This is a genomic window from Bacillus sp. BB081, from assembly GCF_008368895.1.
Classification (GTDB): domain Bacteria; phylum Bacillota; class Bacilli; order Bacillales; family Bacillaceae_G; genus Bacillus_A; species Bacillus_A wiedmannii.
The window spans coordinates 1-42,141 of sequence record NZ_QOZX01000022.1 but is presented as its reverse complement, the minus strand read 5'-3'; the positions used below and the strand labels follow the sequence as shown (position 1 = coordinate 42,141).

General features: G+C 35.8%; 37 protein-coding genes and 1 pseudogene. 22 read left to right on the top strand and 16 right to left on the bottom strand.

Features of this window, described 5'->3' with window-relative positions:
• Positions 1 to 42: 42 nt before the first annotated feature.
• A complete protein-coding gene (locus tag DN394_RS12580; protein ID WP_370458311.1) occupies positions 43 to 723 on the bottom strand; it encodes a methyl-accepting chemotaxis protein in 681 nt (226 codons plus the stop codon).
• Positions 724 to 1,207: 484 nt separating this feature from the next.
• Between DN394_RS12580 and DN394_RS12575 the strand changes: the two genes are divergently transcribed.
• From DN394_RS12575 to DN394_RS12555, 5 genes are all read left to right on the top strand, one after another.
• The gene (locus DN394_RS12575) at positions 1,208 to 2,464 is read left to right on the top strand and encodes a 3D domain-containing protein (RefSeq protein WP_097917682.1); all 1,257 of its coding nucleotides are present in this window, start codon (positions 1,208 to 1,210) and stop codon (positions 2,462 to 2,464) included.
• Positions 2,465 to 2,576: 112 nt separating this feature from the next.
• The gene (locus tag DN394_RS12570) at positions 2,577 to 2,795 is read left to right on the top strand and encodes a helix-turn-helix transcriptional regulator (RefSeq protein ID WP_048527833.1); all 219 of its coding nucleotides are present in this window, start codon (positions 2,577 to 2,579) and stop codon (positions 2,793 to 2,795) included.
• Positions 2,788 to 3,261 carry a hypothetical protein gene (locus DN394_RS12565; RefSeq protein WP_000089016.1) on the top strand — a complete coding sequence of 158 codons (474 nt, stop codon included), beginning with the start codon at positions 2,788 to 2,790 and terminating at the stop codon, positions 3,259 to 3,261. The genes DN394_RS12570 and DN394_RS12565 overlap by 8 nt, the downstream gene beginning before the upstream one ends.
• A gap of 116 nt (positions 3,262 to 3,377) precedes the next feature.
• Positions 3,378 to 4,010 carry a class A sortase gene (locus DN394_RS12560; protein ID WP_046957304.1) on the top strand — a complete coding sequence of 211 codons (633 nt, stop codon included), beginning with the start codon at positions 3,378 to 3,380 and terminating at the stop codon, positions 4,008 to 4,010.
• Positions 4,011 to 4,149: 139 nt separating this feature from the next.
• Positions 4,150 to 5,271: a YHYH domain-containing protein gene (locus DN394_RS12555; RefSeq protein ID WP_149293839.1), complete on the top strand. Its 1,122-nt coding sequence runs from the start codon at positions 4,150 to 4,152 to the stop codon at positions 5,269 to 5,271.
• Between the two features lie 30 nt (positions 5,272 to 5,301).
• Here DN394_RS12555 and DN394_RS12550 read toward each other — a convergent pair whose 3' ends face one another.
• Complete coding sequence (locus DN394_RS12550) at positions 5,302 to 6,687, bottom strand: peptide MFS transporter (RefSeq protein ID WP_046953787.1); 1,386 nt, start codon at positions 6,685 to 6,687, stop codon at positions 5,302 to 5,304.
• A 252-nt stretch (positions 6,688 to 6,939) separates the two neighbouring features.
• Between DN394_RS12550 and brnQ1 the strand changes: the two genes are divergently transcribed.
• Complete coding sequence (gene brnQ1 / locus DN394_RS12545; RefSeq protein ID WP_097917680.1) at positions 6,940 to 8,241, top strand: branched-chain amino acid transport system II carrier protein BrnQ1; 1,302 nt, start codon at positions 6,940 to 6,942, stop codon at positions 8,239 to 8,241.
• A gap of 136 nt (positions 8,242 to 8,377) precedes the next feature.
• On the top strand, positions 8,378 to 10,099 hold the full coding sequence (locus tag DN394_RS12540; RefSeq protein ID WP_149293838.1) for a DUF2339 domain-containing protein: 1,722 nt from the start codon (positions 8,378 to 8,380) through the stop codon (positions 10,097 to 10,099).
• Positions 10,100 to 10,134: 35 nt separating this feature from the next.
• On the opposite strand, the gene DN394_RS12535 is transcribed toward DN394_RS12540, so the two are convergent.
• Both DN394_RS12535 and DN394_RS12530 read right to left on the bottom strand, forming a co-directional pair.
• A complete protein-coding gene (locus DN394_RS12535) occupies positions 10,135 to 11,682 on the bottom strand; it encodes a DNA-binding protein (RefSeq protein WP_097917678.1) in 1,548 nt (515 codons plus the stop codon).
• Positions 11,683 to 11,863: 181 nt separating this feature from the next.
• On the bottom strand, positions 11,864 to 13,255 hold the full coding sequence (locus DN394_RS12530; protein WP_046957299.1) for an amino acid permease: 1,392 nt from the start codon (positions 13,253 to 13,255) through the stop codon (positions 11,864 to 11,866).
• Positions 13,256 to 13,535: 280 nt separating this feature from the next.
• On the opposite strand from DN394_RS12530, the gene DN394_RS12525 reads away from it, so the two are divergent.
• From DN394_RS12525 to DN394_RS29385, 3 genes and pseudogenes are all read left to right on the top strand, one after another.
• Positions 13,536 to 14,828, top strand: coding sequence for an NCS2 family permease (locus tag DN394_RS12525; protein WP_000487200.1), 1,293 nt, complete (start codon positions 13,536 to 13,538; stop codon positions 14,826 to 14,828).
• 131 nt (positions 14,829 to 14,959) lie between these two features.
• Entirely contained in the window at positions 14,960 to 15,160 is a 201-nt protein-coding gene (locus DN394_RS12520) for a helix-turn-helix transcriptional regulator (RefSeq protein ID WP_149293837.1), read from the top strand.
• Positions 15,161 to 15,184: 24 nt separating this feature from the next.
• A pseudogene (locus DN394_RS29385) lies at positions 15,185 to 15,585 on the top strand (hypothetical protein).
• Positions 15,586 to 15,624: 39 nt separating this feature from the next.
• Here DN394_RS29385 and DN394_RS12510 read toward each other — a convergent pair.
• The 8 genes from DN394_RS12510 to DN394_RS12475 form a co-directional block, all read right to left on the bottom strand.
• Entirely contained in the window at positions 15,625 to 16,062 is a 438-nt protein-coding gene (locus DN394_RS12510; protein WP_097917676.1) for a GNAT family N-acetyltransferase, read from the bottom strand.
• Positions 16,063 to 16,076: 14 nt separating this feature from the next.
• On the bottom strand, positions 16,077 to 16,334 hold the full coding sequence (locus DN394_RS12505) for a DUF4022 family protein (RefSeq protein ID WP_000926994.1): 258 nt from the start codon (positions 16,332 to 16,334) through the stop codon (positions 16,077 to 16,079).
• A 52-nt stretch (positions 16,335 to 16,386) separates the two neighbouring features.
• Positions 16,387 to 18,216, bottom strand: coding sequence for a monovalent cation:proton antiporter family protein (locus DN394_RS12500; RefSeq protein WP_097917675.1), 1,830 nt, complete (start codon positions 18,214 to 18,216; stop codon positions 16,387 to 16,389).
• Between the two features lie 220 nt (positions 18,217 to 18,436).
• Positions 18,437 to 18,748: a cytochrome aa3 quinol oxidase subunit IV gene (qoxD, locus tag DN394_RS12495; RefSeq protein ID WP_000372612.1), complete on the bottom strand. Its 312-nt coding sequence runs from the start codon at positions 18,746 to 18,748 to the stop codon at positions 18,437 to 18,439.
• Positions 18,749 to 19,351, bottom strand: coding sequence for a cytochrome aa3 quinol oxidase subunit III (gene qoxC, locus DN394_RS12490; protein WP_000729314.1), 603 nt, complete (start codon positions 19,349 to 19,351; stop codon positions 18,749 to 18,751). It abuts the gene before it with no gap.
• Between the two features lie 13 nt (positions 19,352 to 19,364).
• The gene (gene qoxB, locus DN394_RS12485; protein WP_141475204.1) at positions 19,365 to 21,299 is read right to left on the bottom strand and encodes a cytochrome aa3 quinol oxidase subunit I; all 1,935 of its coding nucleotides are present in this window, start codon (positions 21,297 to 21,299) and stop codon (positions 19,365 to 19,367) included.
• Between the two features lie 33 nt (positions 21,300 to 21,332).
• The gene (locus DN394_RS12480; RefSeq protein WP_046957295.1) at positions 21,333 to 22,208 is read right to left on the bottom strand and encodes a cytochrome aa3 quinol oxidase subunit II; all 876 of its coding nucleotides are present in this window, start codon (positions 22,206 to 22,208) and stop codon (positions 21,333 to 21,335) included.
• Between the two features lie 282 nt (positions 22,209 to 22,490).
• Entirely contained in the window at positions 22,491 to 23,906 is a 1,416-nt protein-coding gene (locus tag DN394_RS12475) for an amino acid permease (protein ID WP_046953778.1), read from the bottom strand.
• A gap of 380 nt (positions 23,907 to 24,286) precedes the next feature.
• Here DN394_RS12475 and DN394_RS12470 point away from each other — a divergent pair, with 380 nt between their 5' ends.
• The 8 genes from DN394_RS12470 (at position 24,287) to DN394_RS28955 (ending at position 31,977) form a co-directional block, all read left to right on the top strand.
• Positions 24,287 to 24,997 carry a C39 family peptidase gene (locus DN394_RS12470; RefSeq protein ID WP_149293836.1) on the top strand — a complete coding sequence of 237 codons (711 nt, stop codon included), beginning with the start codon at positions 24,287 to 24,289 and terminating at the stop codon, positions 24,995 to 24,997.
• Between the two features lie 132 nt (positions 24,998 to 25,129).
• Positions 25,130 to 26,305 (top strand): amidohydrolase, encoded by a 1,176-nt coding sequence (locus DN394_RS12465; RefSeq protein ID WP_097917673.1) that lies wholly within the window; start codon positions 25,130 to 25,132, stop codon positions 26,303 to 26,305.
• A 1-nt stretch (position 26,306) separates the two neighbouring features.
• Positions 26,307 to 26,504, top strand: coding sequence for a DUF3311 domain-containing protein (locus DN394_RS12460; protein WP_097917672.1), 198 nt, complete (start codon positions 26,307 to 26,309; stop codon positions 26,502 to 26,504).
• On the top strand, positions 26,501 to 27,973 hold the full coding sequence (locus DN394_RS12455) for a sodium:solute symporter family protein (RefSeq protein WP_097917671.1): 1,473 nt from the start codon (positions 26,501 to 26,503) through the stop codon (positions 27,971 to 27,973). Before DN394_RS12460 ends, DN394_RS12455 begins: the two co-directional genes overlap by 4 nt.
• Positions 27,974 to 28,074: 101 nt before the next feature.
• The gene (gene gerLA / locus DN394_RS12450; protein WP_097917670.1) at positions 28,075 to 29,553 is read left to right on the top strand and encodes a spore germination protein GerLA; all 1,479 of its coding nucleotides are present in this window, start codon (positions 28,075 to 28,077) and stop codon (positions 29,551 to 29,553) included.
• Positions 29,554 to 30,678 carry a spore germination protein GerLB gene (gerLB, locus tag DN394_RS12445; RefSeq protein WP_098110383.1) on the top strand — a complete coding sequence of 375 codons (1,125 nt, stop codon included), beginning with the start codon at positions 29,554 to 29,556 and terminating at the stop codon, positions 30,676 to 30,678.
• A complete protein-coding gene (locus tag DN394_RS12440) occupies positions 30,662 to 31,828 on the top strand; it encodes a Ger(x)C family spore germination protein (RefSeq protein WP_141475206.1) in 1,167 nt (388 codons plus the stop codon). Before gerLB ends, DN394_RS12440 begins: the two co-directional genes overlap by 17 nt.
• Before the next feature lie 11 nt (positions 31,829 to 31,839).
• Entirely contained in the window at positions 31,840 to 31,977 is a 138-nt protein-coding gene (locus DN394_RS28955) for a hypothetical protein (RefSeq protein WP_087979478.1), read from the top strand.
• Between the two features lie 62 nt (positions 31,978 to 32,039).
• Here DN394_RS28955 and DN394_RS12435 read toward each other — a convergent pair whose 3' ends face one another.
• The 3 genes from DN394_RS12435 to DN394_RS12425 are packed head-to-tail and all read right to left on the bottom strand — an operon-like array spanning position 32,040 to position 34,394.
• Positions 32,040 to 33,440, bottom strand: a complete 1,401-nt coding sequence (locus DN394_RS12435) for a nucleoside recognition domain-containing protein (protein WP_087979479.1) — start codon at positions 33,438 to 33,440, stop codon at positions 32,040 to 32,042.
• Positions 33,418 to 34,140 carry a FeoB small GTPase domain-containing protein gene (locus DN394_RS12430; protein WP_000033850.1) on the bottom strand — a complete coding sequence of 241 codons (723 nt, stop codon included), beginning with the start codon at positions 34,138 to 34,140 and terminating at the stop codon, positions 33,418 to 33,420. Before DN394_RS12430 ends, DN394_RS12435 begins: the two co-directional genes overlap by 23 nt.
• Positions 34,137 to 34,394: a FeoA family protein gene (locus DN394_RS12425; RefSeq protein ID WP_000252989.1), complete on the bottom strand. Its 258-nt coding sequence runs from the start codon at positions 34,392 to 34,394 to the stop codon at positions 34,137 to 34,139. The genes DN394_RS12430 and DN394_RS12425 overlap by 4 nt, the downstream gene beginning before the upstream one ends.
• A 509-nt stretch (positions 34,395 to 34,903) precedes the next feature.
• Here DN394_RS12425 and DN394_RS12420 point away from each other — a divergent pair.
• From DN394_RS12420 to DN394_RS12405, 4 genes are all read left to right on the top strand, one after another.
• Positions 34,904 to 35,806, top strand: coding sequence for a phosphate ABC transporter substrate-binding protein PstS family protein (locus DN394_RS12420; RefSeq protein ID WP_131933925.1), 903 nt, complete (start codon positions 34,904 to 34,906; stop codon positions 35,804 to 35,806).
• Positions 35,807 to 35,877: 71 nt separating this feature from the next.
• A complete protein-coding gene (pstC, locus tag DN394_RS12415; RefSeq protein ID WP_000676675.1) occupies positions 35,878 to 36,768 on the top strand; it encodes a phosphate ABC transporter permease subunit PstC in 891 nt (296 codons plus the stop codon).
• Between the two features lie 2 nt (positions 36,769 to 36,770).
• Positions 36,771 to 37,691, top strand: coding sequence for a phosphate ABC transporter permease PstA (pstA, locus tag DN394_RS12410; protein ID WP_097994502.1), 921 nt, complete (start codon positions 36,771 to 36,773; stop codon positions 37,689 to 37,691).
• 135 nt (positions 37,692 to 37,826) lie between these two features.
• The gene (locus DN394_RS12405; RefSeq protein ID WP_097917666.1) at positions 37,827 to 38,351 is read left to right on the top strand and encodes a P-loop nucleotide/nucleoside kinase family protein; all 525 of its coding nucleotides are present in this window, start codon (positions 37,827 to 37,829) and stop codon (positions 38,349 to 38,351) included.
• Between the two features lie 43 nt (positions 38,352 to 38,394).
• Here the strand turns inward: DN394_RS12405 and DN394_RS12400 are convergent, their stop codons facing one another.
• Positions 38,395 to 41,439: an efflux RND transporter permease subunit gene (locus DN394_RS12400; RefSeq protein WP_098705006.1), complete on the bottom strand. Its 3,045-nt coding sequence runs from the start codon at positions 41,437 to 41,439 to the stop codon at positions 38,395 to 38,397.
• Between the last annotated feature and the right edge of the window lie 702 nt (positions 41,440 to 42,141).

Here is a 42,141-nt window from a genome sequence, read left to right as displayed (position 1 = left end):
TTTCAGGGTTCACTTCAATAGCGCTATAAGGGGTTTTTATTATTAATGAGAAGCCGCTGTTTCTTGAAGACCTTTAGTCAATTGAACATCGACTTTTTCGGCATCATGAATATGGTTCATAATAGTAGTATTTAATTTTTGGAACATTTGTTGTGTATTAGCGAATTCACGTAATATATCATCATTACAAGATTTTTGGTTTTCGATAGCTTTAATAACATTTGTAGCACCATTTTGTAACGTTTGAATCATAATTAAAATATTTTCAATTCTAGCGTTTGTGTCGGCACTCATTTCTACACCTTCATCAACTAAATGTAAATTATCTTTCGTGTTATCATATGCTTTTTCAATTTCTTCTTGAATTTTTTTCGTTAAGTTTCCGATGTTTTTTGTACTTTCTGCCGTGCTTTCTGCTAGTTTTCTTACTTCATTGGCAACGACAGCGAATCCTTTACCGTGTTCTCCAGCACGCGCAGCTTCAATACTCGCATTTAAAGCAAGTAAATTTGTTTGTGCTGCAATGTTTTGGATGACTTCTACAATTTGCTCGATTTCTTTTGAGCGTTCGCTTAAATGATTCATACTGTTAGACGTACGCTGCGATTGTTCACCTAATTTGTTAATTACAATAAGTAAACGGTGAACAGATTCTTTTCCTTCATTAGAACAGTCAATAATTTCTTCAATTGATTGAATTAAGCTTTGTTCTTTTTGTAACATTTCGTTATTCAATTCATTGGAATGTGTAGTACGCGTTGAAACATTTTCGAAACATGAGTTTAATTGTTGAACTAAATTTTGAAGTGTATGGTGTTGATTATTTACAAGTTGATGCTCTTGAACGACGCTTTGCACACGGTCGTGAATAGAAGAAATGATTTCTTGTTTTTCAATATCTTTTTGTTTTAATTCTGCTTCTAATTCCTGTATACGATTTTCTAATTGATCAATTTTATGTTGGAGTGATTTCTTTTGAGTAAACATATATTTATTTCAACCGCCTTTAGAAGTTATATTTTCTCTATATTTGGATTTTAGCATCTTTTATAATTTTTAAATATAGGAATTGTTAAATATTTAAGAATCTATTACATTTTATGCATAATTCCCTTTTTTTCGTCATGAAAAATAAACTGTATTTAATGGTATTGTAAACAAACTGTAAAATAAATCATGTATAACTGTATAAGAAGGGAGTCGGATTATGAACTATTTTAAGCGAATCAGTAGTCTAGTATTAGCAGGCATTATCGGTCTTTCTAGTACAGTCGCTGTAAAAGCAGAGTCAAACGACGAGAAACTTAACAACATGCAACAGCAATTGCAGCAAAATGATGCAGATATGCAAAAGAAAGAGCAAGAGAAGCAAGCTGTTAGTAAAGAAATTCAAGGTATCGAAAACGAACTACATAATTTAAATAATACAATTGCAAAAAATAAAGAGGATCAAGCTGCTATTCAACGTAAAATCGATGAAACACATAAGCAGATTGAGCAAAAAAAGAATGAAATTGTCGTTTTAGAGGATAAAGTCCTTGCTCGTAAGGATATTATGAGAAAACGTATGGTTTCTGTTCAAAACAGTTCAAATACAAGTTTAGTAGTAGAAGTTGTAGTAGAGTCAAAAAACTTTGCAGATTTCTTACAACGTATGAACGCAGTTTCTACTATTCTAGAAGCAGATAAAGAAATTTTACGTCTACAAGAACAAGATCTTCGTCAAATTGAAGAAGATAAGAAAACAATTGATGAAAAAGAAGCATCTTTAGTAGTAGACAAACAAAAATTAGCAAAAGCACAAGCTGAGTTGCAAGATAACTTGAAAAAGCGTCAAGATAACTTACAAACAGTTCAAGCTAAATATAATGCGGTTGCAAGCCAACTTAATTTAGCAGCAGACGAAAAAGCTAAAATCGAATCAAATATGAAAGCAGTTCAAGAAACAATTGCTCGTGAGCAAGAAGCAGCAAGAATTGCTGCAGAAGAGCGTGCAAAAGCAGAAGCTGCTGCAAAGGCTGAGCAAGAAGCTTTAGCTAAGGCACAAGCTGAAATTGCTGAAAAACAAAAGCAAGAAAAAGCTAGTAAACCAGCTGAACCTGTAGCGAAAAATACAGTAACAGAGTCTAAACCTGATACGAAACCAGCTCAAGGTGGAAAAGAATTTTACGTAACAGCAACTGCTTATACAGCTGATCCATCTGAAAACGGCTATAAACCGGGTGAAACTGTAAAATCTAGGTTAGGACATAATTTAACTGCAAATCCAAACATGAAATTAATTGCTGTAGATCCATCTGTTATCCCACTAGGTTCTACTGTATATGTAGAAGGATATGGAACAGCAATTGCTGGAGATACTGGTAGTGCAATAAAAGGGCATATCATTGATCTATTAATGCCAAACTCAGCTCAAGCTAATGATTGGGGTAGAAGAACAGTTAAAGTTAAAATTTTAAATTAATATGTAATCCAACTTTACAATACGTAAAGTTGGATTTTTTTATAAAAATAATGTTAAGTTAAGTTTACATTTTGTTAAGGAAAGCATACAATAAAATTGAGAGGTGGTAAATTTGTCCATTTTAAATAGGGTGAAGGAATTAAGAGCTCGATTTAATTTTTCGCAAAGTGTATTAGCAGAAAAGGTTGGAGTAACGAGACAAACAATCGCTGCAATTGAAAAAGGTGATTATGTTCCTTCCTTGTTATTAGCACTTACGATTTGTGATGTATTCGAGTTAAAGATGGAAGATGTGTTTGTTTTAAATAAGGAGGGGAAAGAGGATGAGTAGACTCGTATTTTCTTATATGCTAAATGTACTTTTAATGGTATTAGCAGGTTGGGCGTTTATTGAGTTGTATTATTTTACTATTGAAGTCGCTAATTTTATTCAAACGGAGAGAGTACCATCTGAAATTTCACTGAGTTTAATGCCGCTAGGATTACTTTTAATATTTGGTATTGTATCGACTGTTCTTTATAAAATTCAAAAGAAAAAATATAAAGAGCTCTCGTATTGGATGTTTCCACTATTATTTCCTCAAGAGGATGAGCGAGAAAAGGCAATTACAGAAAAGGCTTGTCGTACTACATTTATGTCACTATGGTACGTGTTACCTTGTGCGGTTGGTTTTTTAACTCTTTCTCCAATTGCTAATCTATATGTTCCTGCATATCCAATATATATTGCATTTAGTATTTTCTTTATTCAAATGACGATTTTTCACGTATCCTTATATCGAAATAAAATCGCTTAAAAATAAACCTTCTTGCACGTGCGAGAAGGTTTATTTCTAGCTTACACTTGTACATATAGCAATATTATCTTATCATTTTATATAGAGTAAGATTTTGTAAGGGAAAGGAATTGTATATGAATAAGCAAAGAATTTATAGTATAGTAGCAATCCTTCTATTTGTTGTAGGTGGTGTGTTAATCGGAAAGCCATTTTATGATGGATATCAGGCTGAAAAGAAACAGACTGAAAATGTACAGGCTGTTCAAAAAATGGATTATGAAAAACATGAGACGGCATTTGTAGATGCTTCGAAAATTGATCAACCAGACTTGGCAGAAGTAGCGAGTGCATCATTAGATAAGAAACAAGTAATTGGTCGTATTTCGATCCCGAGTGTTTCATTAGAACTTCCTGTTTTAAAATCTTCTACTGAGAAAAACCTATTATCAGGTGCAGCAACAGTAAAAGAAAATCAAGTAATGGGAAAAGGGAATTATGCATTAGCAGGACATAACATGTCTAAAAAAGGTGTTTTATTTAGTGATGTAGCCTCTTTAAAAAAAGGCGACAAAATTTATTTGTATGATAATGAAAATGAATATGAATATGCGGTTACTGGTGTATCTGAAGTAACTCCTGATAAATGGGAAGTTGTAGAGGATCATGGGAAAGATGAGATAACGCTTATTACATGTGTATCTGTGAAAGATAATTCTAAACGTTACGTTGTTGCTGGTGATTTAGTAGGAACGAAGGCGAAGAAGTAAAAAAGAAGGTCAACTCTTTAAAGAGTTGACCTTCTTTTTTACTAATGTTGAGAAATAATAGAATATTTTAGTTAGTATTTAAGTATTTTTCTATTTATGTATAATAAAGTTAGAATTCAAGATTTTGGGAGGAACAAGAGTGAAACAACAGGTGAAGAAACTTCTTTTAACAACAAGTGTAGCGTTATTGGTAGCTCCAATTTCAGTCTATGCGCATCCAGGGCGTACAGATGCTAATGGGGGACATACGTGTCGGACAAATTGTGAAAAATGGGGATTACAGTACGGGGAATATCATTATCACAATAAGCCAGCTTCTAGTAGTGGTGCAACGAGTCCAGCTCCTAGCCCAAATGATAATGGTGCTGTAGAAGCCGAAAGACAAGTAGAAGCGCAGCGCAATGCTGAGGCTGAAAAACAACGTGCCGCAGAGGCGCAGCGTAAAGCTGAAGAAGAGAGACAACGTGTAGCGGAGGAACAAAGAAAAGCAGAGGAAGAGAGACAACGTGTAGCTGAAGAGCAAAGAAAAGCAGAAGAGGCACGTAAGCGAGAGGAAGCACAGCGTCAAGCTGATATGGAAAAAGGGCAGCTTGAGGGACAAAAAAGTGGAGAGACTGATTTTAAAGCAGGGAAAAATGATGCGGAATCACATTTAGCTGGAAAATCAGATACATATAAAGAAGCATTCAAAACTGCATATGTTGCATCTTGGTCTTTAGAAGAGCAGAAGAAAACGCATTTTGAAAAAGGAAAAGAGCAAGGTTTAGCACAAGAGACGATGGAAGATAGTCAAATTGCTCCGGAGTTTAAGCCGAACTTTGCAGAAGGTTTCCAAGTAGGGAATAAAGAAAGAACAGAAAACATTGAAAAAGAGCAAGCTGAACTAGGGGAAAAGGCAGGTAAGGAACTAGCCGGAAAGAACCCTGGAAATAGAGAGAAAGATGTGTACGTGAAGGTGTATGAAACAGCTTATGAAAAGGGCTATAAGTCTACAAAAAAAGCAGTAGAAAAGGCTGGCTATAAGTATGCATTTGAAAACTATGATTTGAAAGTTCCTGCTAAGTATGAAAAAAATGAATCGTTAAAGAAATGGTTTATTGAAGGATTTAAATCAAATAAAAAAGCAGCAGAAATTAGAGAAGAAGGATATAAAAAAGGAGACAGTTGGCTTGCATTCTTCTATAAGAATTTTGTGCCAAGTGAATATAAAGAACATAAAGAGCTGTACGAACAAGCGATAGAAAAAGGTAAGAATGCATAAAAAAAGATGAGGGGAATCCCTCATCTTTTTTTAATCCATCCATTTCACTAATCTCTTAGAAATTAATAATAAAACAAAACCTAACACAATTGCTACAGCTCCGATTACTGTAAATACTTCAGCATATCCAAGTGAAGTTGTGAAGCTTGCAAGTTGTCCGCCTAAAATGTTAGCAATTCCTGAGCTTGCTAACCATACTCCCATTAATAAAGAAGCAAGTTTTACTGGGGCAAGTGCACTAACCATTGATAGTCCAACAGGTGATAAGAATAGCTCACCTAACGTATGGAAAAGATACGTAAAGACGATAAATAGTAAGTTTGCTTTTTCTGTAATGTTATGTTCATCACTACCTGTTTTTAATGTAGCGATAACGAGAATGATATAACCGATACCAAGCAAGATCATACCAAGTCCCATTTTAGTTGGGATTTTTAAATCCCCGCGCTTGCGAGTTGCAAGTTTTGCCCATAACGCTGAAATGACTGGAGCAAGTAAAATAATAAATAATGGATTGACCGATTGGAACCAAGATGTTGGAACTTCCCATCCGAACACAGAGCGGTCTACAAATTTGTTTGTATATAATGTTAAAGAGCTACCAGCTTGTTCAAAGCCAGCCCAGAAGAAGACAACGAAGCACGTTAAAATGACGATAACTGCGGTACGTTGTTTTTCTTTTTTTGTTAACGGTGTATCTCCTACTGATGGTTGTCCATCTGTTGTTTGCAAATCACGAGTTGGTTTTTTACCGATATCACCAAGGAAGCGATTTGATAATGTTGTAAATAAAATTTGTCCAATGATCATTCCGATTGAAGCGGCTAAGAAACCGTAACGGAATCCAAAGTGAACAACGCCATCCACTGTTGTTTTGAATAAATTTTCTGATAAAAATCCGCAAACGAGTGGAGCTAAAAATGAACCGACGTTAATACCCATATAGAAAATCGTAAATGCACTATCACGTTTTGGATCGTTCTCTTCGTATAATTCCCCAACCAGTGTAGAGATGTTCGGTTTGAAAAATCCGTTACCGATAATAATAAGCGCTAATCCGAGGTATAGGCCGACTTGGTTTTGCATGGCAAATAGTGTAAGGTTACCGATTGCCATTGTTATACCACCAATTGTGATCGCTTTTCGTCTACCTAGGAACCGGTCTGTTAAGTATCCACCAATCATTGGTGTGAAATAACAGGCTCCAGTGTAAAATCCGTAAATGGAGAGTGCCCACGCAGGACTAAACCCAAGACCACCGCTTACTAAAGCTGTCGTTAAATATAATGTTAATAATCCTCGTAATCCATAGTAACTAAATCTTTCCCACATTTCTGTAAAGAAGAGTAAGTATAAACCTGGAGGATGTTTCTTTTTTCTTTGTTGTTCTCTTTCTAGTTGTATCGTTGATTCCATGTTATTTTCCTCCTGACACAAACAAAAACAAAGTTAATAATTTTGTACATTTAATATTTTACCTTATTAACTATTATAAGTCAATAAAGGTTGATTTTTCAGAAGAAATTGGAAAAGAGGGATAGCTATAGAATGGGTGTTTCTTTTATGTTAGACTATGGACTATGTTTTCTTTGTTAGGAAGCGGATTATTGCACTTTTTTATATGTGAAATTGATTTCATAAAAGATGAAATTAAAGAAGGAGAAACAAATGAAATTGTTACAGAAAAAAGAAATTTTACTGATTAGCCTTATGTTATTCTCGATGTTCTTTGGAGCAGGGAATCTTATATTCCCACCTTTCCTTGGGTATGAAGCAGGAGAACATGTGTGGATTTCATTAATAGGATTTATTATATCAGCAACAGGTCTTCCTATATTGGGTGTTATCGCTATTGCGAAAGCGGGAAGCTTTCAAACGTTAGCGGGTAGGGTTCATTCTTCATTCGCCATTATTTTCCCCTGTATCGTGTATTTATTTATTGGACCAGGTCTTGGTATACCACGTGCAGGAAGTTTAGCTTTTGAAATGGGACCAGGTCAGTTCTTCACAGAATCGGGAAGTGTAGTTTTATTATGTTACACGGTTATTTTCTTTAGTATTGTGTACTGGTTAAGTTTATCACCGTCTAAATTAATGGGGTTGTTCGGAAAAGTTTTAACACCGTTATTATTAGGTATGATTGCCCTTATTTTTATAAAGAGTATGTTTACATCAGTAGGCAGTGTGAAAGAGGCTGCTGGAAACTATGGACAAGCTCCTATGTTCCAAGGCTTTTTAGATGGATATTTAACAATGGATGCGCTAGCTGCTTTAATTTTTGGGATTGTTATTGCAAATGCTCTTCGTGCAAAAGGTGTTGAAGATGATAAAGGTTTAGCGAAATATATGAGTATTGCTGGAATTGGTGCAGGACTTTTATTATCTATTATTTACATCATACTTGGATATGTTGGTTCAATTAGCGGTTCGTTAGGTACATTTGATAATGGGGCGAATGTGTTAGCGCAAGTTATGACTACATTATTTGGACAAGGCGGGGTCGTTTTATTAGGTCTTATTTTTACGATCGCGTGTTTATGCGTTTCAATCGGGCTTGTTACATCTTGTAGTCAATTTTTCGCAAGTGCATTTCCGAAAGTAGCGTATAAAGTTTGGGCATTTATATTAAGTTTTGCTAGTATGATTTTAGCTAATTTAGGATTAACGCAAATTTTAAAAGTATCAGTACCGATTCTTGGATTTATTTATCCAGTTGCATTAACACTCATTATTCTAGGGTTATTCCATAAATATATTGGAAAGTATGCATACGTATATGCAGTAACTGTTGGGATTGTAGCGGTATTTAGTGCAATTGATATTTTCAATAAAAATGTGATGATGAATCAGTGGACGCCAATATTGAAATACATTCCGTTTTATACAGAAGGTGTTGGATGGATTGTTCCAGCTATTATAGGTGTTTGTATTGGTGTCATCGTTAGTGTTGTTCTAAATAAGAATAAATGAGTAAAAAGGTGTTTTCCTATTTCGGAAGACACCTTTTTTTTTTTTGGAAAAATAGTATTGAAAATGAATAGACTAAGAGTATGATAAAGATAATTGGTAATATATAGATTTTGAATGAATGATGAGGGGGGAGCGTATGAAGGAGGATTTAAATAAGAAAATAGAAGCGCTCGAAACGGCAATTGAAACAATTCAAGAAGCGCTTTTTGAATTGAAAGCAAAACAAAAAGAAATAGAAGTAGAAAATACTCAGCGACATGTTAGTAAAGAAAAGAAAGAATATATTGAAACGGTGATGGAGGAAAAACCAAAAGAAGAAGTAGTTACAATAAAAGAGCCTGTGCAAGAACGTGAGGTAAAACAAGTGGATATATCTGCTTTTAAACCAGAACCATTTAATATTATTAAGTTTTGCCAAACTTGGTTACCACGCATATTTGTTGGCATTATGTTACTTGGAGTAATCTGGTTATTTAAAGCAGGGGTAGATGCTGGGTTATTAACACCTGCAATACGAATTGTGTTTGGTATTGTCCTATCAATCGGTTTTTATTATATAGGTGATATTCAAATTAAACGAGAGCGGCAAGCGTTGGGTTTAGTATTAGCAGGAGGAAGTATTACGGGTATAGTTTTAACAACATTTGCGGCGCATTATTTATATGGGTTTATTCCAGCAAGTGTTGCGTTTGTATGTAATATTGCATGGGTCATTTTAGGTATTTATGTAGCGAAGAGGTATCAATCGGAATATCTTACAATATTCGTAGCCGTAGGAGCTTTCTTCGTGCCATTCTTATTAAATAGTACGACTCCTAATCCATATATTTTCTTTGGATATGAGGCGATACTAACACTTAGCTTATTATGGTATGCGTTGAAAAATCGTTATCAGTATTTATATATGATTTCTTATGCTGTTGCTGCTATTGTCCTTTTTGTTTTCTTTGCTATTATGTCAATGTTAGTAGAGGATTTGCAAGTACAGTTAACAGTTGTTTATGGTTTGATTCACTTACTATTATTTTGGCATATGTTTACGGAGAGAAGCTTTATATTAGAGCCACGCTTGGCGATATTTAGTGCGAATGCAGTTTTCTTTATATTAGCCATTTCAAAAATACCTGAATTTACAACATGGGGATTAATGATTAGTGCACTCGTTCACGCTACGATGTTCGTGTTTGAATATAGAAAAAATAGGCATTCTTCATTTACAAATCTTTTATTTGGTTTCGCAATGGGTGCATTTAGTTTAGCGATTTTATATGAGTATAGTTTAGTGAATGCAGCGATTGTATTATTATTACAAGGTTTTCTCGGTATGGTGACTGCTATTAAAGTAAAACAACAAATAAAATTATATGTTAGCGCGACGATTTACGCGATTGGAATGATACAGACTATTTTTAGCCCGTTCGATCATTTTGTTTCAGCTGGATTTGTTGCTCATATTATTTTAATAGGTACATTTTATTACTGCATGAAACGAGCGAAAGATGTATTAACGAGCTTTGGAAAATATGTTTATTCTATAGCACTCTATTGGTTTATGGTTATCGTATTTATTGCAATTACTAGAGTCGGTGAAGTGCTGTCTACAGATGGAAGTATAATAAGCGTATCTGTATCGTTATTATGGATGGTATATGCATTATTTGCCGTTTGGCTTGGAAGGAATAAAAATATGAATGAAATATTGTATGCCGGCTTAGTCGTGTTAGTCGTAACGATAGGGAAGCTATTCCTTCTGGACTTACCAGAAGTATCGATGATGATCAGGGCTGTGTTATTCTTAATTGTAGGTAGTATAGGTATCGTTATTTCAAGAATGTTTTTCTCGAAAGAAGAGAAGTGAGAAAAAGGCAATCCGCATGCGGATTGCCTTTTTCATCATTTCTTATTAATCGTTACAGCCTCACTATATTTCGCTGTTGTATTTTGGCGTAGACGAAGTGTTGCTTGTCCAGTTGTATTTGAATCAAGTTGTACGTTCACAATTTTTTCAGCAGAACCAAAGCTGTTTGTTGTGAATGAGAAGGCGCTACTATATCCGAAAGTAGATGGCCAAGTGCCGTTTGTATTTTGGACTTTTGCTACTTGTGTTCCACCAGTCGAGAAGATACCTAAAGAATAGTTATTATAAGTTGTATTAGGTAATAAGTTGTTTACTTGAATCTTTATTTGGAACACTTCATTGTTTGGTAGAATGCTAGGGCGTGTAATCACATAATCATTTGCTGTTACGGCGCCGTTATATCCGTATGAACCAGATTTAAATGTATTTGTATTAAACCATTGGTAACCCGCGTTTGGTGCACTCCAAGGTTCTGGTTGTGGCTCTGTTGATAAGCTTGGTTGTTCAAATGTTTGTAAAGCAGTAGGTGAATCAAGTTGTAAACCGTTTACTTGATCTAAGCTTGTAAATGTTTCTTTATTCGATAGCCAATTTACGATATTTTCTAGTAAGATAGCATCGTTTTCTTCTTTATATCCATCGTAAGTTTTCTTTGTTTGGCCAGAATCTTCACGAACATATTTTGGCGATGCATCTTCAACTGGAGAAGAATCACCGATAAAGGCAGCTTTTCCAAGTCCTACTTTTGCGATTGCAGCATATGGACCCTCTGCAACGCCACCGCCGTTATAAACACCACTATCAACAGCGTTATTCCATTTTGACGGATTTTCTGGAAGATAAACAAGTCCTTTTGCTAGTTTTGGGTTTGTAATTGCTAGAGTAGAACCAGCGTGCATTGCTACAGATGAAACACCTTTTGTAATTCCGAATGATTGTTCAGGCGACACAATATTTTTAGCTGCAACATCACCGATTGCATTGTAGCGGAAGCGAATACCGAAATTATTAGATAGCCAATCGGAACTTTCTACTCCTTGCATAGCTTGTGAGTTTGCTTCTTCGTTAGACATTCCTTTTGCGGGATTTTCCCAAGCACCGCGTCTATATCCATTAAATACTTCAGAAGAGTCCCAGCGATTTTTATTACGATCTGCATTATAATGATCGGCAATGAAGAAGATACTGCCGCCATTTTTTACATATTGTAACATTGCATCTTGTTCAGATTTTTTGTAAGGAATATTTGCCTCTGGAACGATAAACACGTTGTAATTTTTTAAGTCGTCGTATGTAATAGGTGTTGATTTACGAAGCTCTTTTACATGATATCCATTTTGGGCAATGCCGTTTCCAAAATCAGAAAAGCCGCCATCAATAACCCAGTCAGCTGTCCCTGCAGTTTGACCGTGCGTATTATCAAATAATACTTTCTTCCCATTGTTTTGATTTACAACCTTTGCAGCAATTTCAGGAGCTGGGTCTACAGAGCTTTCTGCATAAGTAGACGGTATGAACGAACTCCCCATACTAAGTGTAATTGCTGTTGCTAAAGAAAATGTAATCCACTTTTTATTCTTCATAGAAGAATCCCCCTAATAATAAATATATGTGCTTTAATAATGTAATTTATTTTTCTGAAAAAATAAAGACGGAAAACGTAAAAAATATTAAAAAATTGTAAAAATACCGTGAATTTTGTTGAGAAATATTTATATAGACAATAAAAAATCCCTTCCAATTAATAAGGAAGGGATAGCTTGTTTAACTAATCTTTGAATTAGGTGTTTCATCAATCTTATGAAATCCTTTCATATAATACACGATAGCTAAGCCAATAAGCCAAATTGGGCCAACGATTAATGCAATTCGTGTATCTTCTGAATACGCCATTATACATAGTACAAGTGCAAGGAAGCCAAGTGAGAAGTAAGAGCTTAATGGATGTAAAGGCATTTTATACGTTAGCTTGTCTTTTTTCTCAGTTGATAATCCTTTACGGAATTTAATTTGAGCGACTAATATAATCCCCCAAGTCCAAATTGCCCCGAAAGTTGAAATACTAGTTAACCATGTAAACACCTTTGCTGGCACAAGGTAGTTTAATATAACACCAACGAGTAAAACGATAGCCGTTGCTATGATTCCTTGACTCGGAATACCGTTTTTATTTAAACGACCGAATCTTTCAGGAGCTTTCTTTTGTTGTGCCAATGTAAATAGCATACGCCCTGTACTAAATAAACCACCGTTACAAGAAGAAAGTGCAGCTGTTAATACGACAAAGTTAATAATACCTGCTGCTTTTGCAATGCCGATTTGTTGGAATGTTAATACGAATGGACTTCCTTTCTCGCCAAGTTCGTTCCATGGATAAATTGCCATCATAACGAATAATGCCCCGACGTAAAAGATTAGGATTCTCCAAAATACGTTATCGATAGCTTTTGCGAGTGTTTTCTTCGGGTTTTGAGCTTCACCAGCTGTAACACCAATTAGTTCAACGCCTAAATAAGCGAATAATACCATTTGTAAGGAGAGTAGTAATCCGGAAAATCCATTTGGGAACCAGCCACCATGTGACCAAAGATTTGAAATACCAGTAGCGATACCACCATTTCCGAATCCGAATAAAATAATGCCAGCTCCAACTACTATCATACAGATAATTGTGACAATTTTAATGAGAGCAAACCAAAACTCAAGTTCTCCAAATACTTTTACTGATAAGAAGTTGAAAGCGCTCATTAATAATAGAGCGAGTAGTGCCCAAGTCCAGCGCGGGATATCTGGGAACCAGTACTGCATGTAAATGCCAGCCGCCGTAATTTCGGCCATACAAGTAACAACCCATAAGAACCAGTAGTTCCAACCAGTAATATAGCCAGCAAGTGGGCCGATATAATCATTAGCGTATTTACTAAAAGAACCGGCAACCGGTTGTTCAATTGCCATTTCTCCGAGCGCTCGCATAATGAAAAAAATAACGAGTCCAGCGATCATATAACCTAGTAAGATGGAAGGACCGGCTAGTTTAATAGCAGAAGCGGATCCTAAAAATAGTCCAACGCCAATAGCTGAACCGAGTGACATTAAAGTAATATGTCGTTCTTTTAAACCTCGATTTAAAGTTTCAGATTTGTTTGTGTGCTGCATAAGAAGAATCCTCCTTGTAGAGTGAACGATATTTGAATGCGTTTACTAAATATTTAACTATTTCAAATTATAAAACATTTCTACCTGTTATGCTACAAAAATAAACATGATTAACTGTACTACATCTGTACTTGTCAGACTTAAACTTAAAATTCGAACTATTAGTGAATATATTGACTCTTCTTTTTAGTGATTGTTAAGATTAAGTATTATATTTTCTCACATACTAGTAAGAAAAGAATATGTGATAATAATTCAGATGTAGGAAGGGTACATAACCATGTTTCAATTACAAAAATATAACACTTCTGTGAAGCAAGAGCTTTTAGCTGGCATCACAACTTTTTTTACATTTGCGTATATTCTTGTCATCAATCCGAAAATATTATCTGATGCAGGTGTACCATTTGATCAAGCTTTTACGGCAACTATTATTGCGACTGTTATAGGGACGCTATGTATGGCGTTTTTAGCTAACTATCCAATTGTTATTGCTCCAGCTATGGGAATGAATGCGTATTTTGCTTATTCTGTTGTTCAACAGGCAGAGGGGATTACATATGTCATTGCGTTTTCAGCAGTATTTGTAACAGGTATCATTTTTCTTTTATTATCTTTCACTTCATTTAGGCAAAAGCTAATTGTCGCAATTCCTGATAGTTTAAAACATGCAATTGCAGGTGGAATTGGACTATTTATTGCTTTTATTGGATTACGCCTTTCTGGAATTATCGTTGATCATCCATCTAATTTAGTTACGATTGGTGATTTTCATTCTCCAGCCGTTATTTTAACTTTAATTGGTTTAATATTAGCGGCGGTATTAATGGCATTACGTGTGAGCGGTGCATTATTTATTAGTATGATTGTGACAGGAGTTATCGCCTTCTTTACAGGGCAATTGAAGTTTACGGATAAAATTGTTGCGATGCCTCATTTACCAGAGGGAATTATCGTTTCAAACCCAATCAATGCTTTTTCAGATGTAATTGAATACGGATTATATGGTGTTGTATTTTCATTTTTACTTGTACTGTTATTTGATACAACAGGTGCATTACTTGGTTTAATTAAACAAGCGGGTTTAATTACAGATAATACAGAGAAACGTTTTGGTAAAGCGTTTATTGCAGATGCAATTGGTGGGACTACAGGTTCTATCTTTGGAACAAGCCCAACAGCAGCGACGATTGAATCGTCAGCTGGTATTGCTGCAGGTGGTAAAACAGGATTAACAGGTATTGTAGTTGTCGGTCTAACGATTATAACGGCATTTTTCAGCCCTGTGATTGCTTCTTTATCAAGTGTAGCTGCTATTACAGCTCCTTCATTAATTATTGTAGGTAGCTTAATGGCGCAAAGTCTTCGTGATATTAATTGGAATGAATTTGAAGATGCATTACCAGCATTTTTAATTTTTATTGGTATTCCGTTAACGTCTAGCATTGCGAATGGAATTGCAATTGGATTTTTAGTGTATCCAGTCTTAAAGATTGTGAAAGGGAAAGGGATGGAAGTACATCCGTTACTATACTTATTTACAATTTTATTTGGATGTCATTTATTCTTATAATATAGGAAAGGGGGCTTCTTATGAGAGGCTCTTTTTTTGTGTATAATAAGGTGGAAATCAAATTAATTACGTAAAATATAAATTGCTTAATGGAATATATACGTTACAATATAGGTAGAGGAGGAACATGAATGGCTGTAAGTAAAATAAAAGTCGCACGTGTTCAGTTAGATTTAACACAGCAACAATTAGCAGAAAAAGTAGGCGTTGCAAGGCAAACGATTAGTTTAATTGAGAAGGGGAAATACAACCCGTCTTTAGATTTATGTTTGAAAATTTGTTATGCGGTAGACAAAACATTGAATGATTTATTTTGGGAGGAAGCGGAGTGAGAGTATGAGAATGATGAACGTTTAATGATTGAGGGGCTAAAACATATTAGACTCGTTTTCATCTTACAAAATATCGTCATACTAGGTATTGTTTTTTATCGCTACGTTTTGCAAGGTGCAGGATATGAAAGTGTTTCGGATTTATTAATGGTATTTATGGGCGGGATAATAGTTATTAATTTTTTAAACTTAAAAATTCGGTGGAAGTGTATGAGCATACAGGTGGAGTATCACGCAGCTATTTTATGAAATTATTATTCATTCCGGTAGGTATTGTTATTGGGATTTTAGCTATTTGTATCGTTGTAATACCGAATATTTAGATAAAAGAAATTAGCATAACAGGACTTATTATGTTTGCTTGTTTTTTAGTTCCTAGTTTGTTTATATACATATATATGAAAAAAATAAAAAATGAAGATTGAAATATAAGAAAAGCTTTCCCATATTGCGGAAAGCTTTTCTTATATTCTTTTATACAGTACTTTATGAAGGCCAATCGGTTCAATTTCAAAGATTTCACCATGTTCCTGAAAGCCTAAGCGCTTGTAATAGTCAGCTACAGTAATTCGGCCATTACACCATAATATATTTGCTTTACGTTCTTGCAAGACATGCTCCGCCTTCTGAATTAAGGAGCTTCCAGCACGTTTGTTTCGAAATTCAGGTAATGTGGCCATTCCTCGTAGACGATAATGAATACCTGCTAGTAAGTCAGGGTATATCTCTTTTGAGAAGGAAGCGATACTAATTAGTTCATCGTTTATAAATGCGCCTAAGTGAAAGGTGTCTGTTTCATAGTCGGAAGAGTATTTACAATCTGCTAATGTTTGATTCGGGCGTAAAATTTTTTGACGTAATACGTAAGTTTCAGATCCTTCAATATTTTTCACGGTAATCATATTAACATCCTTTCTTATAAGGCGTTTTCTGTTAGTTGTATAAAGAAATAGGCAGGTGCGGCGAAAAGTCCGAGTATGCTAGCAGTTCCGAGAAGGAGTGAAAGTAAGAGGCAAGAGTATTTTATTCCATTCGATTTTTTCCATCCGTAACTACAAATTTCAATGCTAACACCGATGAGAATAATGGCAACGAGTATTTCCGCTAATAATAAAAGAGCTAAAGTTACAATAGACATAATGTGATCCATCCTCATAATATGTGATAGTAACATTTTACCATATAAAATGGGAAAAAATGCCCCTCAATTATGTGAGGGGCATTTTCTATTCTAATATGCTTTTTAGTGTATCGATATGTTCTTTTGAACCTGTGACAAGCAATGTATCACCATGTTGTAGTCTTGTATCACCATGTGGAATTAATGCTTTATTCCCACGATAAATTTGAATGACTAGTACATCGCCTAAAAACGGAAGGCGGCGAAGTGCCACGCCGTTATATTTATTGCTTCGTAGTTCAACTTCACGGACCGTTTCGTTTGCTGTTGTAATTAAGCGAACGAGACTTGGTTTATCAATAAGTGCACGTAATAGAATACGTGTAGAGTTAATTGTTGAGAATACAGCGATATGCTCTTGCGTTGCCTTTTCTTGTAGAAGCGGATCTTCTACACTTGCGATAACATGTTCAACGCCTAGTTCTTTTGCGTGTTCTGCTAATAATAAGTTTTGTTCATCATCACTTGTTGCAACAACAACACGATCTGCATGAAATGCTGTTTGTTCAGTTAATGATGCGATTGTGATGTCATCTAATTTCACGATAGGGAAGTCATGTGATTTTGCTTCCTCATCATTTATTTTATTTTGACGCATCATATATAGTGTTACGTCATAATCTTCTCGTTTTAAATCAAGTGATAACGGAAGGGTAATTCTGCTTGCGCCAATAATAGAAACTTTTGGTTTTGGTGTTTCTACTTTTGGGAACATTTTTTTAAATAATATAGGTGCAAAAATACAAGTAATAACTGCGCTTAAAATAAGGGAAGCAGATAAGCTTGGACTGATGATCCCTAGTTTTTCACCAATTTGTGCGGCTGCAATAACTAAAGAAAGTGTCGATGTTAATAAGATGGCACTTCCCAGTACGATATTACGTGGGTACCATTTTCGTAAAACGAGTGATGGTAGCAGTTTTGATATAAAGAGTCCCACAATTAAAATTGGAATCATTAGCATACTAGAAGGTTCTTTGAAAATAGACCAAACCTCTAAGTTTACACCAACCATCACGAAGAAAATAGGAATGAAGAAACCGTATCCGATGGAATCCAGTTTTTCAACCATATCTTCATTTGGTGATAATAACGATACAAGTACCCCTGCTAAGAAGGCACCTAAAATATTTTCAGCTCCAACAGATTCAGATAACCCAACTAATATTAAGATGAGTGCAAAAACAGCTCGTGTATCAATTTGTACACTACCAGCTTTTAAGCTATCTAAGTATGGAATGTTTTTAAAGCGTTTTGCAACGAAGTAAATAACAATACCAGCGCCGAATAGAAGAAGAAGGAGCCACATGCTTTGACCGCTTTCGGAATTTAATCCGACAAATACAGCGAGTAAAATCATTGTAACTAAATCTGCAATAACAGCGACTAATAAAATGATTTGGCCGATTGCCGTTTTTCCTAAGTTATTTTCTTTTAATGTTGGTACAACAACACCTAAAGAAATAGTGGAAATAATTAAAGTCATAAACATTGCATTATCTACGAATCCTAGCCATACGAATAGTAATGATAGGGCATAAGATAAGATGAAAATAAATAAAAAGATAATGCTTGCTGCTTGGAATGTGTTTGGTTCGTTTGTCGTATTCTTTTTCCCTTTTTGTTTAAAGATAGAAAAATCAATTTCTAAACCGCTTAAGAACATTAAGAAGATAAATCCTAGTGTCGATAAGACTTGAAGCCACATATCTGGCTGAATAATATTAAACCCACTTTTACCTACAAAGATTCCTGCGATGATTTCTGCAACAACGACAGGAAGTGCTTTTAATTTAAAGCGTTGTAACAAAAGGGGAACGAAAAACGCGATTGCAACGACAACCATAAGTGATAGAACAGAAGTGTGATGTTCCATTGCGTTCTCTCCCTTCAAATAAATATAGTATTTATTTAGCCATATAATAGGTAGAAAAGCAACGCATATGGATTCGATTTCATAAAGAAAGAGTTTTCTTAACATTTGTCATAATAAGTATATTTTGCATGATTCTGTTGTTAATTCCGTAATGTGGATGTAATAGGGGAGGGAATAAAAAAAGACTGCTGGGGAATCTCAGCAGTCTTTTTCATGTACATTACATTGAGAAGAAGATCCATACAGTTAAACCAACTGTTGCAGTTGCAACGAAGAAACTGTATATCATTGTAAGAATTTGAACTCTTCCTTCTCCTTCTTTTAAATGCATGAACATAATTAATTGTAATAAAGCTTGCGCAACAGCCATTATGATAATAGTTGTTAAGACTGTTGAAAGTGGCAATGTTGTGTAAAGTGCCACGTATAACGCTAGAAACGTTAGTGCAAGCGATAAAATAAATCCGAAAACGTGTGACCAAGGGAATCCGCTATGCGCATGCCCGTTTGCTTGGTTGTTATTTTGATCCATTTACGCCACCATCCCGTTCAAGTAAACTAGTGTGTAAATAAAGACCCAAACAAGATCAAGGAAATGCCAGTATAAGCTGATAATGAATACTTTACGAGCTGTAACTGGTGTTAAACCTCGTTTTAAAATTTGGATAATAACACAAGTTGCCCAAATGATACCACCTGTTACGTGGGCACCATGCGTTCCAAGAAGAACGAAGAATGCAGATAGGAAAGCACTTGTTTGAATTGTTGCGCCTTCACCGATGTACATAATGAACTCTTCGATTTCAAAGAATAGGAAACCTGCACCTAAAAGTAATGTAAGGATGAACCATCCAAGCATTGCTTTTTGGTTGTGCTTACGCATTTCGTGAATTACGATACCACATGTGAAACTACTTGTTAAAAGTAGTAATGTTTGAATTAAAAGCGTTTTAAGTTCAAACAGTTGCGCTGGAGTTGGGCCATCTGCCGTACGACCAGCAAGGACTAGATAAGAGGCGAAAAGTGTTGCGAACAGCATAATTTCAGCCCCAAGAAAAATCCAGAATCCTAGGATATTCAATCTGCTTTGTTCGGATTGATATTCCAAAGGTAAGCTTTTATCTAAAGCCGCCATGTCATTTCACCTCTCATACTATATGTTCTGTTTCTTTAATTTCATCAACGCTTACGTAGTAGCCATCATCATAATCGAATGAACGATAGATTAAGCAAGCTAAAATACCAACGCCGCCGATTGCTGCAAGCCAGAACCAGCTAAATACTAATGCGAAACCTGCAAGACCGAAGAATAAAGACGCAATAATAGGCACACCAGAGTTACTTGGCATGTGAATTGGTTTGATATCTTCTGCTGCTGGTGTAACCGTTTCTCCGCGTTTTTTCATGTACCAGAAAGCATCAGCTTCTTTGATTTCAGGAAGTTTCGCGAAGTTGTAATGTTGTACAGGAGATTGAGTTGCCCATTCAAGTGTACGGCCATCCCATGGATCTCCAGTTGTGTCACGTTCACCGTGACGAGCACTCCAAATTACGTTGTAACAAAGAATTAGGAAGCCAATACCCATCATTACCGCACCAACAGATGCGATTTGGTTTAGCCATCCCCATCCAAGACTTTCAGAGTAAGTGTACATACGACGAGTCATACCGTCTAAACCTAAGAAGTACATTGGGAAGAAACAGATATTGAATCCGCTCATAAAGATCCAGAATGTCCATTTACCTAGGCGTTCGTTTAACATATGACCAGTCATTTTTGGATACCAGAATGTGAATCCAGCAAGCATAGCGAATACTGTACCCGCGATTAATACGTAGTGGAAGTGAGCAATTAGGAAGTAGCTGTTATGGTACTGATAATCAGCTGCTGCCATACCAAGCATAACCCCTGTAACCCCACCGACTACGAAGTTTGGAATAAATGCCAATGACCAAAGCATTGGAACTGTAAAACGGATACGTCCTTTATACAGTGTAAACAACCAGTTAAAGATCTTAACCCCGGTTGGAATCGAAATCGCCATTGTCGAAATCGAGAAGAATGAGTTAACCGCTGGACCTGCACCCATCGTGAAGAAGTGATGAAGCCATACGACGAAACTTAGTAAAGAAATTGCAACCATTGAGTATACCATCGCACTGTAACCGAATAGACGTTTACGTGAGAATGTACTAATGATTTCAGAGAAAATACCGAATGCCGGTAAAATAACGATATATACTTCAGGGTGACCCCATACCCAGAATAGGTTGGCCCATAACATTGGCATACCGCCGCTCGCCATCGTAAAGAAGTGAGCATCGAATAGACGGTCAAATGTCATTAATGCAAGAGCAACTGTTAATACTGGGAAAGCGAAAATAATGATAACTGTTGTAATTAAGATTGACCAAGTAAACATTGGCATTCTCATTAAAGTCATACCAGGTGTACGCATTTTTAAGATAGTAACAAGGAAGTTAATACCGGTCATTAGCGTACCGAGACCTGAAATCTGTAATGCAATTGCGTAGTAGTTATTTCCTACACCAGAAGTAAACTCTGTACCTGCCATTGGGAAGTAAGAAGTCCACCCAGCGTCTGGAGAACCACCGATTACGAAAGCGATGTTGAATAACATTGCTCCGACAAAGAATAACCAGAAACTTAAAGCATTTAAGAACGGATATGCAACGTCACGAGCACCAATTTGTAATGGTACTACAAGGTTCATTAATCCCATAACGAATGGCATCGCCATGAAAAGAATCATAACTGTACCGTGTGTTGTGAAGATTCCGTTATAATGTTCAGCATTTAAATAAGTTGTTTCTGGGAATGTTAACTGTGCACGGATCATTAAACCGTCCATACCACCACGGAATAACATGATAACCGCAGAAATAATATACATGGCCCCAATCTTTTTATGGTCAACAGTTGTTAACCATTCGTCCCAAAGCCATTTCCATTTTTTATACTTTGTTAGTACGAAAATGATTGCTAATGTCACAAGAACGATAGAAGCGTCTGCACCGTAAATAATCGGGTCACCTGTGACAAAGAATTCATCAAGCTTCACTGTGTTCACTCCAATCTGTTGGAATAATAGCTATTATTTTTTGTTTTTGTAGTAGTTGTAATCACAATATTCAAGTGATTTTGGATCTACATAACTTAAGTGGTGACTAGAGAATGTCATACGACCAACTACACCAGGTTTAACAATTTCGTTGTACTTATCTTCTGTTAGTTTAGGAGCAGTTTGTTGTACTTCTTTAACCCACTTGTCATATTTCTCTTTAGTTTTTGCTTCAACTTCGAACTCCATATGTGTGAATCCTTCACCAGAGAAGTTCGCACTACGGCCTAGGTAAGAACCAGGCTTATCAGCTTGTAAATAAAGATCCATAATCATGCCATCCATAGTGTACTTCATACCACCAAGTTCTGGTACCCAGAAAGCATTCATTGGACCGACAGAAGTCAGTTTGAATTGAATTGGTACACCAGCTGGGATGTTTAAATAGTTAACGGTTTCAATTTTTTCCTCTGGGTAACTGAATAACCATTTCCAGTTTGCAGATGTAACATAAATCTCAACTGGTTTAATATGTTTGGACTCTGCCGGAACCTCTTCCGAAGCATACGTTGCTTTTACTGTTGGAATCGATAATGCGATAACGATAATAACAGGAACAAGCGTCCAAATAATTTCTAATAATGTGTTACCGTGTTGTTCAGGTGGCTCGTAGTCCATATTCTCTGGTTTTTCACGATAACGAATCAAGATGACTGTAAACAAGATGAATACAATTGCGATAATTAATGACATAAGCAAGAATGACCAAACAATTAAATCATACTGTGCTTTTGCAACAGGTCCTTGCGGATTTAATACTGCGAGTTTCTTATCACAGCCGCCGAGGAACAGAAGTAATGATAACGGAAGAAGCGAAGCCAGCTTCCAAAACGTTTTCTTTAGTTGCACGATTGAAAATCTCCTTTCTCCTTGGATTGAAACTATGCCAATAAAACAATATAAACCTATTAATTTATAGATGGCAATAGTTTTTGTGATATTGTTAAAAAATAGACACAAATGCACACTTTTTAAGGTGAATATCATTTGTAACTTGATAACATTGTAAACCATTTTCCAGTGAAAAACGTGATTGTGGAAATTTTAAGATAAATAAAGTTATACCAAGATATCCAAGAAATAGAAAAAAGCTATCTTATGATAAGAAAGATAGCTGAATATTTTGTATATTTAGTTTACTTCTTTTTTTAGATTTATTTGTTGTTCAAATGTGACAACTTTTTTATATTTTAATTGGTATAAAATGTAACAAAAAATCATAAATGGAATACCACAATAAAGAGCAATTCTCTGATCTGGAATGAAAGCTAAACTAACAAATGTAATAAAATTGAGTGAGAATGCTACGATTGGAACGATTGGATAAAGCGGTGTGCGATATTTTAAATCATTAATGTCCCCGCCGTTTTTTAAGAAATTTCTACGGAAGAAAAACTGTGAAGCTGCGATTGACATCCAAACTACGACAGCGGCCATAGCTGCAATAGATGTTAAAACTAAAAAGACAGTATCTGCCGCAAATATACTTGTTAATAGAGACAAACTTGCAAAAATTAGACTGAAAATTAATGCGTTTAGTGGCACTCCTTTTTTAGTTAACTTCGTAAAAGCTGGACTTGCCATCCCTTGTTTTGCCATCGCCCAAAGCATACGAGAATTTGCGTATAGACCAGAGTTGGCTACGGATAATACTGCTGTAATAATAACAAAGTTCATAATGTCAGCTGCATATGGAACACCAGCTACATCAAATACAAGTACAAATGGACTTTCGACTAGATTAGCCTCTTGCCATGGGAGTAAACCTACAACAACTGATATTGCTAGGACGAAGAAGAAGAGAGTTCGCCAAATGGTATTTTTAATCGCTTTTGGAATTGTTTTCTCAGGGTTTTCACTTTCTCCTGAAGCAATTCCGATTAATTCTGTTCCTTGGAAGGAGTAATTTACTGTAATCATCGTAAGAAGAACAGCTAAAGCACCGTTTGGAAATAATCCGCCATTTTCAGTGAAATTGTGAAGCATTGGCGCTGGTTTTCCATTAAAGTCTAGTAGACCGAACATAACTGCACCACCGAGTACGATGAAAATAACAATGGTTGCGACTTTTACACTTGCGAACCAAAATTCTGCTTCTGCATATGCCTTTGCTGATAATGCGTTTACAAGAAAGAGTGCTGCTGCAAATGTAACACACCAAATCCACGAAGAAACGTCTGGAAACCAACGTTTCATTAAAATACTTACAGTTGTTAACTCTACCCCAACTGTAACAGCCCAATTTAACCAATACATCCAACCGACAACAAATCCAAAACCAGGTGAAATAAATTTGCTTGCATAGCTTTGGAATGAACCTGCTTCTGGCATAGCAACTGATAATTCACCAAGACATAACATCGTTAAATACATAACAAATCCACCGACTAAAAATGCAAGAATAGCACCACCAGGACCGGCGTTATGGACGATTTGACCAGATCCCATAAATAGGCCAGTTCCGATAACACCACCAAGTGCAATCATAAATAGGTGTCTACTTTTCATTGTTCGTTTTAAATCTGTGTGTTCTACTTGTTGATTCATATGCCCCTCACCCCGTTATTTTCTTGTATGTATGAATTTATTTTCATTCCGAGTTTTTAATCATTAGTGGGGGATGTGACACATACTCGGCTTATTTATTATGAAATGAATGGAGTATGTAAAAATGCGAACTATGATTAAATACTCTAAGAATGTTTTTATTAACAAGGTGATATCTTCACTATGTTAATTATTTTGATTTTAGCAAAAATATTCAGAAAAGTATATTGTTTTTTCTTTTTATTAAAAATAATTAGAATTTTATAATGATTAAAGTGTAAACAATAATTCACAGAATCTTTCTAGCAAACTAGTAAGAAGAAAGGTACAATGATAAGAGGTATGTCTGTAAAATAATAATTAATGGAGTTTTGTTTAAAATGAAAAAGTTAAAATATCTTTTTGTTTTTGGAATTATATGTGCTGCCGCGTTTTTTATAGGGAAAGATAAAATTATACAAAAGGCGCAAGTGTTCCGTTTAGAGTTTCTATCTGAAATGAAAGAAGCGACTATGATTGAAAATGTTCCGTTTATAAATCAGTTACCAGAATTACCTCGTGGATGTGAAGTTACAAGTTTGGCTATGTTGCTACAATACAAAGGTATACAAGTAGATAAGATGCAACTTGCTAGCGAAATTCATCGTGTTCCATTTGAACAAAATGGTTTACGTGGAAATCCTTATGAGGGGTTCGTTGGAAATATTTATACGAAGGCAGAGCCAGGATATGGTGTATATAATCAACCCATTTTTAATTTAGCAGAAAAATATGCTCCTGAAAAAGTAGTTAATTTAACAGGTAGAGACGTGCAAGATATGTATAAAGTAGTTAGTTCCGGTTCGCCAGTATGGGTCATTATTAATACAACGTTTAAGCCACTAGCCGAGAGTAGTTTTGAAACATGGAATACAAGCTCTGGCGAAGTGAAAATTACATATTATGAACATAGTGTAGTAATAGTTGGGTATGATCAAAACTTTGTATATGTAAATGATCCACTTAAAAATAATCCGCGTTTTGCTGTTCCGCGAGCAGAGTTTGAGAAAGCTTGGGAGCAAATGGGGAAACAAGCGATTACTATATTATAATACTGAAAAAGTCATCTTTTTGATGGCTTTTTATTTTTAAGTTATTATAACGGAAAATTCAGAAGATTCTTTTAAAAGTTAACAATTCACGTTATAATAACATTTAACTTGGTGAAGAAGGGGCGAAGAGAAATGGATGTTGCAAAGGAACTGGTTTTATCGAAAAATCAATTAATTGAGTGGAGAAGGCATTTTCATAAGTATCCAGAGTTATCTTTTCAAGAAGAAAAAACATCACAGTTTGTATTCGATATACTTCGAAAAATCCCATATTTAGAAGTGTCAAGACCTACTAAATATAGTGTAATGGCAAGGTTAATTGGTAAGCAACCTGGTAAAACCATCGCGGTTCGTGCTGACATGGACGCTCTTCCTATTCATGAAGAAAATGAGTTTGATTTTATTTCTACATATCCAGGTGTGATGCATGCATGTGGCCATGATGGACATATAGCGATATTACTTGGGGTCGTACATAAGTTAGTAGAAAAAAGAGAGAAGATTAAAGGTGAGATTCGTTTTCTCTTCCAACATGCAGAAGAAAACTTTCCTGGCGGTGCAGAGGAAATGGTTGCAGCGGGTGTAATGGAATGTGTGGATTATATTATTGGTGCTCACCTTTGGGCGTCGTTAGAGGTTGGTAAAATAGGTGTAATTTATGGTCCTGCAATGGCTGCTCCAGATGTTTTTAAAATTACGATAGAAGGAAAAGGTGGACATGCTGGAATCCCTCATGAAACGGTTGATAGTATTGCAATCGGTACACAAGTCGTTTCGCAACTTCAGCACATTGTATCTCGCCTCACAAATCCGTTAGATTCCCTTGTAGTATCTGTTACGCAATTTCATGCTGGGACAACCCATAATGTGATTCCAGAACAAGCGGAGATTGAAGGGACAGTGCGGAGTTTAAGACATGAGTTGCGAGAAGAAACCGAGAAAAGGATTGAACGGATTGTGAAGCATGTGACGGAATCTTACGGGGCGAAATATACATTTTCTTATGAATATGGATATCGACCGGTAGTAAATGATTATGAAGTTACAGAGATTATTGAGCAAACAGCATTACAGCTGTATGGAAGAGAGCAAGTTACTCGTTTACAGCCGACGATGGCTGGAGAAGATTTTTCAGCGTTTTTACAAAAGGCGCCAGGTACATTCTTTTTTATCGGAGCGGGAAATAACGAGAAAGGAATTATATATCCTCATCATCATCCTCGTTTTACGATTGATGAAGATGCATTACCGATTGGAGTGGAAGTCTTTGTATCATCCATTATGAATTTTATAAGTAAAGGAGAATGAGATGAAGAAAATACACGTATTAGCGCTTATTCCAGTTTTTTGTTTAATTATTGGACCCGTATTTGCTAATTCAGTTACTCCTTACGTATTAGGGATGCCATTTTTATTGTTTTGGATATTGTTATCGGTACTCATTACGTCTCTTTGTATGGGGCTTGTGTACGTATTTGATCCTGCTAATAAGGGGGATGTAAAATGACCGCCTTACTTATCATTATTTTATTTTTGTTTCTCGCACTATTTTTAGGAATTCGGGCACAACATGGAAAAGATATGAATTTAGAGCAATGGTCAGTTGGTGGAAGAGGATTTGGCACTATTTTTGTTTTTCTTCTTATGGCAGGTGAAATTTATACGACGTTCACATTTTTAGGTGGAAGTGGATGGGCGTATAGTAAAGGAGCACCTACTTTCTATATTTTAGGTTATGGTGCATTAGCTTATATTTTATCTTACTTTTTATTGCCGCCAGTTTGGAAGTATGCGAAAGAGCATAATCTTGTGTCGCAGCCAGATTTTTTTGTGAAGAAATATAGGAGTCAGACACTTGGCATTATCGTTTCTATTATTGGGGTTATTTCGATTATCCCCTATCTTGTTTTACAGTTAAAAGGATTAGGAATTATCGTTTCGGAAGCGTCTTATGGAAGGGTATCACCAGTTATTGCAGTGTGGATTGGTGCAATTGTTATAACGATATATGTAATGGTTTCAGGTATACACGGCTCTGCTTGGACAGCCGCTTTGAAGGATATTATGATCCTGTTTATCGTTATGTTTTTAGGTATATATTTACCATATCATTATTACGGAGGATTTCAGCCGATGTTCGAAGCGGTAGAAGCAGCGAAACCAGGATTTTTATCTTTACCTGATGAAGGGATGAGCATTTCTTGGTTTGTTTCTACTATTGTATTAACAGCTCTCGGTTTCTATATGTGGCCCCATACATTTGCTTCTGCTTTCTCTGCAAAAAATGAAAAAGTATTTAGGAAAAACGCGGCGATCATGCCCCTTTATTCTTTAGTATTGCTTTTCGTATTTTTTGCAGGCTTTGCTGCCATACTGCAAGTTCCAGGGTTAAAGGGAGGGGATGTAGACCTTTCGTTATTCCGTCTCGCTCTTCAAACATTTGATCCATGGTTTATTGGGATTATTGGTAGTGCAGGAGTATTAACAGCATTAGTTCCGGGTTCCATGCTTGTTATGGCGGCGTCGACTTTATTAGCAAAAAACATTTACCGAACAATGGTCCCATCTGCTTCAGATCGACAAGTTGCAAAAGCTGCGAAATTATTTGTTCCTGTAGTAACGCTTGTAGCTGTTTTGTTCACTTTTAAAGGTGGAGAAACGATAGGGGCACTTCTTTTAATGGGATATAGTATAGTGACACAACTTTTCCCTGCACTTGTATGTAGTTTGTTTCCACGTCAAGTTATTACGAAGCAAGGGGCAATTGCAGGGATGGGGATTGGGTTGTTAGTGGTCGCATATATTACTTTATCTGGTTCAACTATAGCTACGATGTTTCCAGCTTTCCCTCAATATATAAAAGATTTAAATGTAGGTATAGTCGCATTGTTAATGAATATGATTGTGATGTTTATCGTTAGCGGGTTCACGAGAAATGTGTCTATAAAGACAGACAATATAATAGTAGAAAAGTAATCCGTGTGCTAGAGCTATCTTTGAAAAGAGATAGCTCTTTTTTGTATATATTTCCTTCTATTAGCGGAATCTAACTAAAAACTTGTTGAAAAGGAAGTTAGGTGGGGGAATTGTTAGAGTTAAAAGGTAACTTATTTGAAATTATGAAAGAAATTAGGGATGAGTTAGGTTCGCCTAATGATTTAACAATTAGGGAAGTTGCTCTTGCAGGTAGTCTTACACGTTGTGCGGTTGTGTTTTTATGTGGATTAACAGATAAGGATAATGTTTATAAATACGTCGTTCGTACACTGCAATATGAAGAAGTTTCAAATGAAGCAGCTGTTGTTCAAACGTTATTGGATCGTTTTATTTCTATTGCAGAAGTTGGTAAGAAGACAACGTTTCCGGATATTATAAATGCGATTTTAGCAGGAGATACAGTTATATTAATCGATAATATTCAAAACGCTATCGTGATTAATAGTAGAGCTTGGGAAAAAAGAAGTTTAGAACCGCCAGTAACAGAAGATTTAATACGTGGACCGAGGATTGGATTAAATGAAGATATTAACGTGAATAAAATGTTAATTCGCCGTAGTTTACGTGACCCGAAGTTACGGTTTCAATCTTATATTATGGGGAAGCGATCGCAGAAAGAAGTAACCCTAGTATATATAGAAGATATTATTAATCCTTATATTGTGAAAGAGCTAGATCGGCGTCTTCAATCAATAGAGACAGATGTCGTTTTTGAGACGGGTACGATTGAGCAATTAATTCAAGATAATAATTTGTCACCGTTTCCGCAGTTTTTGAATACAGAAAGGCCTGATAATATTGTGGCCTCATTAGCGAAAGGAAAGGCAGCTATTTTGGTGGACGGCTCACCGTTTGCCCTTATAGCTCCGCTAGTATTTGTTGATATTTTTCAATCTGTGGAAGATCACTATGAGCGTTGGGTAATTGGAACTTTATTAAGAATTTTGCGGATGGGTTCGGGTATTGCTGCTGTTTTATTACCTGCCATGTACGTAGCGCTTGTATCGTATCATCAAGGGCTTATTCCATCTAAATTAGCTTATTCTATTGCGGGAGCGAGAGAAGGGGTACCATTTCCGGCATATATAGAAACGTTAATGATGGCATTAACGATGGAGTTAATACGAGAAGCGGGAATTAGGTTGCCAAAACCGATGGGGCAAACAATTGGGATTGTAGGTGGTCTCGTAATTGGAGAAGCTGCGGTGAACGCAGGGATTGTAAATCCATTTTTAGTAATTATTATTGCAGTTACTGCAATTGCTACATTTTCACTGCCTGTATATAGCATTACAATTACGTTTCGGATTTTACTTTTTGTCTTTGTTTTAGCGGCGACTGCTTTTGGGCTATATGGAATTATTTTAGCCCTTATTGCACTTGCGGTTCATATTACGAATTTGAAGAGTGTTGGGGTGCCATATACAACGCCTATTGCTCCTGCATTTTATAAAGATTGGCAAGAAGAACTTATTCGTATGCCAAAATCGATGTTGAAAGATAGACCAGAGTACTTACAAACGAAAGATTCTACAATACGTCCAAAGGAGCGAGAGTAATTGAAACCATTTGAATATGGGGATGAAGAAATTGGATCTCGGGAACTTGGTTTTGCGGTATCGTCGACAATTATTGGGATAGGTGCATTGTCTATGCCGCGAGATATTGCTATGCAAACCTTATTTTCAGACGGTTGGATTATTTTGCTTTTGGGTGGATTGATATGCGCGGTTTTAGGTTGGTTTGTAACGAGGGTAGCTATTTTATTCCCGAAACAAAACTTTGTTCAATATACGAGTGCGCATTTGACAAAGCCTGTTGCATACACAATTAGTAGCATTTTAGTATTAACGTTTGCTGCTTTGACAGCATATGAGTCACGAATGATTGCAATTATTTCACAAACGTATTTATTTAGTGATACACCGATACAACTACTGTCTTTCTTCTTCTTATTAGTCGTTATTTATGGAATAGCAGGATCAAGAGCTGCCTTATTAAGGTTAAATGTTCTATTCTTGCCTATCGTTTTAATTGCGATAGTGCTTCTTTCTTTATTGAATATAAATTTAATGGAAATAAATAATTTACTACCAGCTTTTCAAACGAATATTAGTCAATATGCAGTTGGCGTTAAAAATTCTATCTTTACGTTTATTGGATTTGAGGTAGCTTTATTTTATGCTGTGTTGCTGAATGATAAGACAGCGAAAAAAGCGCCAATGGCAGTTGCAAAAGCGGTGATAGTAAACGTGTTGTCATACATTTTAATATATGTAACTTGTATTAGTGTTTTTACGTATATGACAACGCGTGGATTGACATATCCAACAATTGAATTAGGGAAAGAAATTGAAATTGGTGGGGGTTTTTTAGAAAGGTTTGATGCAATTTTTTTTACTACTTGGATTATTACTATTTATAACACGACAGCAATGTATTATGACGTCGCATCTTTATTGTTTTGTGCTATGTTTCCGAAAGTGAAGAAACATATTTTTATTTTCGTAAGTGCCCCTATTATTTTTATGGTGAATATGATACCGAGTAGTTTAAATGATTTGTCAAATTACGGTACGTATTTAGCTTGGATAGATATGGGGTTTGTTGTGTTAGCACCTTTGCTCGTTTTTATTGTATATAAAATAAAAAGAAGGAATGGTGGAAATGAAACACCTTCTTAAAATCATAATGGTTATGGTTTTAGCTGGATCTATTAGTGGGTGCTCTGAGCTAGAAGAAATAGAAGAAAGGGGATTTGTAGTAGGTGCAGCCTATGATATTGTGAAAAAAAAGAAATCAAATCCAATTATGAAAGGGACGTATCAGATGGTACTTCCCAGTAAGTTAGCGCAGCAAGGTGGCCAAAGCGGTGGAGATAGTGAAAATTATATTAATGTTAGTGCGAAGGCAGATAGTGTCTTTGAGCAAATACGAATTATTGCCAAAAAAATTAGTCGCTCACTATTCTTTCCGCACATACAAGTGATAATTTTTTCTAAAGATTTATTATCGAATCCATATGTTTTACAAAATACGTTAGATGTATATATTCGTGATCATGAGATGAGAAGAAATATACGTTTGTTCGTTTCTAAGAAAAATGCAGAAGCTATTTTAAAGCAGAGCGCTAAGCCTGAAAATTTACCGGCGCAGTATATTGATATGTTAGCTGAGCATCCTCCGAAAAATGCTCAAATGATTGAAGCTGCAAGAATTGGTGAGGTACAGCAAAAAATGATTGCTAACCAAAGTTTTGTATTACCTATTCTTGAACTAACAAAACAAGGGGTGCAAATGAACGGGGCGGCGTTATTTCGTGGAAAAGATAATAAGTGTGTAGGCAGTTTGAATGGAGAAGAAACATTAGGAATGAATTATGTAATAGGTAAAAAAATTGGAGGGTTCTTTACTATCCGTAAACAAGGTCAGCTTGTTACATACGAAATTCATAAGATGCGCCGAAAGATTAAAGTATCTACGGAAAATGCTACAAAACCGAAGTTTGATATCCATTTATCTTTGGAAGGGACTTTAGCAGAGTTACATTTTAGTGATCATAAACAAATTATGAATGAAAAGCGATTAAAGAAAACCATTGCGGAAGAAATGGAGAAGCGTATCCAAAAATCGATTAAGCTTGTTCAAAAAAAATATAAGGTAGATGTATTAGCGTTAGGAGAAGTATATAAGCGGCATAATTATAAAGAATGGAAGAAGATAGATAAGAATTGGGATCAAGGCGAAAATTACTTTAGTAATGCTGAAATTACTGTTCATGTTCATCCAACAATTGAACATTCAGGTTCCGCCTTACCGAAAAGAGTGAAATAAGGTGATGTAAGTTGTTTACTGGATTAGGGATTAGTTGCACGATATTAATGGCAGTTCTTCCGGGAGCCGTATACTTTATTCATAAGAAACTCACAACGTATGGAGCACAGCCTTGGAATACTGATGCACAAAAAAAGAAACCTGAATGATATCAGGTTTCTTTCGCGCAAAGCAAATGTGAAGGGGGATACCTTCTATGTATGCTTTGCTTTTATACAAGCCCTAACCAATGTACCAACTGTGTAGAGAGGAATGTCACAACAATGGCGATAACGGTAGGGATTGCAAACGATAAGAATGTCCATTTTGCACTTTTTGTTTCTTTATATATGTTAACCAGTGTTGTTCCACATGGGAAATGAAGAAGTGAGAACAACATTGTGTTTAACGCTGTTAACCAAGTCCAACCATTTTCTAAGAATAGATTTTTAATTTGATTAAAATCATCTATTTCAGTTAAAGCTCCAGTTGATAAATAAGACATTAATAAAATCGGGATAACAATTTCATTCGCTGGTAGTCCAAGAATGAATGCAGCTAGAATAAAACCGTCAAGTCCTAACATTTTAGCAAATGGATCTAGGAAGTTTACAAAATACATAAGTAAGCTTGTGTCACCGATGAAAATGTTAGCAAGTAACCAAGTTAATGCAGCCGCAGGAGCAGCTACAACGACAGCTCGTTTTAAAACATAAATTGATTTATCGAGTGTTGCACGCACAATTGTATTCCAAACCTTTGGCTTACGGTACGGCGGTAACTCAAGTGTGTAGTGAGTTGGCACACCTTTTAAAGCTGTCTTTGATAGTACCCAAGAAACGGTTAATGTCATAATAACACCAATTACAACCATTCCAACTACAACGCCAGCGGTAACTAATGTTTGCATACTACCTGTATAACCAGCGGCCATAAATAATGAAGCCATTAAAATTAACATAGGCCAGCGACCGTTACAAGGAACGAAGTTGTTTGTTAAGATTGCAAGCATACGTTCACGTGGTGATTCAATAATACGTGTTGACATAATAGCGGCTGCATTACAACCAAAGCCCATTGCCATTGTTAAAGATTGTTTGCCATGTGCACCGGAGCGTTTAAATAAGCGATCCATATTAAAAGCGACACGTGGTAAATATCCGTAGTTTTCTAATAGTGCGAACATAGGGAAAAAGATTGCCATAGGTGGCAACATAACGCTAATAACAGCACCGATACCACGGAATAAACCAAGTATTAAAATGCCATGTAGCCATTCGGGTGCATGTGCTGCCTGGAACCAAGATGTTAAATATCCTTCGGTCCATCCGAAAAACTCAGCAATCATATCAGATGGTACGTTAGCACCTGCAATTGTAAGATAAAAAATAATAGATAAAATACCGAGCATAATTGGAAATCCCCAGATTGGAGATGTGAAAATTTTATCTAGTTTTTCAGAACGATACAATTTATCAGTATTTGTATATTGAACAGACTCTTTACATATGCTTGCAGATGTTCGATAAATATCTCCGACAATATCATCTCGTATATCTTCTTTTGAGAGTGCTTGTGCATGTTGAATAATATAGTCTAATGGAAGAGCTTTACTGGCTGAGTGAGATTCCATTCATTACGACCTCCCTTACAAGTGGTTCATTATGGTGTTTTTGAAGTGTAGTTAAGAAATTTTTATCTCCATCTAATATACGTAACGCAATCCAACGTGCTGGATACGTATCACCGAACACTTTATAAATTTGTGGTTCTAATTCCTGAATCATATTTTCGATTTTTTCACTGTAAGAAATTTTAATTGGTGTTGGAATTAATTTTTTATTTGCTACTTTAGCGATAACACTTAGCAAATGTCCAATACCTACTCGGTTACGAGCAGAAATCTTAACTACAGGTACACCGAGCGATTTTGCTAATTTCTTTTCAGCAATAACGATGCCTTTTTTCTCCGCTTCATCAATTAAATTAATACAAATGACTACATTGCTTGTCATTTCCATCACTTGGAGGGCTAAATTTAAATTTCTTTCCATTGCAGTTGCATCTATAACAACTACAGTTACTTCTGGTTTTTCAAATATAATATAATCTCTTGCTACTTCTTCATCCGCAGAATTTGAATATAGTGAGTAAGTTCCAGGTAAATCTATTAATGTATATTTACTGCCGTTATGTTCATATTCCCCTTCAGCTTTTAAAACAGTTTTTCCCGTCCAGTTTCCAGTATGTTGTTTTAAGCCTGTTAAAGTATTAAATAATGTACTTTTCCCGGTATTCGGGTTGCCAGCTAAAGCAATGCGATGTTTGCTCATCTGAAATCATCTCCTATTAATACCCCGAAAATAAGGGAACTTTCTTCCTTACGTAGTGCAATAGTTGTGTTGCTTACTTGATAAGCGACCGGATCTCCGAGAGGACTGCGCTGTAATACTTTAATTGTTGCCCCAGGAATAAATCCTAAGTCTAATAACCGCCGTTTCATAGTTCCTTCTAATTGTATCTTCTCAATTTGTACGAACTCTCCTGTCTTAAATTCGGAAAGTGGTTTTGTATTAGCCGATACCATAAAAGTTACCTCATCTCTATATTGTTAGTTTAAGTCTAAAAAGTTTCCTTAGGTAAACTTTTTGTTAGTAATATAGTAGACTACATTGGATGATGCTGTCAATTGGTACTTTAAAAATATTCATTTATTTTTAGAATTGTTCCAATTTATTTAGTTGTACTAAAAAATATTACTGAAATTCTGTTTAATGTAAATAAAGTAAGAGTGTAAAAGTTAAAAAATACAATGGATTTGTAAATGTATCTTTAACTAAAAGGGGAAAAGAGCGAAAAATATTTACATTGAATTTACATTGTTAAGAATAAATTTACATTACAGCTTAATTAGTGTGGATTTTGTTGGATTCTTTAACTATAAATGTTGGGATTCCTAGCTTTTAAGGGTTATTATCGTCATTTACTTAAAATTAAAAATTGCTTAACACTCACATAATATTGTTGTCCTACAATGAATTTGTGTTCGAAAGAAAATGAATTCGAAAAGTGATAATCCAAATGGGGGTACAAGACATGATTATGAAAAAAGGTATTAAATTTTCTTTAGCGGCTTTAGTGGTGGCAGGAGCGTTAGTTGGATGTGGGAAAGCAGATGATACAGCTAGTAAAGAACCTGCTAAAGGAAGCGATAATACAAAACAAGAATTATCAGGTACGATTGCAGCAGCTGGTTCTACAGCTCTTCTACCTCTTGCGGAGGAAGCTGGAAAGAAATTCATGGAGAAAAATTCAAAAGTTTCTATTCAAGTGCAAGGTGGCGGTAGTGGAACTGGGATTAACCAAGTAGCATCGGGTGCAGTACAAATTGGTAATTCAGATGTTCCGTCGGGAGATAAAATAAAAGATGCTGAAAAAGCGAAAGAATTAGTAGATAACAAGGTTGCGGGTATTGCATTCGCACTTGTCGTAAATAAAGATGTAAAAGTTGATAACTTAACAGTGCAACAAGTACAAGATATCTTCACTGGGAAAGTAACAAACTGGAAAGAGGTAGGCGGGAAAGATGAAAAAATCAACGTAATTAACCGTCCAGCTTCATCTGGTACACGTGCTACATTTGAAAAGACAGTTATGAAGGAAGCGAAAATTAACGATGGAACTGGTACAACACAAGATTCTAACGGTGCAGTAGAGCAAGCAATCAATTCTACTCCAGGTTCAGTAAGTTATTTAGCAATGTCTTACATGGTTGGCGATAAAAAAGGTGCGCTACAAACAGTGAAAATTGATGGTTCTGAACCAAAAGTTGAAAACATTTCGTCTGGTAAATATCCATTCTGGTCTTACGAGTACATGGTAACAAAAGGTGAAGCGAAAGAAGCAACGAAAGCTTACATTGATTATGTAAAAGGCAAAGACTTTGAAAAGCAAGTAGAAGATATGGGTTACATCCCAATGTCTAAATTAAATAAGTAATAAATTTTTATGGGGCTGGCTGCAAGGCCAGTCCTGTTCATTTCAATCTATGAAGTGGGGTCTGACCTGTGATGAAGGGGAAAAAACAAATTAATTACGTAAAAAGTGAATATATAGGAAGATCGCTTGTTACGTTTTGTGGTATTTTTATTGTTTTAATTACATTAGCTATTATTGCGTTTATTTGCGGTAAAGGTATTCAATCTTTTACACAAAGTGGTATCTCATTTACTGAGATGTTAACATCGACAAAATGGAATCCAAATGCTGACGAAGGAACCTTCGGGGCTTTGATTTTTATTGTAGGTTCAACGGTGGTTTCGTTAGGTGCGGTTATTATTAGTGCGCCAATTGCTATAGCTCTTGCTATATTCATGAATTTAATTTCGCCGAAGTTTGGAAATAAAGTATTGAAGCCCGTTTTAGAATTATTAGTTGGTATTCCTTCGGTTGTATACGGATTATTAGGGGTTACGATTTTAGTGCCGCTATTACGTGATTCGTTCGGGGGAGTGGGATTTAGTTTAATTGCAGGTATTGTTGTATTAAGTATTATGATTTTACCTACTATTGCTAGTATCGCTTCTGATGCAATACGCTCTGTTCCATTTGATTATTTAGAAGCTTCTTACGGTCTAGGATCAACGAAATGGCAAGCGGTTAGCCGAGTGATTGTTCCTGCTGCGAAAAAAGGAATTTTAACAGGTGTTGTTTTAGGTTTAGCGCGTGCTTTTGGTGAAGCATTAGCGGTTCAAATGGTAATCGGGAACACAATTAAATTACCAGAAGGAATATATAGTCCGACAGCGACGTTAACTGGTATTTTGACAATGGACATGACAAATACATTGAACGGAACTGCTTGGAATAATGCGCTATGGACTTTAGCGATGATTTTACTTGTTATTTCATTCCTGTTTATTTTAGTAATTCGAGCGATTGGGCAAAGAGGTGAGCGATAATAATGAATGCAAGAACGGTAAATAAAATTTGGACAGGTATCTTTTACGCAGTTGCAGCTTTAGTTGTAGCTCTGCTAGTATTCTTAGTGTTTGAAATTTTGCAAAAGGGATGGGGATTTTGGGATCCTAATTTCTTGTTTGGAGAACCAAGTAATACAAGAGCTGGTGGTGGGATTGGTCCGCAGTTATTCAATTCCTTCTACATGCTTGTTATAACGCTTGTTATATCTATTCCTCTTGGGTTAGGTGCTGGAATATATTTAGCAGAGTACGCAAAACAAGGGCGTTTTTTAAATTTTGTTCGTTTATGTATTGAGACAATGGCGTCTTTACCTTCTATTGTTGTTGGTTTATTCGGTTTGTTAGTGTTCGTTACAATGACAGGCTGGGGATACACAGTAATGGGTGGTGCTCTTGCTCTAACTATTTTAAACTTACCAGGTTTAACACGTGTTTGTGAAAATGCAATTTCAGAAGTTCCTCATAATGTAAAAGAGGCGAGTCTTGGATTAGGTGCAACGAAGTGGCAAACGATTGCTCGTATTATTATTCCGTCGTCATTACCGCAAATTATTACAGGTATTATTTTAGCGGCGGGTCGTATATTTGGTGAAGCGGCAGCGTTAATTTACACAGCGGGTTTAACATCCCCGATTTTAAATTCAGCGGCGGACTTCTCAAGTCCTGCGCATCCTTTAAATCCATTTAGACCAGCTGAAACGTTAGCGGTTCACATTTGGAAGTTAAATTCTGAAGGAGTTATTCCGGATGCAAAGTTGATTGCGACAAAATCTGCAGCTGTATTAATTATTATGGTATTACTATTCAACGTTATTTCACGCTTAGTAGCATCTGTATTGCACAAACGTTTTACAGGAACGAAAAGAAAAAGTAAACCGACGAAGAAAGTAAAAGCGGCATAAATGATAAAGAGGAACTCTCTATTTATAAGTAGGGAGTTCTTTTTGTATTTTAATATAGAAGGAATGGATGTAAGGATTGTTGAATTTGTAATTGATTATATAGATGAATAGGTGCGGATGAGAGGGGAAGTTACTTTGTTTTTTCTACAAATGTCAGGATTTCCAGGATCGGGAAAATCCACAGTTTCTAAGTATATAGCGAAGTTAACAGGTGCTGTAATTATAGATCATGACGTTTTGAAATCAGCGTTGTTACAATCATTAGAAATGAAAGGGATTGAATCGACGATTGTTGGAGGAGTATCATACGATATTGAATGGGTATTGATTGATTCTTATTTAGAACAAGGGCATAGTGTGATATTGGATAGTCCATGTTTATATGAAGGGATGGTTGAAAAGGGAATGAAACTGTCTAATAAACATGGTGTAAAATATAAATATATCGAATGTTATCTTAATGATATGGAAGAGATTAACAACAGACTACAAACACGTAAGCGTATGGTCAGTCAGATTGGACTAGTAGGTTCGGAAGTAGCTTTTAAAAAATGGTTAGATGGTAGTGAAAGACCTTTAAATAGTGAATATCTTATTGTGGATTCTAGTGAACCTCTAGAGCGGTATGTGGAAAAAATGATGGATTATATGAGTAGGTAGAGAAAAAGCGTTATCTTCATTCATGAAGATAACGCTTTTTCTTTTAAATATCAGGTGTTTCTGTGGAAGTGCTTATTTTTCTACGAGAGCGTCTTTTTCTCCCGATTTTATCCAATAATTCATACATAACTGGAACGACTACTAATGTAAGAACGGTTGAGACCGCTAAACCACCGATAACAACGACTGCCAAACTTTTTGATACCATGCTTCCTGCTTGCGATTGACCAAATAGGAGAGGAAGCATCGCGACGATCGTTGTTATAGCCGTCATAATAATTGGGCGTAATCTAGTGGAACCCGCTTCTAGTAAGGCATCTCTTGTTTCCATGCCGTGTTCCCGATTTTGTTGCACTCTTTCTATTAATACAATAGCGTTTGTAACGACAATCCCGATTAACATTAATGCGCCGATCAAGGAATTTACATCAACAGGTGTTCCTGAAATGATTAATCCTAAAATACCGCCGACAGCTGCTAATGGCAAGGAGAACAAAATTGCAAAAGGGGCGCGCGCCTGTCCGAAGGTGATAACCATAATTAAATATACAATCCCGATTGCAATCCCCATAATTTTGAATAGGTCTGTGAAGTTTTCTTGCATAGATTCAGTTGCACCTGCAATAGTTACTTTGGCGCCGCTAGGCAAATCTAAGTTAGCTATCACTTCGTTTACTTCTGTGCTTACTTTGCTTAAATCTTCATTAGACGCCTCTGCAGTAATTTGAATCGTTTCTTTCCCATCTTTATGGAAAATTTCTGTTTGAAGTTGCTTTTCTGAAATAGTTGCTATGTCTTTTAAAGGAATTGGTCCATTAATAGGTGATAATATGTTTGTGTTTAAAATGTCTTCTCGTTTAGTAATGTTTTCTTTTTTGTGTTCTATCATAATAGTTGTTTTTTCATTATTGATTGAAACTTCACCAATAGGTGATTTCTTCATAAGGAATGCCACTTGTTGAGCTGCTAATTCTGGTGTTAATCCTAGTTGTTCGGCTTTTGTTTGATCAATATGGATTTGCCATTCTTTCTTAGAGTCTTCTAAATTCGTTTTTACTTTAGAAAGAGCATCCATATCTTTTAGTTTTGTTTCAACGAGAGTAGCAGCCTCTTTTAAATTCGTTTCGTTAGTTGCTGTTACGTTGAATTGCAAAATGTTGCCACCACCAGAGCTTGAATAACTTGTTTTTATATAATCTAGTTCAGCAGGCTCAAAAGCTTTATGTTCTTTCTTTAACTCTTTAATATATTGATCAATATCAGAGCCTTTCTTGAAGACTACAAATATACTGGCAAGATTATTTTTTGTCGTTTGTCCCCATTGTGCATCTTCTGCGCTAGATCCCATTCGTAAAATAACATCTGTTACATCCGAATTAGAAAGTAATTTCTTTTCGAAATCGAAGGCTTTTTGTTTTTGCGTTTCAGGAGCGTAATCAGCTGGGAAAGTCATATTAATAGATAACATTGTGTCGTCTTCAGATTTTATGTTCGCTTTCGGTAGTAATACATAGGCTGCAATTGATCCTGCGAATAATAAAAAGGCGGTAAGTAGAATAATGAATTTATGCGAAAGAGCCCACTTTAATGTAGCGACATATCGTGGTGAAGAACTTGGCTTTTTGTGTTTTGTTTTTTTGAGTAGTAAAAACGCCATAAGTGGAACAACTGTTAGTGCAACGATTAAGGATGATAGTATAGAATATACAACTGCTAATACCATAGGTAACATTAATTTTCCGATTACTCCTGATACGAGGCCGATAGGTAAGAAAACAGCGACTGTTGTTAAAGTAGAAGAAGTAATTGCGACGGCGACCTCTTTCGTTGCATCGAGAATAATATCTTTAGAGAAAGATTCTTTTTGTAAACGACGGAAAATATTCTCGATGACAACGATACTATCATCGACGAGACGTCCAACTGCAACTGCTAAACCACCAAGCGTTAAGGTGTTAAGTGTGATGTTAGATTGGTGTAGTAAAAAGAGTGTTAATAAAATAGATAATGGAATACTGACAACGGCGATGAGTGTCGTTCGGAAGTTACGCAAAAAGATTAAGATAATTAGAGTTGCAGCAATTGCTCCAAGAATTACTTCTTTGCCCATACTAGTAACAGCATTTTCAACTTGCTCATGAGTTGAGGCTAAAAGTTTAATAGAAAACTGATCTTTATATTGTTTACTTATATCTTTGATTTTCTTATCGATTTCCTTTCCGATTGCAACTGCATTTTTACTTGGCTCTTTCATGATGATTAATCCGGTTCCTTCTTCTCCGTTTATATGTGAGATTGTATCGTAGTGTTGTTTAAGTTCAATTTGAGCAACATCTTGTAATTTTACTTGAGGTGCAACGGTTATGTTTTTAATATCATCTACATTTTTTATATCCCCAATGACACGAAGGTTATATTCTTCTTTATTAACGGTAACGGCTCCAGCTGGAGTGGACGTTTCTTTTCCTTGTAAAACTTTTAATATTTGCTCGGTTGTTACGTTTTTATCTTTTAATTGGTTTGGGTCTAGTACGATAGATAATTCAGAAGTTGATTTTCCGAAAAACATAACGTTGGCAACGCCATCAATGCTTTCGAGTTGTGGTACGATTTCTTTTTCGATTTGTTTTTCATCTGCTTTTGAAAATCCATTTTGCTTCTGGATTGCAATTTGAGCGAGTGGAATCATAGAAGTATTTAATTGGCTTACTACGGGTTTCGTTGCATCTTTAGGTAATTTAATTGTATTAATGGCTTTTTCAACTTCGCGTGCTGCATCTTTCATATTTGCTTTGGATGTATACGCGATATCGATGCGTGATAATCCCTCGTGCGTAGAAGAGGTGATGCTGTCGATGTGTTCTAAGTTGCGAAATTGTTTTTCGAGGGGATCAGTTACTTCTTTCGTCATCGCTTCAGCGTCGAGTCCTTGAGATAAGGTTGTGACAGTGACTGCTGGATTATCGATGCTTGGTAAAAATTCCATAGGTAATTTAGAGCCGGAATAAATGCCGAGTATGGAAATGAGAAAAACCATGATGATAACAGCGGCGCGGTTTTTTAATGAGAACTTTGTTAACCTATCCATAAAGTGATTCCTCCATTGGTTTATTTATAGTTGAGTACGTCCTTTCTTACTATATAACAAAAAATGGATATTTTTCATTAATTAAATGTAAAAAAATTCTAAAAATATTCTTAAGTTAATATTTTTGTTGGGATGTCTTTAGTTAGCGCGCTATTCGCTGGGTGATAAGACCTTTGCTTCAAAATTCGGTTGGATTCGTCTGATCTGTTAATAATCTTCGGGAAGAACAAAATCAAAGATCAGCATGTTCGCTTTATTATAGAAAGTGAACATGCTGATTGGAGAGGGAAGTGCTGAATCTATTTTTTTAGTTTGGATTGATTTGTTTTTTTATATTGTTAGTCTATAGAGAAGTAAATGATCAGGGCTTTAATATAGAAGAGAATGAAAATCTAGGAAGGGGTTATGAAATACAGTTTGGTTAACTAGAGTGTATTGGTATACAATTTAAATAGCTGTTTTCCATAGATGGGATGAGGTGTCTCTATATAGAAGAAAGTAGGATGGATATTTTTTTGTGTTTTTTTTAAAAAAACACTTGTTATTTAAAAATCATGATGGTATATTAATAAACGTCGCTGATGCGGAAACGCAGAAAACGACAAAAAAGAAATTTTAAAACGTAGTTGACATCGAAAAATGAAGATGTTAATATGGTGAAGTCGCTTCTGAAGCGGCAGACAAGTTCTTTGAAAACTGAAC

Excerpts from the sequence above, each read along its gene's own strand:
- DN394_RS12400 (WP_098705006.1), bottom strand. The coding sequence starts at position 41,439 with ATGGATAGGTTAACAAAGTTCTCATTAAAAAACCGCGCCGCTGTTATC.
- DN394_RS12455 (WP_097917671.1), top strand. The coding sequence starts at position 26,501 with ATGACCGCCTTACTTATCATTATTTTATTTTTGTTTCTCGCACTATTT.
- DN394_RS12520 (WP_149293837.1), top strand. The coding sequence starts at position 14,960 with ATGGCTGTAAGTAAAATAAAAGTCGCACGTGTTCAGTTAGATTTAACA.
- DN394_RS12425 (WP_000252989.1), bottom strand. The coding sequence starts at position 34,394 with ATGGTATCGGCTAATACAAAACCACTTTCCGAATTTAAGACAGGAGAG.
- DN394_RS12500 (WP_097917675.1), bottom strand. The coding sequence starts at position 18,216 with ATGGAACATCACACTTCTGTTCTATCACTTATGGTTGTCGTTGCAATC.
- DN394_RS12475 (WP_046953778.1), bottom strand. The coding sequence starts at position 23,906 with ATGAATCAACAAGTAGAACACACAGATTTAAAACGAACAATGAAAAGT.
- DN394_RS12460 (WP_097917672.1), top strand. The coding sequence starts at position 26,307 with ATGAAGAAAATACACGTATTAGCGCTTATTCCAGTTTTTTGTTTAATT.
- DN394_RS12560 (WP_046957304.1), top strand. The coding sequence starts at position 3,378 with ATGAATAAGCAAAGAATTTATAGTATAGTAGCAATCCTTCTATTTGTT.
- DN394_RS12435 (WP_087979479.1), bottom strand. The coding sequence starts at position 33,440 with ATGGAATCTCACTCAGCCAGTAAAGCTCTTCCATTAGACTATATTATT.
- DN394_RS12440 (WP_141475206.1), top strand. The coding sequence starts at position 30,662 with ATGAAACACCTTCTTAAAATCATAATGGTTATGGTTTTAGCTGGATCT.
- DN394_RS12565 (WP_000089016.1), top strand. The coding sequence starts at position 2,788 with ATGAGTAGACTCGTATTTTCTTATATGCTAAATGTACTTTTAATGGTA.
- DN394_RS12530 (WP_046957299.1), bottom strand. The coding sequence starts at position 13,255 with ATGCAGCACACAAACAAATCTGAAACTTTAAATCGAGGTTTAAAAGAA.
- brnQ1 (WP_097917680.1), top strand. The coding sequence starts at position 6,940 with ATGAAATTGTTACAGAAAAAAGAAATTTTACTGATTAGCCTTATGTTA.
- DN394_RS12510 (WP_097917676.1), bottom strand. The coding sequence starts at position 16,062 with ATGATTACCGTGAAAAATATTGAAGGATCTGAAACTTACGTATTACGT.
- DN394_RS12420 (WP_131933925.1), top strand. The coding sequence starts at position 34,904 with ATGATTATGAAAAAAGGTATTAAATTTTCTTTAGCGGCTTTAGTGGTG.
- DN394_RS12430 (WP_000033850.1), bottom strand. The coding sequence starts at position 34,140 with ATGAGCAAACATCGCATTGCTTTAGCTGGCAACCCGAATACCGGGAAA.
- DN394_RS12465 (WP_097917673.1), top strand. The coding sequence starts at position 25,130 with ATGGATGTTGCAAAGGAACTGGTTTTATCGAAAAATCAATTAATTGAG.
- DN394_RS12535 (WP_097917678.1), bottom strand. The coding sequence starts at position 11,682 with ATGAAGAATAAAAAGTGGATTACATTTTCTTTAGCAACAGCAATTACA.
- DN394_RS12470 (WP_149293836.1), top strand. The coding sequence starts at position 24,287 with ATGAAAAAGTTAAAATATCTTTTTGTTTTTGGAATTATATGTGCTGCC.
- DN394_RS12580 (WP_370458311.1), bottom strand. The coding sequence starts at position 723 with ATGTTACAAAAAGAACAAAGCTTAATTCAATCAATTGAAGAAATTATT.
- qoxC (WP_000729314.1), bottom strand. The coding sequence starts at position 19,351 with ATGGCGGCTTTAGATAAAAGCTTACCTTTGGAATATCAATCCGAACAA.
- pstC (WP_000676675.1), top strand. The coding sequence starts at position 35,878 with ATGAAGGGGAAAAAACAAATTAATTACGTAAAAAGTGAATATATAGGA.
- qoxD (WP_000372612.1), bottom strand. The coding sequence starts at position 18,748 with ATGGATCAAAATAACAACCAAGCAAACGGGCATGCGCATAGCGGATTC.
- DN394_RS12525 (WP_000487200.1), top strand. The coding sequence starts at position 13,536 with ATGTTTCAATTACAAAAATATAACACTTCTGTGAAGCAAGAGCTTTTA.
- DN394_RS12575 (WP_097917682.1), top strand. The coding sequence starts at position 1,208 with ATGAACTATTTTAAGCGAATCAGTAGTCTAGTATTAGCAGGCATTATC.
- DN394_RS12550 (WP_046953787.1), bottom strand. The coding sequence starts at position 6,687 with ATGGAATCAACGATACAACTAGAAAGAGAACAACAAAGAAAAAAGAAA.
- DN394_RS12505 (WP_000926994.1), bottom strand. The coding sequence starts at position 16,334 with ATGTTACTATCACATATTATGAGGATGGATCACATTATGTCTATTGTA.
- pstA (WP_097994502.1), top strand. The coding sequence starts at position 36,771 with ATGAATGCAAGAACGGTAAATAAAATTTGGACAGGTATCTTTTACGCA.
- DN394_RS12540 (WP_149293838.1), top strand. The coding sequence starts at position 8,378 with ATGAAGGAGGATTTAAATAAGAAAATAGAAGCGCTCGAAACGGCAATT.